The organism is Frateuria defendens (assembly GCF_001182895.1).
Classification (GTDB): domain Bacteria; phylum Pseudomonadota; class Gammaproteobacteria; order Xanthomonadales; family Rhodanobacteraceae; genus Frateuria_B; species Frateuria_B defendens.
Map to the genome: position 1 here is coordinate 1 of NZ_LFQR01000027.1, position 56,017 is coordinate 56,017.

The 56,017-nt window shown below is 70.9% G+C and carries 48 protein-coding genes and 1 other RNA gene (1 of these 49 cut by a window edge); 30 read left to right on the forward strand and 19 right to left on the reverse strand.

Translation table 11 applies throughout. The features are described 5' to 3' along the window. Positions 1 to 513: 513 nt before the first annotated feature. The gene (locus ACH65_RS03660) at positions 514 to 1,821 is read right to left on the reverse strand and encodes a NupC/NupG family nucleoside CNT transporter (protein ID WP_049621227.1); all 1,308 of its coding nucleotides are present in this window, start codon (positions 1,819 to 1,821) and stop codon (positions 514 to 516) included. Positions 1,822 to 1,985: 164 nt separating this feature from the next. Between ACH65_RS03660 and rhtC the strand changes: the two genes are divergently transcribed. After that, positions 1,986 to 2,618 (forward strand): threonine export protein RhtC, encoded by a 633-nt coding sequence (gene rhtC, locus ACH65_RS03665; protein WP_049621228.1) that lies wholly within the window; start codon positions 1,986 to 1,988, stop codon positions 2,616 to 2,618. Positions 2,619 to 2,732: 114 nt separating this feature from the next. Then, the gene (locus ACH65_RS03670) at positions 2,733 to 3,104 is read left to right on the forward strand and encodes a NirD/YgiW/YdeI family stress tolerance protein (protein ID WP_064504810.1); all 372 of its coding nucleotides are present in this window, start codon (positions 2,733 to 2,735) and stop codon (positions 3,102 to 3,104) included. Between the two features lie 163 nt (positions 3,105 to 3,267). Here ACH65_RS03670 and aroG read toward each other — a convergent pair whose 3' ends face one another. The 3 genes from aroG to ACH65_RS03685 form a co-directional block, all read right to left on the reverse strand. Beyond that, positions 3,268 to 4,359: a 3-deoxy-7-phosphoheptulonate synthase AroG gene (gene aroG, locus ACH65_RS03675; protein ID WP_049621230.1), complete on the reverse strand. Its 1,092-nt coding sequence runs from the start codon at positions 4,357 to 4,359 to the stop codon at positions 3,268 to 3,270. 245 nt (positions 4,360 to 4,604) lie between these two features. Beyond that, entirely contained in the window at positions 4,605 to 4,961 is a 357-nt protein-coding gene (locus ACH65_RS03680; RefSeq protein WP_049621231.1) for a YraN family protein, read from the reverse strand. Next, on the reverse strand, positions 4,961 to 6,808 hold the full coding sequence (locus tag ACH65_RS03685) for a penicillin-binding protein activator (protein WP_049621232.1): 1,848 nt from the start codon (positions 6,806 to 6,808) through the stop codon (positions 4,961 to 4,963). The genes ACH65_RS03680 and ACH65_RS03685 overlap by 1 nt, the downstream gene beginning before the upstream one ends. An 87-nt stretch (positions 6,809 to 6,895) precedes the next feature. On the opposite strand from ACH65_RS03685, the gene rsmI reads away from it, so the two are divergent. From rsmI to lpxC, 17 genes are all read left to right on the forward strand, one after another. Beyond that, positions 6,896 to 7,735 (forward strand): 16S rRNA (cytidine(1402)-2'-O)-methyltransferase, encoded by an 840-nt coding sequence (rsmI, locus tag ACH65_RS03690; RefSeq protein WP_049621233.1) that lies wholly within the window; start codon positions 6,896 to 6,898, stop codon positions 7,733 to 7,735. An 86-nt stretch (positions 7,736 to 7,821) separates the two neighbouring features. After that, positions 7,822 to 8,189: RNase P RNA component class A (rnpB, locus tag ACH65_RS18440), an RNA gene on the forward strand. A 299-nt stretch (positions 8,190 to 8,488) separates the two neighbouring features. Then, positions 8,489 to 8,935, forward strand: coding sequence for a division/cell wall cluster transcriptional repressor MraZ (gene mraZ / locus ACH65_RS03695; protein WP_049621234.1), 447 nt, complete (start codon positions 8,489 to 8,491; stop codon positions 8,933 to 8,935). A 305-nt stretch (positions 8,936 to 9,240) separates the two neighbouring features. Continuing rightward, positions 9,241 to 10,167 carry a 16S rRNA (cytosine(1402)-N(4))-methyltransferase RsmH gene (gene rsmH, locus ACH65_RS03700; RefSeq protein WP_049621235.1) on the forward strand — a complete coding sequence of 309 codons (927 nt, stop codon included), beginning with the start codon at positions 9,241 to 9,243 and terminating at the stop codon, positions 10,165 to 10,167. 5 nt (positions 10,168 to 10,172) lie between these two features. Continuing rightward, on the forward strand, positions 10,173 to 10,436 hold the full coding sequence (gene ftsL, locus ACH65_RS03705; RefSeq protein WP_202594136.1) for a cell division protein FtsL: 264 nt from the start codon (positions 10,173 to 10,175) through the stop codon (positions 10,434 to 10,436). After that, positions 10,433 to 12,247, forward strand: coding sequence for a peptidoglycan D,D-transpeptidase FtsI family protein (locus tag ACH65_RS03710; RefSeq protein ID WP_049621237.1), 1,815 nt, complete (start codon positions 10,433 to 10,435; stop codon positions 12,245 to 12,247). The genes ftsL and ACH65_RS03710 overlap by 4 nt, the downstream gene beginning before the upstream one ends. Further along, the gene (locus tag ACH65_RS03715; RefSeq protein ID WP_049621238.1) at positions 12,244 to 13,713 is read left to right on the forward strand and encodes a UDP-N-acetylmuramoyl-L-alanyl-D-glutamate--2,6-diaminopimelate ligase; all 1,470 of its coding nucleotides are present in this window, start codon (positions 12,244 to 12,246) and stop codon (positions 13,711 to 13,713) included. The genes ACH65_RS03710 and ACH65_RS03715 overlap by 4 nt, the downstream gene beginning before the upstream one ends. After that, positions 13,710 to 15,074, forward strand: a complete 1,365-nt coding sequence (locus ACH65_RS03720; RefSeq protein WP_049621239.1) for a UDP-N-acetylmuramoyl-tripeptide--D-alanyl-D-alanine ligase — start codon at positions 13,710 to 13,712, stop codon at positions 15,072 to 15,074. The genes ACH65_RS03715 and ACH65_RS03720 overlap by 4 nt, the downstream gene beginning before the upstream one ends. Beyond that, positions 15,064 to 16,164, forward strand: a complete 1,101-nt coding sequence (gene mraY, locus ACH65_RS03725; RefSeq protein WP_049621240.1) for a phospho-N-acetylmuramoyl-pentapeptide-transferase — start codon at positions 15,064 to 15,066, stop codon at positions 16,162 to 16,164. Before ACH65_RS03720 ends, mraY begins: the two co-directional genes overlap by 11 nt. Before the next feature lie 132 nt (positions 16,165 to 16,296). Continuing rightward, positions 16,297 to 17,541 carry a putative lipid II flippase FtsW gene (gene ftsW / locus ACH65_RS03730; protein ID WP_049621241.1) on the forward strand — a complete coding sequence of 415 codons (1,245 nt, stop codon included), beginning with the start codon at positions 16,297 to 16,299 and terminating at the stop codon, positions 17,539 to 17,541. A gap of 80 nt (positions 17,542 to 17,621) precedes the next feature. After that, positions 17,622 to 18,695, forward strand: coding sequence for an undecaprenyldiphospho-muramoylpentapeptide beta-N-acetylglucosaminyltransferase (murG, locus tag ACH65_RS03735; RefSeq protein ID WP_049621242.1), 1,074 nt, complete (start codon positions 17,622 to 17,624; stop codon positions 18,693 to 18,695). Continuing rightward, positions 18,692 to 20,137: a UDP-N-acetylmuramate--L-alanine ligase gene (murC, locus tag ACH65_RS03740; protein ID WP_049621243.1), complete on the forward strand. Its 1,446-nt coding sequence runs from the start codon at positions 18,692 to 18,694 to the stop codon at positions 20,135 to 20,137. Before murG ends, murC begins: the two co-directional genes overlap by 4 nt. After that, positions 20,134 to 21,186 (forward strand): D-alanine--D-alanine ligase, encoded by a 1,053-nt coding sequence (locus tag ACH65_RS03745; RefSeq protein WP_049621244.1) that lies wholly within the window; start codon positions 20,134 to 20,136, stop codon positions 21,184 to 21,186. Before murC ends, ACH65_RS03745 begins: the two co-directional genes overlap by 4 nt. Beyond that, positions 21,183 to 21,926: a cell division protein FtsQ/DivIB gene (locus ACH65_RS03750; RefSeq protein WP_049621245.1), complete on the forward strand. Its 744-nt coding sequence runs from the start codon at positions 21,183 to 21,185 to the stop codon at positions 21,924 to 21,926. The genes ACH65_RS03745 and ACH65_RS03750 overlap by 4 nt, the downstream gene beginning before the upstream one ends. Next, positions 21,923 to 23,155, forward strand: a complete 1,233-nt coding sequence (gene ftsA / locus ACH65_RS03755) for a cell division protein FtsA (protein ID WP_049621246.1) — start codon at positions 21,923 to 21,925, stop codon at positions 23,153 to 23,155. The genes ACH65_RS03750 and ftsA overlap by 4 nt, the downstream gene beginning before the upstream one ends. Positions 23,156 to 23,279: 124 nt before the next feature. After that, on the forward strand, positions 23,280 to 24,461 hold the full coding sequence (gene ftsZ, locus ACH65_RS03760) for a cell division protein FtsZ (protein WP_049621247.1): 1,182 nt from the start codon (positions 23,280 to 23,282) through the stop codon (positions 24,459 to 24,461). A 397-nt stretch (positions 24,462 to 24,858) separates the two neighbouring features. Then, positions 24,859 to 25,773 (forward strand): UDP-3-O-acyl-N-acetylglucosamine deacetylase, encoded by a 915-nt coding sequence (gene lpxC / locus ACH65_RS03765; RefSeq protein ID WP_049621248.1) that lies wholly within the window; start codon positions 24,859 to 24,861, stop codon positions 25,771 to 25,773. Positions 25,774 to 25,975: 202 nt separating this feature from the next. Here the strand turns inward: lpxC and ACH65_RS03770 are convergent, their stop codons facing one another. Then, entirely contained in the window at positions 25,976 to 26,458 is a 483-nt protein-coding gene (locus tag ACH65_RS03770) for a DciA family protein (RefSeq protein ID WP_049621249.1), read from the reverse strand. A gap of 31 nt (positions 26,459 to 26,489) precedes the next feature. Between ACH65_RS03770 and ACH65_RS03775 the strand changes: the two genes are divergently transcribed. Beyond that, positions 26,490 to 27,419 carry a peptidoglycan DD-metalloendopeptidase family protein gene (locus ACH65_RS03775; RefSeq protein ID WP_049621275.1) on the forward strand — a complete coding sequence of 310 codons (930 nt, stop codon included), beginning with the start codon at positions 26,490 to 26,492 and terminating at the stop codon, positions 27,417 to 27,419. Between the two features lie 152 nt (positions 27,420 to 27,571). Beyond that, positions 27,572 to 30,298 (forward strand): preprotein translocase subunit SecA, encoded by a 2,727-nt coding sequence (gene secA / locus ACH65_RS03780; protein WP_049621250.1) that lies wholly within the window; start codon positions 27,572 to 27,574, stop codon positions 30,296 to 30,298. A 111-nt stretch (positions 30,299 to 30,409) separates the two neighbouring features. Here the strand turns inward: secA and ACH65_RS03785 are convergent, their stop codons facing one another. The 6 genes from ACH65_RS03785 to ACH65_RS03810 form a co-directional block, all read right to left on the reverse strand. Beyond that, a complete protein-coding gene (locus tag ACH65_RS03785) occupies positions 30,410 to 31,261 on the reverse strand; it encodes a symmetrical bis(5'-nucleosyl)-tetraphosphatase (protein ID WP_049621251.1) in 852 nt (283 codons plus the stop codon). Next, a complete protein-coding gene (apaG, locus tag ACH65_RS03790; protein ID WP_049621252.1) occupies positions 31,261 to 31,644 on the reverse strand; it encodes a Co2+/Mg2+ efflux protein ApaG in 384 nt (127 codons plus the stop codon). The genes ACH65_RS03785 and apaG overlap by 1 nt, the downstream gene beginning before the upstream one ends. Positions 31,645 to 31,712: 68 nt before the next feature. Then, positions 31,713 to 32,501, reverse strand: a complete 789-nt coding sequence (gene rsmA / locus ACH65_RS03795; RefSeq protein WP_049621253.1) for a 16S rRNA (adenine(1518)-N(6)/adenine(1519)-N(6))-dimethyltransferase RsmA — start codon at positions 32,499 to 32,501, stop codon at positions 31,713 to 31,715. Positions 32,502 to 32,645: 144 nt separating this feature from the next. Then, the gene (gene pdxA / locus ACH65_RS03800; protein WP_049621254.1) at positions 32,646 to 33,632 is read right to left on the reverse strand and encodes a 4-hydroxythreonine-4-phosphate dehydrogenase PdxA; all 987 of its coding nucleotides are present in this window, start codon (positions 33,630 to 33,632) and stop codon (positions 32,646 to 32,648) included. Positions 33,633 to 33,639: 7 nt separating this feature from the next. Then, a complete protein-coding gene (locus ACH65_RS03805) occupies positions 33,640 to 34,995 on the reverse strand; it encodes a peptidylprolyl isomerase (RefSeq protein WP_049621255.1) in 1,356 nt (451 codons plus the stop codon). A gap of 40 nt (positions 34,996 to 35,035) precedes the next feature. Further along, on the reverse strand, positions 35,036 to 37,504 hold the full coding sequence (locus tag ACH65_RS03810; protein WP_049621256.1) for an LPS-assembly protein LptD: 2,469 nt from the start codon (positions 37,502 to 37,504) through the stop codon (positions 35,036 to 35,038). Positions 37,505 to 37,604: 100 nt separating this feature from the next. Here ACH65_RS03810 and msrB point away from each other — a divergent pair, with 100 nt between their 5' ends. Continuing rightward, positions 37,605 to 38,015 carry a peptide-methionine (R)-S-oxide reductase MsrB gene (gene msrB, locus ACH65_RS03815; RefSeq protein ID WP_049621257.1) on the forward strand — a complete coding sequence of 137 codons (411 nt, stop codon included), beginning with the start codon at positions 37,605 to 37,607 and terminating at the stop codon, positions 38,013 to 38,015. 23 nt (positions 38,016 to 38,038) lie between these two features. Here msrB and ACH65_RS03820 read toward each other — a convergent pair whose 3' ends face one another. The 3 genes from ACH65_RS03820 to ACH65_RS03830 are packed head-to-tail and all read right to left on the reverse strand — an operon-like array spanning position 38,039 to position 40,197. Next, positions 38,039 to 38,956 (reverse strand): histone deacetylase family protein, encoded by a 918-nt coding sequence (locus tag ACH65_RS03820; RefSeq protein ID WP_202594137.1) that lies wholly within the window; start codon positions 38,954 to 38,956, stop codon positions 38,039 to 38,041. A gap of 7 nt (positions 38,957 to 38,963) precedes the next feature. After that, positions 38,964 to 39,533 carry a cob(I)yrinic acid a,c-diamide adenosyltransferase gene (locus tag ACH65_RS03825; protein WP_049621276.1) on the reverse strand — a complete coding sequence of 190 codons (570 nt, stop codon included), beginning with the start codon at positions 39,531 to 39,533 and terminating at the stop codon, positions 38,964 to 38,966. A 52-nt stretch (positions 39,534 to 39,585) separates the two neighbouring features. Beyond that, a complete protein-coding gene (locus ACH65_RS03830; protein WP_049621259.1) occupies positions 39,586 to 40,197 on the reverse strand; it encodes a hypothetical protein in 612 nt (203 codons plus the stop codon). A gap of 103 nt (positions 40,198 to 40,300) precedes the next feature. Here ACH65_RS03830 and ubiH point away from each other — a divergent pair, with 103 nt between their 5' ends. From ubiH to ACH65_RS03845, 3 genes are all read left to right on the forward strand, one after another. Then, entirely contained in the window at positions 40,301 to 41,533 is a 1,233-nt protein-coding gene (gene ubiH / locus ACH65_RS03835) for a 2-octaprenyl-6-methoxyphenyl hydroxylase (RefSeq protein WP_049621260.1), read from the forward strand. After that, positions 41,530 to 42,741, forward strand: a complete 1,212-nt coding sequence (locus ACH65_RS03840; protein ID WP_049621261.1) for an FAD-dependent oxidoreductase — start codon at positions 41,530 to 41,532, stop codon at positions 42,739 to 42,741. Before ubiH ends, ACH65_RS03840 begins: the two co-directional genes overlap by 4 nt. 91 nt (positions 42,742 to 42,832) lie before the next feature. Beyond that, positions 42,833 to 43,621: a dienelactone hydrolase family protein gene (locus ACH65_RS03845; RefSeq protein ID WP_049621262.1), complete on the forward strand. Its 789-nt coding sequence runs from the start codon at positions 42,833 to 42,835 to the stop codon at positions 43,619 to 43,621. Between the two features lie 31 nt (positions 43,622 to 43,652). Here the strand turns inward: ACH65_RS03845 and ACH65_RS03850 are convergent, their stop codons facing one another. Then, positions 43,653 to 46,727 (reverse strand): ligand-binding sensor domain-containing diguanylate cyclase, encoded by a 3,075-nt coding sequence (locus ACH65_RS03850; protein WP_153242468.1) that lies wholly within the window; start codon positions 46,725 to 46,727, stop codon positions 43,653 to 43,655. A gap of 213 nt (positions 46,728 to 46,940) precedes the next feature. Further along, positions 46,941 to 47,936 carry a polyprenyl synthetase family protein gene (locus ACH65_RS03855; protein ID WP_049621264.1) on the reverse strand — a complete coding sequence of 332 codons (996 nt, stop codon included), beginning with the start codon at positions 47,934 to 47,936 and terminating at the stop codon, positions 46,941 to 46,943. A gap of 186 nt (positions 47,937 to 48,122) precedes the next feature. On the opposite strand from ACH65_RS03855, the gene ACH65_RS03860 reads away from it, so the two are divergent. Then, entirely contained in the window at positions 48,123 to 49,085 is a 963-nt protein-coding gene (locus tag ACH65_RS03860; protein WP_425478264.1) for a VTT domain-containing protein, read from the forward strand. A 170-nt stretch (positions 49,086 to 49,255) separates the two neighbouring features. After that, positions 49,256 to 49,801: a single-stranded DNA-binding protein gene (gene ssb, locus ACH65_RS03865; RefSeq protein WP_049621266.1), complete on the forward strand. Its 546-nt coding sequence runs from the start codon at positions 49,256 to 49,258 to the stop codon at positions 49,799 to 49,801. A 333-nt stretch (positions 49,802 to 50,134) separates the two neighbouring features. Here the strand turns inward: ssb and ACH65_RS03870 are convergent, their stop codons facing one another. Next, the gene (locus tag ACH65_RS03870; RefSeq protein ID WP_049621267.1) at positions 50,135 to 50,422 is read right to left on the reverse strand and encodes a hypothetical protein; all 288 of its coding nucleotides are present in this window, start codon (positions 50,420 to 50,422) and stop codon (positions 50,135 to 50,137) included. 42 nt (positions 50,423 to 50,464) lie between these two features. After that, positions 50,465 to 52,276, reverse strand: a complete 1,812-nt coding sequence (locus tag ACH65_RS03875) for a hypothetical protein (protein ID WP_049621268.1) — start codon at positions 52,274 to 52,276, stop codon at positions 50,465 to 50,467. 1,025 nt (positions 52,277 to 53,301) lie between these two features. Here ACH65_RS03875 and ACH65_RS03880 point away from each other — a divergent pair. Then, a complete protein-coding gene (locus tag ACH65_RS03880; protein WP_153242469.1) occupies positions 53,302 to 53,661 on the forward strand; it encodes a hypothetical protein in 360 nt (119 codons plus the stop codon). 192 nt (positions 53,662 to 53,853) lie between these two features. Here ACH65_RS03880 and dmeF read toward each other — a convergent pair whose 3' ends face one another. Next, complete coding sequence (gene dmeF, locus ACH65_RS03885) at positions 53,854 to 54,804, reverse strand: CDF family Co(II)/Ni(II) efflux transporter DmeF (RefSeq protein ID WP_049621270.1); 951 nt, start codon at positions 54,802 to 54,804, stop codon at positions 53,854 to 53,856. Between the two features lie 58 nt (positions 54,805 to 54,862). On the opposite strand from dmeF, the gene ACH65_RS03890 reads away from it, so the two are divergent. Together ACH65_RS03890 and ACH65_RS03895 are read left to right on the forward strand one after the other, a co-directional pair. After that, a complete protein-coding gene (locus ACH65_RS03890) occupies positions 54,863 to 55,132 on the forward strand; it encodes a metal/formaldehyde-sensitive transcriptional repressor (RefSeq protein ID WP_049621271.1) in 270 nt (89 codons plus the stop codon). A gap of 123 nt (positions 55,133 to 55,255) precedes the next feature. After that, positions 55,256 to 56,017: the 5' end (the start) of an ATP-binding protein gene (locus ACH65_RS03895; protein ID WP_049621272.1), read on the forward strand. Its footprint extends 1,071 nt past the window's final position; the window shows 762 of its 1,833 coding nt (coding positions 1-762); its start codon is at positions 55,256 to 55,258; the stop codon falls past the right edge of the window.

The following is a 56,017-nucleotide window of genomic DNA, read 5'->3' on the forward strand; positions in this document are numbered from 1 at the left end:
CGAGGTTGACTACAATCGAATCCGGCTCCACTCGACCTTGGGCTATCTCAGCCCGGAACAGTTCGAGCTATCCCATGTCGCTTAGGCGGGTGTCCGTGAAGCAGGGGCAAGATCAGTGCTATGTCTTATGCCCGCGAAAACGCAGGAATAAACCGTATGGTCGGTGGCCCGTCTGCGCCGTGGTTGCTGAATGAAATGCGGCGTGTGTTGCGCTTGAAGCATTACAGCCTTCGCACCGAGGCGGTTTATGCGGCTTGGGCCCTCCGCTTCATCCTGGTCATGGCAAGCGGCACCCGCGCGACATGGGCGAAGCCGAGGTCGAGGGGCTTCTGTCCGGGCTGGCGGTTCAGGGCTCAATCGTGAAGGTCGTGGGGTTCGCTGGATCGGTAGCGGGGGCTTCCTGTCGGGGCCTTGAGGTAGCGCGTTCCCGCTCCCGGTCTCCTCCTGAGACCGAGGGAAGTCCCTTTTTGTGGTGGAGTGGGGGCACGGCAGGCGCTCAGCCACGCCAGGCTCTTACAGCGATTCCAGCACGCCCGCGATGGTGGCGGTCATGAAGGTTGCCAGCGAGCCGCCCAGCACCGCACGCAGGCCCAGCCGCGCCAGGTCCGCGCGGCGGCTGGGGGCGAGGCCGCCGATGCCGCCGAGCTGAATGGCGATGGAGGAGAAGTTGGCGAAGCCGCACAGCGCGTAGGTGGCCAGCAGGCGGCTCTGCGGCAGCAGCTGGTCGAGGTGCTTGGAGAGATCCGCGTAGGCCACGAACTCGTTGATCACCACCTTCTCGCCGATGAAGCTGCCCACCGCGGTGGCGTCCTGCCAGGGCACGCCGATCAGCCAGGCGATCGGCGAGAGCACCCAGCCGAACAGGGTCTGCAGGCTGAGCTGCACCGGGTGGCCGGCCAGCCCGCCCAGCCACTGGTTGAGGCTGCCGCCGCCCCAGCTGGAGGTGCCCAGCCACTGGATCGGCGCGTTGACCAGCGCGATCAGCGCCACGAAGGCGAGCAGCATCGCACCCACGTTGAGCGCCAGCCGAAGGCCGTCGCCGGCGCCGCCGGCGGCCGCGTCGATCACGTTGGCGGTGGTCTTCTCCACCTCGATCTTCACCGTGCCGCGGGTCAGCGGCTCCTCGGTCTCCGGCACCAGGATCTTCGCCAGCATCATGGTGGCCGGCGCCGCCATCACGCTCGCGGTGAGCAGGTGCTTGGCGTAGAAGAGGCGCTGCGCCGGGTCGTCGCCGCCGAGCATGCTGACGTAGGCGGCCATCACGGAACCGGCGATGTGCGCCATGCCGCCGATCATCACCGTCATCAGCTCGGACTGGGTCATGCGCTCAAGGTAGGGTTTGATGGTGAGCGGTGCCTCGGTCTGGCCGATGAACACGCTGGCGCACACGCTGGTGGTCTCGGCGCCAGAGACGCGCATCACCTTGGTGATCACCCAGGCCATGCCCTTGACGATCTTCTGCATCACGCCCAGGTGGTAGAGCACGCCGGTGAGCGAGGCGAAGAACACGATGGTGGGCAGCACCTGCACGGCGAACACGTAGCCGAACTTGCCGGCGTCCATGAAGCTGCCGAAGATGAAGGTGGAGCCCTCGCGCACGTAGTCGAGCAGCTTCACGAAGCCGGTAGCGATGGTGTTGAACACCTCGCGCCCGCCCGGCACCTTCAGCACCACGGAGGCGAACACCACCTGCAGCAGCACGCCCGTGCCGACCAGCTTCCAGTCGACCGCGCGCTTGTTGTTGGAGAACAGGAAGGCGATGCCGATCAGCACCGCAAGGCCGAACAGGCCGAACAGAATGTGGCCCAGCAGGTCGAGCATCAGGTCATCCCCTTGAGGCCGCGGGGTGACACCCGGAGCCGAGCAATATCCGCGGCAGCGTAGTCGATACGCCGACGCACGGGCAAGGCGTGGTGCCACATGGTCCGCTGCGGCAACATGCGGTGTTCCCCCGCGCTGTTTCCGCCTCGCAAGGAGCGCATGCGATGAGCCTTTTCCTGAGTATCGCCTTGGTGCACCTGGTCGCGCTGGTCAGCCCGGGGCCGGATTTCTTCTTCGTCTCGCAGACCGCGGTGAGCCGCTCGCGCGGCACCGCCTTCTGCGGCGTGCTCGGTATCGCGGCGGGCGTGGCGGTGTGGGCGGCGCTGGCGCTGCTGGGCCTGCAACTGCTGCTGCACCGGCTGGCCTGGCTGGAGCGGTTGATCGCGGTGGCCGGTGGCCTTTATCTGTGCTGGATGGGTATCGGCATGCTGCGCGCGGCGTTCGGCAAGCAGGCGGTGCCGAACGCGCCGTCGGCACCCGTGGCCGTCGCGCTCAGCGCGTGGAAGGCCTGGCGCGCGGGGCTGCTCACCAACCTCGCCAACCCCAAGGCGGTGGTGTATTTCGGCAGCGTGTTCTCCACCTTCCTCGGCGACGGCGTGGGTGCGGGCGCGCGGCTGGGCTTGTGGACGCTGGTGGTGGCGGAGACGGTGCTGTGGTTCTCGCTGGTGGCGGCGTTCTTCGCGCTGCCGGCGATGCGCCGCGGCTACCTGCGCCTGGCGCGCTGGATCGACGGCTTCGCCGGCGCGGTGTTCGTGCTGTTCGGGCTGCACCTGGTGTTCCAGCGCCGCGCCGTCTGAACGCCGGCCGCGCGGCCACGCCGCGCCCACGCGGCTTTCACGGCGCCTTGCCTCGCCTGGTTCCTAGCATCGTGCATCGTGCGACGGCATCCGGCCGTCCGAGCGGAGGCGATGATGACCTATACGGGCAAACTCACGTTGGGCCTGGCGTTGCTCTTGGCGACGCTGGGCGCCGTGTCGGCGCAGGAGGCCAAGGGCTATGTCGGTCCGGGCAGTGAAAAATCGGGCACCATCACGGTGAGCGAAGTGCTGTCGGCGAAGGACGGCAAGGACGTGGTGCTGCGCGGGCACCTGGTGCAGCAGGTCGACCGCGACCATTACGTATTCGAGGACGCCACCGGCCGGGTGCCGGTGAAGCTCAAGCACCGCATGTGGAAGAACGGTCGCGCCGATGCGAAGACGCCGGTGGAGATCAGCGGCGAGGTGGAGGTGCACCACAAGCTGGTCAGCGTGGAGGTGGACGAGCTGCGCATCCTCGGGCAGTGAGGTGGCGGCAGCGTGTGAGGCGGAGCGTCGCGATGGCCGGCAGGCCGTAGGCGGGGTACGGGGTAACGCCGGTTGGCGATGAGGCGAAGGGCGCACGAGGGCGCCCGGCGTTCCCTCTGGCGAGGGCGGGATCCGCGGGCGGCGCCCCGGATCCCGCGCCGTGTCAGGCCGCCAGTTCGGCCTCGCCCCTGGCCGTCTCGCCCAGCGCGCGGCGCCGGCGCACCGCGGCGGCGAGGCGCTCGAGCACGTCCACGGTGCTGTCCCAGCCGATGCAGCCGTCGGTGATGCTCTGGCCGTAGACCAGCGGCTGGCCCGATTCCAGCGACTGCTGGCCGGCCACCAGGTGGCTCTCCACCATCACGCCGAGGATGCGCCGCTCGCCGTCCTCCAGCTGCTCGGCGATCGTTTCCACCACCGCCGGCTGGTTCTCCGGCCGCCTGCGGCTGTTGGCGTGGCTGGCATCCACCATCACCTTGTCGGCGAGGCCGGCCCTGGCGATCGCGGTGCAGGCCTGGTCCACGCTCTCGGCGTCGTAGTTGGGCTGCTTGCCGCCACGCAGGATCACATGGCAGTCCGGGTTGCCGGCGGTGGCGGCCACCGCGGTGCGGCCGTCCTTGGTCACGGCCATGAAATGGTGCGGCTCGGAGGCGGCCAGCACCGCGTCCACCGCGATCTTCACGTTGCCGTCGGTGCCGTTCTTGAAGCCGACCGGGCAGGACAGCCCCGAGGCCAGCTCGCGGTGCACCTGGCTCTCGGTGGTGCGCGCGCCGATGGCGCCCCAGGCCACCAGGTCGGCGATGTACTGCGGGGTGATCATGTCGAGGAACTCGGTGCCGGCGGGCAGGCCGAGGTCGTTGATGTCCAGCAGCAGGCGGCGGGCGATGTGCAGGCCCTTGTCGATGTCGTAGCTGCCGTCCAGGTTGGGGTCGTTGATCAGGCCCTTCCAGCCGACCGTGGTGCGCGGCTTCTCGAAGTACACGCGCATCACGATCTCCAGCTCGCCGGCGTGGCGCTCGCGCTCGGTGAGCAGGCGGCGGGCGTATTCCATCGCGGCTTCGGGGTCGTGGATCGAGCAGGGGCCGATCACCACCACCAGGCGGTCGTCCTCGCCCTGCAGAACGCGGTGCACGGCCTCGCGCGATGCCTTCACGGTATGGCTGGCGCGCGCCGTGGCGGGGAACTTGGCGATCAGGGCCGAGGGCGGCGGCAGTTCCTGGATGGCGCGGATGCGAAGATCGTCGATGTGGTCGGACACGTGGGGCTCCTTGGATGGCCCGGACGGCCATGAAAAAAGCCGCCAGGGTGGCTGGCGGCTTTTCGAGGGAAGGTTGGTTGACCTGGGGTCTTAAGGTCGCAACTCCGTCTCCGCCGCCGGCATCGGATAGCCGTAAAACCAAAACCAGTAGCGGCGGGGGGCGAAGTTCATCGCAGCCATAGTTACCAGTAAACGCCGGGCGTTGCAAACCGGCGGATTGCCGCAGTGGGTGCGTCGCGAGCGGCTTAGCCGGTCTCGAAGGCGCCTTGCAGCCACTGCATGCGGGCGGCGTTGGCGGGGCCGTCGAAGCTCACCACGTCGAAGCGGCAGGCCCGCCGCGCGTGCTGCGGATGGGCGGCCAGCCACAGTTCCGCGGTGCGGATCAGCTTGTCCTGCTTGGCGCGCGTGACCGAGGCCGCGGCATCGCCATGACTGGCGCTGAGGCGATGGCGCACTTCGACGAACACCAGCGTGTCGCCGTGCTGCATCACCAGGTCGAGCTCGCCGTGGCGGGTGGTGTAGTTGCGCGCCAGCAGGCGCAGGCCGGCGCGTTCGAGCGCCTCGCCGGCGCGTTGCTCGAACACCGCGCCGGCCGCGCGCATCAGGGCGTGCCGTGGCCCGGTGCGGCGGCGGGCTGGGCGTTCTGGGGCGCAGGCGGCGGCGCGTCGACGGGCGGCGTCTCCGCCGGCACGTTGTCGATCTGCAGGCTGCCGCCGAGCGGCCGCGCCAGGCCGTCGGCGAACTTCGCCCACACCAGCACGCGGCGGATGCGGCCGAACTGGTCGGCGGCGAGCTGGCCGCTGGCGCCGGGCAGGTAGCTGCCGGGGTGGCCGCGCAGCCAGTCGAGGTAAGGCACCAGGTTCCAGGCGTCCATGCCGAAGCCGAACAGCCGCGCGGCGGCGCCGCGGGCGGCGGGCAACTGGTCGGCGAGGTGGGCGTGGTCGGGCAGGCCGGGCTGGGCGTCGAACAGCCAGGGGGCGTCGCAGAATTCCACGCCCTCGAGGTCGCGGTCCGCGCCGGCGTCGTCCTGGCCGGCATAGACGTGCGAGGTGCCGAAGACCGGCAGCGCCACGCGCGCCAGGCGCAGCTGCGGCACCAGCAGGCGGGCCTGCTGCGGGCGCATGCTGATGAACACGCCGGCCTCGGTAGCGTCGGCGGCGTGCAGGCCCTCGATCGCGCCGGCGTAGTTCACCGAGCCGGCCGGCAGGCTGGCCATGCCGGCCACCTGGCCGCCGCGCGCCGCCAGCTCCGCCTTGAAGGCGCCGGCGGCGCGCTGGGCGAAGTCGTCGGTGGTGACCACCACGTAGGCGCTGCGCAGCCCGCGTTCGATCATGTGGTCGGCCACCTGCGCGCCCTCGGCCTCCGGCAGCAGGCCGAATTCGTTCACGCCGCTGGCGGGCAGGGCGCGGTCGTCCGGGTGGTTGAGCGCGAGCAGCGGCACCGGCAGCTGCGCCTGGCCGAACACCGCGGCCACCTCGCTGCGGGTGAGCGGGCCGATCACCAGCTTGGCGCCGTCGTCGACGGCCTGCTGGTAGGCCTTGAGCGCGCCGGCGGCGTCGCCGCCGCTGTCGTACACCTTCACCGCCGCGCGCGGCGCGTGGTTGCGCGCCGCGTCCGCGTAGGCGGCGAAGAAGCCTTCGCGGATGGCCGCGCTGGCGGGGGCGAAGCTGCCGCCGAGCGGCAGCAGCAGCGCCACCTTGGCCGGCATCGTGTAGCCCTCGCGCACGTTCGCGCCGGTGCCGGGCAGCAGCGTGCCCACCGGCTGCTCCAGCGTGGGCTGCGGATGCGCCACGGCCACGCCGAGGCGGCTGAGCGCCTCGTTGATCCAGGTCAGCATGGGCTCGTTCGGCGGCATCGCGGCGGCGCGCCTCTGCAGCGGCTCCGCGTCGAGCTTGGCGAGCAGGTCCACGATCTGCTTGCGGTTCTGCGTCTGGTCGAGGCCGCTCAGCCGGGCATCCATTTCCACCCGCGTGTGCGCGGCGCCCCAGTCGTCGCCGCTGGCCTCCTGTGCGCGGGCGCGCAGTTCCATCAGGCGCAGCTGCAAGGCCGGCGGCACGGCGATGGAGGGCTGTGTGGTCAGTTGCAGGGCGCGGGCGTCGTCGTGCCGGGAGAGCGCGAGTTCGGCCTCGAGCAGGTCGTAGCGCACCGGCTCGTCGTCCTGCAGGCGCGCACGGCGGACCTCGGCCAGCAGCGGCGTCGCGCGGTCGAGGCTGCCCGACTGGCGATAGCTCTCGGCGGCCAGCAGCAGGTAATGGTCGGCGGCGCGCGATTGCCGGGCGAGGTTCTGGTAGGCCAGGGCGGCCTCGTCGAAGCGGCCCTGGCGGGCGAGGGCGGCGGCGTCCTGTTCGGCGGCGATCTCCGCCGGCGTGCGGGTGACGGCGGAGGGGACGCAGCCGCTAAGGCACAGGGCGATCAGCAGGCCGGCTCCAGCGGCGCGATGCAGGCGCATGTGAGTCCTTCAACGTGTATCGACATGGTCGGCAAGTGCGCGATCATAGCGGATGCACTGTCGCCACGCGGTCCAGGAACGTCGCCGATGTCACAAGTTCAGCCCGGTTGCCTGTGGGTGGTCGCCACCCCCATCGGCCATCGCGACGATTTCTCGCAGCGCGCCGTGGACACCTTGCGCGCGGTGGCGGTGATCGCCGCCGAGGACACCCGCCACAGCCGTCCGCTGCTGCTCCACTACAACATCGCCACGCCGGCCATCGCCCTGCACGAGCACAACGAGCGCGAGGTGGTGGAAGCGATCGTGCGCCGGCTCGAGGGCGGCGAATCGGTGGCGCTGATTTCCGACGCCGGCACGCCATTGATCAGCGACCCCGGCTTCCGGCTGGTGCGCGCGGCGCGCGCGGCGGGCATCCGCTGCATCCCGGTGCCCGGCGCCTGCGCGGCGGTCGCCGCGCTGTCGGTGGCGGGCCTGCCCAGCGACCGCTTCGTGTTCGAGGGCTTCCTGCCGCCGAAATCCGCCGCGCGCCGCGCGCGGTTGCAGGCGCTGGCCGGCGAGCCGCGCACGCTGATCTTCTACGAATCCTCGCACCGCGTCGCCGAAAGCCTCGCCGACCTGCGCGACGTGTTCGGCGGCGAGCGCGAGGCGGTGCTGGCGCGCGAACTGACCAAGCTGTTCGAGACGGTGATCGGCGAGCCGCTGGCCGAACTGGCCGCCCGCGTGGCCGCCGACCCGGACCAGCAGCGCGGCGAATGCGTGCTGCTGGTTGCCGGCCAGGCGGAAGGCGGCGACGCCAAGCTGGCCGAAGGCCGGCGCGTGTTCGCCATCCTGCGCGAGGAACTGCCGCCGGCCAAGGCCGCCAAGCTGGCGGCGGCGATCAGCGGCGCGCCGCGCAAGGCGCTTTATGAGGCCGGGAGTGGGGAATAGGGAGTAGGGAATAAAAGGAAGACGCGCTTGCGCCGGCGTCACTCTTTTTTACGCGCTCCATGTTCCCTTGCCCTACAATCTCCCTTGGAGTCGGCCGGACAGTCGCGTCGCGCGATGAGCGCATCGAGGAAAGTCCGGGCTCCACAGGGCAGGGTGCCAGGTAATGCCTGGGCGGCGTGAGCCGACGGAAAGTGCAACAGAGAGCAGACCGCCGAACGGTGCCTCCGGGCATGCGTGGTAAGGGTGAAAGGGTGCGGTAAGAGCGCACCGCGCACGGGGCCAACGCCGTGCGGCACGGCAAACCCCACCCGGAGCAAGACCAAATAGGGGAACCATGACGTGGCCCGCGTCGTTCCCGGGTAGGTTGCTGGAGCCAGGCGGCGACGCCTGGCCGAGAGGAATGACTGTCGCGCCGCAAGGCGTACAGAACCCGGCTTATAGGCCGACTCCACCTTTTCCCCCTTCACGCCGCGCTGCCGTCCGCCGTTTTCGGACGGCGGCGCGGCGCTGAACGCGCATTCAGCGCAGGGAGCCCGGAGATGGCGGCACGGGGGCGGGATTTGCCTCTGCGTTTTCGCAGAAAATTCCTAGCTTTCAAGCACCTTGGGGTGTTTCCTCGAAATAGCTGCAGTTTTCGTCACGGCTTTGCCTTTACTCCTTGATTCACAAAAGAAATTCCCTTGACAGTCTCAGGGGCTGAGATTATCGTGGGCGCCAGTGTGAAATCGTGGGAATAAGTGGGAATAACTGGCCGTGTTCCAAGGCGAAACCGCCATCACCGTCGACGACAAGGGCCGCCTGGCCATCCCGACCGCGTATCGGGAGCTGGTGGCGGGCGCCTGCGCCAATCGGCTGGTGATCACCTACAACCCGTTCGAGTCGGGCTGCCTGTGGCTGTTCCCGCATGCCGAGTGGGAAAAGGTGCGCGACCAGGTGAACGCCCTGCCGAGCGTGAAGGCGGTGCACCGCGCGCTGCAGATGAAGCTGGTCGGCGCGGCGGCGATGGTGGAGCCGGACGGCGCCGGGCGGATCCTGCTGCCGGGCAGCCAGCGCACGGCGGCCGGCATCGAGAAGAAGGCGGTGCTGCTGGGCATGGGCAGCAAGTTCGAGCTGTGGAGCGAACAGGCCCACCTGGCCAAGATCCGCCAGACCATCGGCGAAGACGAAATCAGCGACGACATGGCCGACCTGCGCCTGTGACGGGCGGCGGCCATGGCGGACAAGAGACGGGAGCGGGAATGCGGCATGGCTGAGAGCCTGAATTCATGCCTCGGGCGGCCCGCGCCGAGATCTGTTTGCCCGCAAGGCAAGGACAGAGAGAGGAAGTGTATGTCGATACACGACCGAGCGATGACGCAGCCTTGCGGGCAAACAGATCCGGCCCTTCGGGTTGCCGTGCTGTGGCCGTCATGCGGCAGCGCGCGGCTTGGCCAGGGCGCCACCCTGGCCGGCGCCACGCACTACCACCTGACAGCCACAGCACGGCAACGCGGGCTACCCGAGACATGAATTCAGGCTCTGAATTGCGGCACATCCCCGTAATGCTTGACGAAGCAGTGGAGGGCCTCGCCGTGCAGGCAGGCGGGCGGTATCTCGATGGCACCTTCGGACGCGGCGGTCACGCCCGCGCGGTGCTGTCGCGCCTCGGGCCGGAGGGCCGCCTGCTGCTGATGGACCGCGACCCGCAGGCGATCGCCGCCGCGCAGGACCTCGCCGCCGACCCGCGGGTGTCGATCCGCCACGCCAACTTCTCTACCCTCGCCGACTGGGACGCCACCGCCGCCGGCCTCGACGGCGTGCTGCTCGACCTGGGCGTGTCTTCGCCGCAGCTGGACGAGGCCGCGCGCGGCTTCAGCTTCATGGCCGACGCGCCGCTGGACATGCGCATGGACACCACCCAGGGCGAGAGCGCGGCCGACTTCCTGGCGCATGCCCCGGAGCAGGCCATCGCCGACGTGCTGTGGACCTACGGCGAGGAGCGTTTCAGCCGCCGCATCGCCCGCGCCATCGTGGAGCAGCGCGCCGAGGTGCCGATCGCCCGCACCGGCGAGCTGGCCGCGCTGATCGAGCGCGTGGTAGGCCGGCGCGAGCCGGGCAAGCATCCGGCCACGCGCAGCTTCCAGGCGCTGCGCATCCGAGTTAACGGCGAACTGGACGCCCTGCAGCAGGGCCTGGACGCGGCGCTGGAGCGGCTCAAGGTCGGCGGGCGGCTCGCGATCATCAGCTTCCATTCGCTGGAAGACCGCGCGGTGAAGCTGTTCATCCGCGACCACTCCGGGCGCGTGCAGGGCAACCGGCGCGGCCCGCCGGTTGCCGCCGCACCGGCGCGCCTGAAGGCCGTCGGCAAGGCGCAGTTCCCCTCGGCGGCCGAGCTGGCCGCCAATCCCCGCGCACGCTCGGCGGTGCTGCGCGTGGCGGAGAAACTCGCATGAGGGTGGTGGGCGCCATCGCCGTGCTGCTGCTCCTGATCGCCACCCTGGTGAGCGCGATCGCGGTGGTGTGGACGCGCCACGAGAGCCGCGTGCAGTTCGTGGAACTGACCCGGCTGCAGAACGCGCGCGACGAGCTCAACATCGAATACGGCCGGCTCGAGCTGGAGCAGGCGACCTGGGCCGAGCCGCGCCGCATCGACGAGGAAGCGCGCCAGAAGCTCGGCATGGTCACGCCGCGGCCGCAGGACATCCAGCTGGTGCGCCGATGAATCCGCGCCGGCCTGCCGCTCCCTCGCAGACCCGCCGCCGCCAGGGCGGCCCCAGCACCCGCCGCCGCATGACCGTGGTGGTGAGCGTGCTGGCGCTGGCCTCGCTCGGGCTGGTGGCGCGCGCCTTCGACCTGCAGGTGGTGCGCAAGCAGTTCTACCAGGACCAGGGCGATGCGCGCTTCCTGCGCGAGATGCCGATCGCGGTGTCGCGCGGCACCGTCTTCGACCGCAACGGCGAGCCGCTGGCGGTGTCCACGCCGGTGATGTCGATCTGGGCCAACCCGGCCGAGGTACTGGACAACGCCGACCGCATCCCCGCGCTGGCCAAGGGACTGGGCGTGGACGCGGGCGAGCTCAAGCAGCGGCTGACCGAACGCGCCGACCGCGAGTTCGTCTATCTGCGCCGGCAGATGAACCCGGACGTCGCCCAGGCCATCCTCGACCTCGGCGTCCCCGGCATCAACGGCCAGCGCGAGTACAAGCGCTACTACCCCTCCGGCCCGCTGACCGCGCACGTGCTGGGTTTCACCAACATCGACGACCACGGCCAGGAAGGTCTGGAGCTGGCCTACGACGACTGGCTGGCCGGCAAGCCCGGCGCCAAGCGCGTGATCCGCGACCGCATGGGCCACGTGGTGGAGGACGTGGAGCAGATCCGCGCCCCGCAGCCGGGCCGCAACCTCACGCTCAGCATCGACCGGCGCATCCAGTTCCTGGCCTACAACGAGCTGAAGGCGACGATGGAGAAGTCCGGCGCCGATTCGGCCTCGATGGTGATCATGGACGTCCATACCGGCGAGGTGCTGGCGATGGTCAACCTGCCCACCTACAACCCGAACGCGGTGGGCGACAGCTCGGCGTCCTCGCGCCGCAACCGCGCGATGACCGACGTGCTGGAGCCCGGCTCCACGGTGAAGCCCGTGCTGATGGCGGCGGCGCTGTCCAGCGGCCGGTACACGCCCACCGGCCCGCTGATCGACACCACCGGCGGCCACTGGATGTACCTGGGCAAGGACATCCACGACACCCACAACTGGGGCGTGCTCACGCCCACCGGCGTGATCACCAAGTCCAGCAACGTGGGCGCGGCGCGCATCGCCTCCAACCTCGACACCGACCTGATGTACGGCACCTACCGCGCGTTCGGCTTCGGCGCCAGCACCAACAGCGGCTTCCCGGGCGAGGCCTCCGGCTACGTCAAGCCGGGCAGCCGCTGGGGCCTGCGCGAGAAGGCCATCTTTGCCTACGGCTACGGCCTCAACGTGACCATGCTGCAGCTGGCCAATGCCTACGCGACCATCGCCGACAGCGGCGTGATGCACACGCCCACCTTCATCAAGGGCGGCGGCAACGACAGTAAGGCGGTCATCGAGCCGCGCATCGCGCAGCAACTGCTCGGCATGCTGGAAACCACCACTCAGCCGGGCGGCACCGCCGCGCCGTACGCCTGGATCGCCAACTACACGGTCGCCGCCAAGACCGGCACGGCGCACAAGGCCACCGCAGGCGGCTACTCCAAGAACAACTACGGCGCCGCCTTCGCCGGCATGGTGCCGGCGACCAACCCGCGGCTGGCCGCGGCGGTGGTGGTCGACAACCCGACCAAGGGCAGCTACTACGGCGGCCTGGTGTCCGGCCCGGTGTTCGCCCGGGTCATGGACGGCGCGCTGCGCCTGCTCGACATTCCGCCCGACAACATCGGGCGCTGGTATGCGGGCGGGCCGCTGCAGGGCCAGAACGGGCTGACCGGCAACAAGCCGCCGGAGGCGCCGAACATCGAAGAGGCGCCGCCGGAGGACGAGTCGCCATGAGCGCCCTCCGTCTCGACCGCCTGCTGCAAGGCATCGCCGACGCCGCCGACCTGGGCGGTCTCGCCGTCTCCGGGCTCAGCCTCGACTCGCGCCGGGTACGCCCGGGCGAGGCCTTCCTCGCGCTGCGCGGCACGCGCGAGCACGGCATTGCCTACGCCGCGCAGGCCGCGGCGAACGGCGCCGCCGTGGTGCTGGCCGAAGCGCCGGCCGAGGCCGACGCTGCTCTCGACGTGCCGGTACTGTGGATCGACGGCCTGCACGCGCAGGTCGGCGAGCTCGCCGCGCGCTTCTACGGCCGGCCCTCGCAGGCGTTGCGGATCACCGGCGTGACCGGCACCAACGGCAAGACCTCCACCGTGCAGTTGCTGGCGCAGGCGTTCGAGTTCCTCGGCCAGCGCGCGGCCACCATCGGCACGCTGGGCGCGGGCCTGCACGGCCGGCTCGACGAGGGCGAGCGCACCACGCCGGATGCGATCAGCGTGCAGCGCCTGCTGGCCGATTTCCGCGACCGGGGAGCAAGCCAGGTGGCGATGGAAGTGTCCTCGCACGCGCTGGAGCAGGGCCGCGTGGGCGCGGTGGCGTTCGAGGTGGCGGCCTTCACCAACCTCACCCGCGACCACCTCGACTACCACGGCAGCATGGCGGCCTACGGTGCGGCCAAGGCCAAGCTGTTCGCCTGGCCGGGGCTGAAGGCCGCGGTGGTGAATATCGACGACGGCTTCGGCCGCGAACTGGCGGCTTCGCTGTCGGCCTCGCTGCGCGTGCTGCGCACCAGCGCGAACGGCGACGCGCAGGCCGAGGTCGCCGCCACCCACATCGTCACCGCCGCGCAGGGGCTGTCTTTCGAGCTGCGTCTGCCGGGCGGCACGGCGGCGGTGCACAGCGCACTGCTGGGCCGCTTCAACGTCGCCAACCTGCTGACGGTGGCGGGCTGCCTCGCCGCGATGGCGGTGCCGCTCGCACGCATCGTCGCGGCGCTGGAATCACTGCGGCCGATCGACGGCCGCATGAACCGCCTGGGCGGCCACGATGGCCAGCCGCTGGTGGTGGTGGATTACGCCCACACGCCCGATGCGCTGGAACAGGCGCTGGCCGCCGTGCGCGCGCATTGCGCCGGGCGGCTGGTCTGCGTGCTCGGCTGCGGCGGCGAGCGCGACGCGGGCAAGCGCCCGCAGATGGGCGCGATCGCCGAGCGGCTGGCCGACGTGGCGATCGTCACCGACGACAACCCGCGCGGGGAAGACGGCGATGCCATCGTGGCGCAGATCCTCGCCGGCATGCGCCACCCCGCCGCCGTGCAGCGCGACCGCGCCGCCGCGATCCGCCAGGCGCTGGACCAGGCGCAGGCGGGCGATGCGGTGCTGATCGCCGGCAAGGGCCACGAGACTTACCAGGAAGGCCCGCACGGCAAGCGTCCGTTCGACGACCTCGCGGTGGCGCGCGGCATTCTGGAGGCCCACGCATGATGCGCCTGGGCGCCATCGCGATGTGGACCGGCGGCCGCCTGCTCGGCGCCGACGCCGAGGTGCGCGGCGTGGCGATCGACACGCGCAAGCTCCGGCCCGGCGACCTCTTCGTGGCGATCCGCGGCGAGCACGTGGACGGCCACGACTACCTCGCCGCGGCGGCCGAGCGCGGCGCGGCCGGCGCGCTGGTCACGCGCAAGGTGGACAGCCCGCTGCCGCAGGTGGCGGTGGCCGACAGCGTGCAGGCGCTTGGCGACCTCGCCAGCGCGGTGCGCGCGCAGCGGCGCGTGCGCGTGGTGGGCATCACCGGCTCCAACGGCAAGACCACGGTGCGCACGCTCGCCGCTTCGATCCTGTCGCGGCACGGCCGCACGCACTCCAACGCCGGCAACTTCAACAACGAGATCGGCCTGCCGCTGACCCTGCTGGCGATGCCCGAGGACGCCGAATACGCGGTACTGGAGATGGGCGCCGGCAAGCCGGGCGACATCGCCTACCTCGCCGCCATCGCGCGGCCGGACATCGGCCTGGTCAACCTGATCGCGCCGGCGCACCTGGAGCGCATGGGCAGCGTGGAGGGCGTGGCCGAGACCAAGGGCGCGCTGTACCAGGCGCTGCCGGCGGACGGCGTGGCGATCATCAACGCGGACGACGCCTTCGCCGGCTTCTTCGCCGGGCTGGCCGGCGGGCGGCGGGTGCTGCGCTTCGGCCTGGAGCGCGAGGCCGACGTCGGCGCCGAGATCCTCGAGCAGCGCGTGGACGGCTCGCGCTTCCTGCTGCGCACGCCGGTTGGCGAGGCCGAGGTGGCGCTGCCGCTGCCGGGCCGGCACAACGTGGCCAACGCGCTGGCGGCCACGGCGATCGCGCTGGCGCTGGAGGTGCCGCTCGCCACCATCGTGGCCGGGCTGATGCACGCGCCGGCGGTGTCCGGCCGGCTCCGGCGCGAGACGCTGCCGGGTGGCTGGACGCTGATCGACGACAGCTACAACGCCAACCCCAGCTCGATGGCGGCCGCCATCGACACGCTGGCGCTGGCGCCGGGCGAGCGTTGGCTGGTGCTCGGCGACATGGGCGAACTCGGCCCCGACGAGCGCGCGCTGCACGGCGGCGTGGGCGCGTGGGCCAAGGCGGCGGGCATCGAGCGGCTGTTCGCGGTGGGGCCGCTGAGCGCGGCGGCGGTGGAGGCCTTCGGCCCCGGCGCCACCCACTACGCGGACAAGGCTGCGCTGATCGCGGCGCTCCGGGAACAACTACACGGCGGCGTCACCTGCCTGGTCAAGGGCTCGCATTCGGCGGCCATGGACCAGGTGGCGGCGGCGCTCGGGCACGACCGGGAGGAGGGCGCATCCGATGCTGCTTGAACTGGCGGAATGGATGGCTCGGCACTTCACGGCCCTGCACCTGTTCCAGTACATCACCTTCAGGGCGATCATGGCCGCGCTCACCGCGCTGGCGCTGTCGCTGCTGTCCGGCCCCGCGTTGATCCGCAAGCTGGCCGCGCTCAAGGCCGGCCAGGTGGTGCGCAAGGACGGCCCGCAGACGCACCTGGCCAAGGCCGGCACGCCGACCATGGGCGGGGTGATGATCCTGCTCGCGGTGGCCGTCTCCACATTGCTGTGGACCGACCTGCACAACCGCTACGTGTGGCTGGTGCTGGCGGTGCTGGTGGGCTTCGGCGCGATCGGCTTCTACGACGACTACAAGAAGCTGGTGCTGCGCGACAGCCGCGGCCTGGCCTCGCGCTGGAAGTATTTCTGGCAGTCGGTGTTCGGCCTTGCCGCCGCGCTGTTCCTCTACTACACCGCGCCGCACGCGACCGGCCCGGCGCCGGTGGCGGAGACGGCGCTGTACGTGCCGCTGTTCAAGCAGGTGGTGGTGCCGCTGGGCCTGTTCTTCGTGGTGATCGCCTACTTCATGATCGTGGGCTTCTCCAACGCGGTGAACCTCACCGACGGCCTGGACGGCCTGGCGATCCTGCCCAGCGTGCTGGTGTCGGTGGCGCTGGGCGCGTTCGCCTACCTCGCCGGCAACCGCGTGTTCTCCGAGTACCTCGGCATTCCGGCCATCCCCGGCGCGGGCGAGCTGGCCATCGTGTGCGGCGCGCTGGCCGGCGCGGGGCTGGGCTTCCTGTGGTTCAACACCTACCCGGCGCAGGTGTTCATGGGCGACGTGGGCGCGCTGGCGATCGGCGCCGTGCTGGCCACCATCGCGGTGATCGTGCGCCAGGAGATCGTGCTGATCGTGATGGGCGGCGTGTTCGTGCTGGAGACGGTGTCGGTGATGCTGCAGGTGGCGAGCTTCAAGCTCCGCGGCAAGCGCATCTTCCGCATGGCGCCGATCCACCACCACTTCGAGCTCAAGGGCTGGCCCGAGCCGCGGGTGATCGTGCGCTTCTGGATCATCAGCGTCGTGCTGGTGCTGATCGGCCTTGCCACGTTGAAGGTGAGGTGATGAGAGCCGTGAATCGGAAATCGGGAATCGGGAATCGGAACAGCGCCGGCGCGCTGGTGCCGCGCACCGCCGCGCGCGCGCTCTTCGATGCCCCATTCCCCATTCCCGATTCCCCGCTTGCGGAGCAAGCCCATGTTTGATGCCAGCCAAGCCAAGCGCCGCCAGGGCCCGCGCGGCCACTTTGACCTGCCGCTGCTGATCGCGCTGGTCGGCCTCGCCAGCATCGGCGTGGTGATGGTGGCGTCCAGCTCGATCTCGGTGGCCGACAGCCAGCACATCGGCGCGTTCTATTACCTCAAGCGCCACCTGGTGTTCCTCGGCCTGGGCACGGTGCTGGCCGGCATGGCGATGCGCACCGAGCTGAAGTTCTTCGAGAAGCGCGCGTTCCTGCTGCTGCTGATCGCCTTCATCATGCTGCTGGCGGTGTTCGTGCCGCACTTGGGCATGCGCATCAACGGCGCGCGGCGCTGGCTCAACCTCGTCGTGACCAGCTTCCAGCCGGTGGAGGCGGTGAAGCTGATCCTGGTGGCCTACATCGCCAGCTACCTGGTGCGCCACCGCGAGAGCGTGGAGACGCGCTTCCTCGGCCTGATCAAGCCGATCATGGTGGCCGGCCTGATCGTGCTGTTCCTGCTGGCGCAGCCGGACTTCGGCTCGGCCACGCTGATGATCGCGGTGACCATCGCCATGGTGTGGCTGGGTGGCGCGCGGCCGCTGTTCCTGTTCCTGATGGGCTTGCCGCTGATGCCGCTGCTGGCGATCGCGGCCACCAGCGAGAGCTACCGCATGAAGCGGCTCACCTCGTTCATGGACCCGTGGAAGGACCCGTTCAACGACGGCTTCCAGCTCACCCAGTCGCTGATGGCCATCGGCCGCGGCGAGTGGAGCGGGGTGGGGCTGGGCTCGAGCGTGCTCAAGCTTTCCTACCTGCCCGAGGCGCACACCGATTTCATCCTCGCCGTGATTGGCGAGGAGCTGGGGCTGGCCGGCATCGTCGCGGTGATGGGGCTGTTCGCGCTGGCGGTGGGGCGCGGCCTCTACCTCGGCCTCAAGGGCGTGGAGATCGGCCAGCGCTTCGCCGGCTACGTGGCCTTCGGCCTGTCGCTGATGCTGGGCCTGCAGGCGATGGTGTCGATCGGCGTGAACCTGGGCGCGCTGCCCACCAAGGGCCTGACCCTGCCGCTGATCAGCTCGGGCGGCTCTTCGGTGCTGCTCACCTGCGCCATGGCCGGCGTGCTGCTGCGCGCCACCTTCGAGATCAACCGCGCGCTCGATGCGCGCCAGCAGAACCAGCGCATGCCGGCGGCCGCCGTGGCCGACGCCCATGCGGCGGTGGCGGCGACGCGCGAGCGTGAGCGCGAGGCGGTGACGGCATGAGCGGGAATCGGGCATCGGGAATGGAGAATCGGCAGGGCGCGCCGCAGCGGCCTGCTGCGCCTTCCCATTCCCGATTCCCGATGCCCGATTCCCGGCCCGTCCTCATCATGGCCGGCGGCACCGGCGGCCACATCTTCCCCGGCCTCGCCGTGGCCGAGACGCTGCGTGCGCAGGGCGTACCGGTGGCATGGCTGGGTGCGACCGGCGGCATGGAGACGCGGGTGGTGCCGCCCACCGGCATCGCGCTGCACGTGGTGCCGGTGGGCGGCCTGCGCGGCAAGCGCTGGACCACGCGCCTGGCCGCGCCGCTGATGCTGGCGCGCGCGCTGCTCGCCTCGCTGCGCATCCTGCTCAAGCTGCGGCCGCGCAGCGTGCTGTCGATGGGCGGCTACGTGGCCGGCCCCGGCGGCGTGGCCGCGCGCCTGCTCGGCACGCCGCTGCTGGTGCACGAGCAGAACCGCGTGGCCGGCTACACCAACCAGAAGCTGGCCGGCTTCGCCCGGCGCGTGCTGGCCGGCTTCGCCGACGCGCTGCCCGGCGCCGAATGGGTGGGCAACCCGGTGCGCGCCGCCATCGCCGCGCTGCCGCCGCCGGCGCAGCGCTTCGCGGCCCATGCCGGCCGTCCGCACCTGCTGGTGCTGGGCGGCAGCCTGGGTGCGCGCGCCTTGAACCTCGCCCTGCCGAAGGCGCTGGCCCTGCTGCCGGCGGAGCGTCGCCCCGAGGTGCTGCACCAGTGCGGCGGCCGCGGCGTGGAGGAGACGCAGGCGGCCTACGCCGCGGCCGGCGTGGAGGCGCAGATCGTGCCCTTCGTCGAGGACATGGCCGGCACCTACGCCTGGGCCGACCTCGCCGTGTGCCGCGCCGGCGCGCTGACCCTGGCCGAACTCACCGCCGCCGGCCTCGGCGCCGTGCTGGTGCCGTTTCCGCACGCGGTGGACGACCACCAGACCCGCAACGCCGAGGCGCTGGTCGCCGCCGGCGCGGCCGAACTGATACAGGAACGTGATTTGGACGTACATGCACTCGCGCAGCGCCTGGCGGCGCTGCTGGACGACCGCGCCGGCCTGCTCGCCATGGCCGTGGCTGCGCGCACGCTGGCCAAGCCGGATGCGGCGGCGGTGATCGCGCAGGCCTGCCTGGAGGTGGCCGCATGACCCCGCGCCGCCTGCTCTCGCACGAAGACCTGATGAGCACCTTCCGCCGCGTGCACTTCATCGGCATCGGCGGCGTCGGCATGAGCGGCATCGCCGAGGTGCTGCACAACCTGGGCTATGCGGTGTCCGGCTCCGACCGCGCCGGCTCGCCCACCACCGAGCGGCTGGCCAAGCTCGGCATCGAGGTGCGCATCGGCCACCTCGCCGAGCACGTGGCCGACGCCGACGTGGTGGTGACCTCCAGCGCCATCCGCGCCGACAACGCCGAGCTGGTGGCCGCCCGCGCGGCGCGCATCCCGGTGATCCCGCGCGCGGAGATGCTGGGCGAGCTGATGCGCTTCCGCCGCGGCATCGCCATCGCCGGCACCCACGGCAAGACCACCACCACCAGCCTCGCCGCCAGCGTGCTGGCCGAGGCCGGCTACGACCCCACCTTCGTGATCGGCGGCCAGCTCAACGCGGCCGGCGCCAATGCGCGGCTGGGCACCGGGCAGTACCTGGTGGCCGAGGCGGACGAGTCGGACGGCTCCTTCCTGCTGCTCTCGCCGGTGATCGCCGCGGTCACCAACATCGACGCGGATCACTTGGAGAACTACCACGGCGATTTCGCCGAGGTGAAGAAGGCCTTCGACGATTTCCTGCACCGCCTGCCGTTCTACGGCCTGGCCGTACTGTGTGTGGACGACCCCGAAGTGGCCGCACTGGCCAAGACCACCACGCGCCGCGTGATGACCTACGGCATCGACACGCCCGACGCCGACGTGCGCGCCGCCAACATCGCCCAGCACGGCTTCCGTATGCACTTCGACCTGCACCTGCCCGGCCGCGAGCGCGGCCTGCCGGTGGAGCTCAACCTGCCGGGCCGGCACAACGTGCTCAACGCGCTGGCCGCTGCCAGCATCGGCTGGCAGCTCGGCGTGGAGCCGGTGGCGATCGCCCGCGCGCTGGCCAACTTCCAGGGCGTGGGCCGGCGCTTCCACCGCCGCGGCGAGATCGCGCTGGACCACGGCAGCGCGCTGCTGGTGGACGACTACGGCCACCATCCGCGCGAGCTTGCCGCGGTGTTCGCCGCCGCCCGCGGCGGCTGGCCGGAGCGCCGCCTGGTGGTGGCCTTCCAGCCACACCGCTACAGCCGCACGCGCGACCTGCTGGACGACTTCGCCAACGTGCTGGCCGAGGCCGACGTGCTGGTGCTGACCGAGGTCTATCCGGCCGGCGAGGCGCCCATCGCCGGCGCCGATGGCCGCGCGCTGGCCCGCGCCGTGCGTGCGCGCGGCAAGGTCGATCCGGTGCTGGTCGAGCATCCGCGCGAACTGAAGGACAGCCTGCCGGCGCTGCTGCGCGACGGTGACCTGCTGCTGCTGCTCGGCGCCGGCGACATCGGCGCGGCGGCGGTGGAACTGGCCAAGGCCGGCCAGCTCAAGACGAAGGGGGGTGCATGATGGCCACGCCGATTTCCGCCGCCAACCGCATCACCGATCCCGCCCGGTTCGGCCGCGTCGCCGTGGTCATGGGCGGCACCTCCTCCGAGCGCGAGGTCTCGCTCGACTCCGGCCGCAACGTGCTGGCCGCGCTGCGCGCACGCGGGGTGGACGCGCACGCGGTGGACGGCATCCCGGCCCTGCTGGAATCGCTGCGGGCGTGGCGCTTCGACCGCGTGTTCAACATCCTGCACGGCGGGGAGGGCGAGAACGGCGTGCTGCAGGGCGCGCTGGAGGCACTTGGCGTGCCCTACACCGGCTCGGGCGTGCTCGGCTCGGCGCTGGCGATGGACAAGACCCGCGCCAAGCGCGTGTGGCAGTCGCTCGGCCTCGCCACGCCGGCGTTCAAGGCGCTGCCGCGCGGCGCCGACGTGCACGCCGCCGCGTGCGGGATCGGCTTCCCGCTGATCGTCAAGCCCGCCTGCGAAGGCTCCAGCGTGGGCGTCACCCGCGTGTTCGAGGAGAAGGATCTCGACGCCGCCGTGGTGCTGGCCGCCCGCTACCACGGCGAGCTGCTGATGGAGGCGCTGATCGAGGGCCAGGAGATGACCGTGGGCATCCTCGGCCGCCAGGTGCTGCCCACCATCCACATCGTGCCCAAGGGCGCCTTCTACGACTACAACGCCAAGTACGTCGCCGAGGACACCCAGTACCTCTGCCCCGGCCTCGCCGGCGAGGCCGAGGAGGCGCTGCGCGCGCTGTCGCTGGCGGCCTTCGACGCGCTCGACTGCGCCGGCTGGGGCCGCGTGGACGTGATGCGCGACCGCGAAGGCCGCAACTGGCTGCTGGAGGCGAACACCGCCCCGGGCATGACCTCGCACTCGCTGGTACCCAAGGCCGCCAGGGCCGCCGGCATCGACTACGAGACACTGTGCTGGCGGGTGTTGGAGACCAGCTTTGCGGGTCCGGGAGTCGGGAATAGTGAATCGGGAATAGCCGAGCGTGCTCCATCCGATTCCCGATTCCCTACTCCCGATTCCCAGGGCGCCTCCAAGGGAGGCACCCCATGAGAGGAGCCATCCGCCTCGTCGCCTGGTGTCTGGCCATCGCCCTGGTGGCGCTGCCCATCGTCGGCGTGCTGCGCGGCTGGTTCGCGGCCAACCGCTGGCCGGTGACGCAGCTCACCGTGCAGGCCGAGTTCCAGCACGTCGGCGCCGAGCAGATCCGCGCCGCCGTGCTGCCGGCGCTGGGCCGCGGCTTCTTCGCGCTGGACGTGGCCGCGGTGCAGAAGGCGGTGGCGGCGCTGCCCTGGGTGGAGTCGGTGGAAGCGCGCAAGCGCTGGCCGGACACCCTGCTGCTGCGCATCTACGAGCGCCAGCCCTTTGCCCGCTGGAACGACAAGCACCTGATCAGCCGCCAGGGCCTGGTGTTCGACGCCCCGGGCGACGAGGCCGTGGCCGGCCTGCCCGTGCTGAGCGGGCCCGATTCGCGCCTGGCCGAGGTGGTGAGCTTCTACGCCGAGACGCAGAAGGCCTTCGCCAATACGCGCCTGAAGATCGTCGGCGTGACGCTCACCGATCGCGGCAGCTGGAGCCTCGCCACCGCCAGCGGTGCGCGGATCGTGGTCGGCGACCGCGACGAGGCCGGCCGCCGCCTGCGCCGCTTCCTCGACGTCTACCCGCAACTGATGGCAGGCCACGGCGACGGCTTCGTCTACGCCGACCTGCGCTACACCAATGGTTTTGCCGTGCGATGGCCGCAGACGCCTGCGCCGGCCCCCAACGTATCCGGAGGCTCGCCCCGCACATGAAGACCCGCAACGACAAGCAACTGGTGGTCGGCCTCGACATCGGCACCTCCAAGGTGGTGGCGATCGTGGGCGAGTACGAGCCGGGCGAGCCGATCGAGGTGATCGGCATCGGCTCGCACGTCTCGCGCGGCATGAAGCGCGGCTCGGTGGTGGACATCGAATCCACCGTGCACTCGATCCAGCGCGCGGTGGAGGAGGCCGAGCTGATGGCCGGCTGCGATATCCGCTCGGTCTACGCCTCCATCTCCGGCAGCCACCTGGAGACCAAGAACTCGCACGGCACCGCGGCCATCCGCGACCGCGAGGTCACCCCGAACGATCTCGACCAGGTGCTCGAAGCCGCCAGCGCGGTGGCGATACCGGCCGACCGCAAGGTGCTCTACAAGGAGTCGCAGGAATACCGCATCGACGGCCAGGACGGCATCCGCTCGCCGGTGGGCATGAGCGGCGTGCGGCTGGAGGCCTCGGTGCACCTGGTCACCGGCGCGGCGGCGGCGGTGCAGAACATCTCCAAGTGCATCCAGCGCTGCGGCCTGTCGGTGGACGAGCTGGTGCCTTCGGCGGTGGCCAGCGCCAAGTCGGTGCTTACCGACGACGAGCGCGAGCTGGGCGTGTGCCTGGTCGACATCGGCGCCGGCACCACCGACATCGCCATCTACACCCAGGGTGCGATCCGCTACAGCAAGTCGCTGCCGGTGGGCGGCGACCAGGTCACCAACGACATCGCCTACGGCGTGCAGACGCCGACCGCGAGCGCGGAGGAGATCAAGATCAAGTACGCCTGCGCGCTGGCCCAGCTCACCCACGCGGAGGAGACCATCCAGGTGCCCAGCGTGGGCGACCGCCCGCCGCGCCGGCTCACCCGCCAGTCGCTGGCGCAGAGCGTGCAGGCCCGCTACGAGGAAATCTTCGAGATGGTGCACGACGAACTGCGCCGCTCCGGCTTCGAGAGCCTGGTGGCGGCCGGCGTGGTGCTCACCGGCGGCGCCGCGCGGATGGAAGGGGCGCTGGAGCTGGCCGAGGAGATCTTCCACAAGATGGTGCGCATCGGCGTGCCGCAGCACGTCTCGGGCCTGGGTGAAGTGGTCGCCAACCCCCTGCATTCCACCGGCGTGGGCCTGCTGCTGCACGGCGCGCGCACCGGCGGCATGCGCGCCAGCGGCCCGGCCGGCGGCAGCGTGGGCGGGCTGGTGGGCAAGGTGCGCGGCTGGATCACCAGGAATTTCTGAGTTTCGCATTCGGCGGCGCAGGAGGCGCAGCCAGGGTGGATGGAGGTCCGCCCGCCACTTCCGGAGCGACAGGAGTCGCGCCCGGCAGTCACAACGACAACGAAGGCTCTACGGAGGACGGGAAATGTTCGAACTAATCGAAAAACTGGCACCGAACGCAGTCATCAAGGTCATCGGCGTGGGCGGCGGCGGCGGCAACGCCGTGGCGCACATGCTCAACGCCAATGTCGAAGGCGTCGATTTCATCGTCGCCAACACCGATGCGCAGGCCATGAAGAATTGCGGCTCGCGCACCCACCTGCAACTGGGCGCCAACGTGACCAAGGGCCTGGGCGCGGGCGCCAACCCGGAAGTGGGCCGCCAGGCCGCACTGGAAGACCGCGAGCGCATCGAGGAAATGCTCGAGGGCGCGGACATGGTGTTCATCACCGCCGGCATGGGCGGCGGCACCGGTACCGGCGCGGCGCCGGTGGTGGCGCAGCTGGCCAAGGAGAAGGGCATCCTCACCGTGGCGGTGGTCACCAAGCCGTTCCCGTTCGAGGGCCGCCGGCGCATGCAGGTGGCGCTCAAGGGCATCGAGGACCTGTCCCAGCACGTGGATTCGCTGATCACCGTGCCTAACGAGAAGCTGCTCAGCGTGCTCGGCCGCGAGGTCACCCTGCTCAACGCCTTCAAGTCCGCCAACGACGTGCTGCTGGGTGCCGTGCAGGGCATCGCCGACCTGATCACCGCCCCGGGCCTGATCAACGTGGACTTTGCCGACGTGCGCACGGTAATGAGCGAGATGGGCCTGGCCATGATGGGCTCGGGCACCGCCCGCGGCGACGACCGCGCCCAGGCCGCGGCCGAGGCGGCGATCAAGAACCCGCTGCTGGAGGACGTCGACCTCAACGGCGCCTGCGGCATCCTGGTCAACGTCACCGCCGGTCCCAACCTGACCATGCGCGAATTTGACGAGATTGGCCGCATCATCCACGACTACGCCAGCGAAGACGCCACCGTGGTGATCGGTACCTCGCTGGATGCGGAAATGCAGGACGACGTGCGCGTCACCGTGGTCGCCACCGGTCTCAACCGTGCCGCGGCCCGCCAGCCGATCCGCCCGGCCGCCACCCAGCAGGTGGAAATGCGCCAGCGGCCGCGCCCAGTGATGCTGCGTACCGGCACCGGCAACGAGGTGGTCGATTACGCCCAGCCCGAGACGGTGGTCAGCACCAGCCCCCGCGGCGAGGCGCCGGCCAAGGGCGGCGACACGAGCCTGGACTATCTGGACATTCCGGCGTTTCTGCGCCGTCAGGCCGACTAACGAGGAAATGTAAAAAAAGATTGAACGTTTTGCCCGCAGGCAGGGTCTGAGGAAAAACGCGCCGGCATGGCCGGGGTGGGTGCCAAGGACCTGCCGAGGGCAGCGAACGCTGCCAGCTGCGCGTTCTAAGGATGGATGCGTCAGCAGGGCGCCGGCCGCATGGCCGGGGTCCATCGACGCCTTGCGCCGGCCTGTCCCGTCCCGGCGCGAGGCGGTTTTTCGCCGGACGGCCGTGGGCCGTGGCGAAGGCGCTGCCGCAGGTGGAGACGCCTGTGGCATGAAAAAAGTATGAAGCGGTGAACAGTCTGTACCGGGTGGTTTGCTTTTTTTGGAGGTTAAGACTGTGTTAGCATCCCTCCCCTGGTTGGCTGCTCTCTCTTTAACGAGTGCCTAAATAATGATCAAGCAGCGTACGCTCAAGAACATCATCCGTGCGACCGGCGTCGGCCTGCACACTGGCGACAAGGTCTACATGACGCTGCGCCCGGCGGCCCCGAATACCGGCATCGTCTTCCGCCGCACGGATCTCAATCCGCCCGTGGAAATCCATGCGCGCCCCGACAAGGTCGGCGATACGCGCCTGTCCACCACCCTGGTGAACGGCGACGTGCGCGTTTCCACGGTCGAACACCTGCTCTCGGCGATGGCCGGTCTGGGCATCGACAACGCCTACGTGGACCTGTCCGCGCCGGAAGTGCCGATCATGGACGGCAGCGCCGGTCCCTTCGTGTTCCTGCTGCAGTCGGCGGGCATCGAGGAGCAGACCGTCGCCAAGCGCTTCATCCGCATCAAGAAGCCGGTGAAGGTGCAGGAAGGCGACAAGTGGGCCCGCTTCGAACCTTTCGAGGGCTTCAAGGTCGGCTTCTCGATCGAGTTCAACCACCCGATCATCTCCAAGCGCACCTCGCGCGCCGAGATCGACTTCTCCACCACCTCCTTCGTGAAGGAAGTGAGCCGTGCGCGCACCTTCGGCTTCATGCGCGACATCGAGATGCTGCGCGAGCACAACCTGGCGCTGGGCGGCTCGATGGACAACGCCGTGGTGCTGGACGACTACCGCGTGCTGAACGAGGACGGCCTGCGCTACGAGGACGAGTTCGTCAAGCACAAGATCCTCGACGCCATCGGCGATCTCTACCTGCTCGGCCACAGCCTGGTCGGTGCGTACTACGCCCACAAGTCGGGCCACGAGCTCAACAACAAGCTGCTGCGCACCCTGATGGCCGACGCCACGGCCTGGGAAGAGGTGAGCTACGAGGACGATCCGGCCACCGCGCCGATCTCCTACGCCCATCCCGCGCAGGCGGTCTGAAGCCCGACGCTTCGGCCCGGCCGCTACGGAAAAGCCGCATCCTCGGATGCGGTTTTTTTGTGCCCGGTCACAGGCCGGCCGTAGACGGATCCGCGCATCTTGCCCATCCCGGGCTGTCCCCGGCGCCGTGCCGTGCTATAACCGGGGCTTGCCCTGGAGCCCGGTCGAGGCTCCGCGCGTCCGGGCAAGGCTGGAGGTGCCGCTAGCGGCGGCCTCCGGGAGGGGAATCCGACGTTTCGGCGATGGACGCCAGTGCCAGGAACTGGGCCCGCAGCTCTGGGTCCGCGAGGGAGGCCGCGGCGGTCCGCAGGTGGACGGCCACGGCTGGCGAAAGGGGTTTTGACCGATCCGGTTCCACAGTGACCGGCGGCAAGGGGGCCACTTTCACGGTAACCGAACTGGCGTGCGTGCCGAGGGCGCGCGCGGTGGCAAGGAGCTGCGTTTGCATGAGCCGCAGGCGCGAGGCCCAGGCCGGGGAGGATGCCAGGAAGACGAGGCGGTCGTGGCGCAACTGGGCGAATCGCACCTGGTCGCGCAACGGCGTCGGCAGCGTCTGGCGCAGCGCGCGGTCCAGCGCGTCCAATTCGCCGGCCTTGCGGGCCAGCGTCGCGAAGGCGGCGCATTCGGTGACGGACTTCGGTCCGGCAGCCGGGCGAGAGGGGACGGGAGGGGGGGCGTGCCGCATGACCGACATCTTCGACGTGAACGCTGAACGTATGCAAATCATATTCGTATCCCGCAGCAACAAAGTGCCCCGCAGCTTCGATCTGACCAGCCGGCGCCTGCGCTGGCGCCTCGCCGCGGCGGCGCTGTGCGTGTTGTTCGGCTGCGGCGGGCTGGGGGCGGCGGTGGCCCTGACCGTGGCCAGTCCCCACGACCGCGCGCTGGATGAGGTGCAAGGCCTGCAGCAGCAGGTCGAGCGGCAGAAGGCGCAGCTCGCCGACGTGCGCGCCGACTCCCAGCGCCAGCTCGACGCCCTGGCGCTCAAGCTCGGCCAGCTGCAGGCCGAGTCCACCCGCCTGGACGCGCTGGGCGAGCGCTTGACCCAGGTCGGCAAGCTCGACGACGGCGAATTCGATTTCGACCAGCCGCCCGCGCTCGGCGGCGTGGAGGACGGCGGCGACGGCGCCTATGCGCTGCCGCCTAGCCTGCAAACCGGCATCGACCAGTTGGCCGAGCAGTTCGAGCGCCAGCAGGCGCAGCTGTCCGTGTTGCAGAGCTATCTTTTGGACGCGCGCATCGAATCGAGCCTCAAGCCCGCCGGCATGCCGGTGGAGGGCTACATTTCCTCCTACTTCGGCGGCCGGCCGGACCCGTTCAGCGGCCACAGCGCCCGCCACACCGGCATCGACATCTCCACCCCCAGCGGCACGCCGGTGCATGCGGTGGCCGAAGGCATGGTCAGCTACGCCGGGGTGCGCAGCGGCTACGGCAACGTGGTGGAGATCGACCACGGCAACGGCTACATGACCCGCTATGCGCACAACAGCGCGCTGCTGGTCCACCCGGGCCAGCGCGTGCACGTGGGCGACGCGCTGGCCCGCGCCGGCTCCACCGGCCGCTCGACCGGCCCGCACGTGCATTTCGAGGTCTGGTACAAGGGCCGCGTGGTCAATCCGCTGGCCTATGCGCGCTCCCACCACTAGCCACTAGGCGTGGCCCGGCGCGGGCGGACCGCCCGCGCTCTTGAATCCGGCCGCCGCCGCCGCCATCCCGGGCAATCGGGCAGGGTGTAGTACCATGCCCCTTTCGCCCGCGCCCATGGCGGCGATCCCGTCTCTTCTTATCCGGAACATCGATGTTCAACCGTGCACTGACGAGCCTTTTCGGCAGCCGCAACGAGCGCGTGCTGCGCCAGCTTTCCAGGAACGTGGCGCGGATCAACGCGCTGGAATCCGAGTTCGGCAAGCTGGACGATGCGGCCCTGCGCGCCAAGACCGACGAATTCAAGCAGCGCCTGGGTGCCGGCGAGACGCTGGACAAGCTGCTGCCGGAGGCTTTCGCCACCGTGCGCGAGGCGTCCAAGCGCGTGCTCGGCATGCGCCACTACGACGTGCAGCTGATCGGCGGCATGGTGCTGCACATGGGCAAGATCGCCGAGATGCGCACCGGCGAGGGCAAGACCCTGGTGGCGACGCTGCCGGTGTACCTGAACGCACTGGAAGGCAAGGGCGTGCACGTGGTCACGGTGAACGACTACCTGGCCCGCCGCGACTCCGCCCAGATGGGCAAGCTGTACAACTTCCTGGGCCTTTCGGTGGGCGTGGTGTACCCGGGCATGGACCATGCCGACAAGCACCAGGCCTACGGCGCCGACATCACCTACGGCACCAACAACGAATTCGGCTTCGACTACCTGCGCGACAACATGGCGCTCAGCAAGGAGCAGCGCTACCAGCGCGGCCTGCACTACGCCATCGTCGACGAGGTGGATTCGATCCTGATCGACGAGGCGCGCACCCCGCTGATCATCTCCGGCCCGGCCGAGGATTCCCCGCAGCTGTACATCGCGGTGAACCGCGTGGTGCCGCGCATGGTCCGCCAGGAGAAGGAGGACGGCGGCGGCGACTACTGGGTCGACGAGAAGCAGAAGCAGGTGTACCTGTCCGAGGAGGGCATGTCGCACGCCGACGAGCTGCTGCGCGAGGCCGGCGTGATCGACGCCGACAGCGGCCTGTACGACTCCAAGAACCTGGCCATCGTGCACCACCTGAACGCCGCGCTGCGCGCCAATGCGCTCTACCAGCGCGACGTGGACTACATCGTGCGCGACGGCGAGGTGATCATCGTCGACGAGTTTACCGGCCGCACCCTGCCGGGCCGGCGCTGGTCCGACGGCCTGCACCAGGCGGTGGAGGCGAAGGAGGGCGTGCCGATCCAGCGCGAGAACCAGACGCTGGCCACGGTGACCTTCCAGAACCTGTTCCGCATGTACAAGAAGCTGTCCGGCATGACCGGCACGGCCGACACGGAAGCCTACGAGTTCCAGCAGATCTACGGCCTGGAAGTGGTGGTGATCCCCACCCACAAGCCGATGATCCGCAAGGACAACGCGGACATGGTGTTCCTGGCCCAGCAGGCCAAGTACGGCGCGGTGATCGAGGACATCAAGGACTGCCACAAGCGCGGCCAGCCGGTGCTGGTGGGCACCACCTCGATCGAGGTGTCCGAGCTGCTCTCGGGGCTGCTGCACAAGGAGAAGATCCCGCACGAGGTGCTCAACGCCAAGCAGCACGAGCGCGAGGCGCACATCGTGGCCCAGGCCGGCGCGCCCGGTTCGGTGACCATCGCCACCAACATGGCCGGCCGCGGCACCGACATCGTGCTCGGCGGCAGCCTGGAGGCGGCGCTGGCCGCGCTGCCGGAGGACGCCAGCGAGACCGACCGCGCCCGCGTCAAGGCCGACTGGAAGAAGCGCCACGAGCAGGTGCTGGCGTCCGGCGGCCTGCACATCATCGGCACCGAGCGGCACGAGAGCCGCCGCATCGACAACCAGCTGCGCGGCCGCTCCGGCCGCCAGGGCGACCCGGGTTCCTCGCGCTTCTACCTGTCGCTGGAGGACAACCTGCTGCGCATCTTCGCCGGCGACTGGGTCGGCCGCTGGATGCGCATGTTCGGCATGAAGGAGCACGACGCGCTGGAGGATCGCATGATCAGCCGGCAGATCGAGAAGGCGCAGCGCAAGGTCGAGCAGCACAACTTCGACATCCGCAAGCACCTGCTCGAGTTCGACGACGTCGCCAACGACCAGCGCAAGGTGATCTACGCCCAGCGCGACGAGCTGCTGGAAGGCGAGGACATCGCCGACGCCATCGCCGACATCCGCGCCGACACGGTCGAGAACCTGGTGCGCCGCTACGTGCCGGCCGACAGCATCGACGAGCAGTGGGACATCGCCGGCCTCGATCGCGAGCTGGAGAGCGAGCTCGGCCTGCAGGCGGACCTCAAGCACTGGGTCGAGCAGCAGCACGAGCTGGACGCCGAGGCGATCCTCGAGCACGTGCGCACGCGGGTGGACGACATGTTCCGCGCCAAGGAGGAGCAGGTCGGCGCCGAGACCATGCGCCAGCTGGAGAAGCACGTGATGCTGAGCGTGCTCGACAACGCCTGGAAGGAGCACCTGGCCAGCATGGACTACCTGCGCCAGGGCATCTACCTGCGTGGCTATGCGCAGCAGCAGCCCAAGCAGGAGTTCAAGCGCGAGTCCTTCAACCTGTTCTCGCAGATGCTCGAGCGCATCAAGGCCGAGGTGGTGCAGATGCTCGCGCGCATCCGCATCCGCAGCGAGGAGGAAGTGTCCGCGATGGAGGCCGAGCAGCAGCGCCTCGCCAGCCGCCTGCAGCAGCAGATGCTGGCCAGCGGCGGCGGTGCGCCGGTCGAGGCGCTCGGCGCCGACCCGGAGGCGGCCGCCTCCGCCGGCATGCGCGCGCCGGCTGCTCAGGCGCTGCCGCGCGTGGGTCGCAACGATCCCTGCCCGTGCGGTTCGGGCAAGAAGTACAAGCACTGCCACGGGCAGCTGACCTGAAGAGGAGCGGGGCGGCGGCGCGATGCCCCGCTTCGCCTTGCAAACCGGATCTTGCCGACGCGGCGCAGCGACCCTGCGCCGCGTCGTGCTTTGCGGCTACGCCGCCGCGGGTCAGTCGCCGCCGCCGGAGGGGCGCTTGCGGTGCGGGTCGGCCTGCACGGCGATGTATTGCGGCTCCTCGCCGTCGATGCGCATGGCGGTGAGCTGGCCGCCCCAGACGCAGCCGGTGTCGATGGCGTAGATCCCAAGCCCGGCGAAGCGGCCCAGCGCGGACCAGTGGCCGCAGATGATGCGCGTCTCGCGCCGGCGCGTGCCGGGCACCTCGTACCACGGATAGAGCCCGGCCCGCTGCGTGCCGGGCATGCCCTTGGCCTCGAAGTCGATGCGTCCGTTGGCGTCGCAGTAGCGCATGCGGGTCAGCATGTTGATCGAGGCGCGCAGCCGCTCGATGCCCTGCAGCCGGCTCGACCAGCTGGCCGGCCGGTTGCCGAACAGGTTCTTGAGCAGGCGGGCGTGGCGCGGGCCGGCGAGCTCCTGCTCCACTTCCTGCGCCGCGCGCTGCGCCTGGCGCAGCGTCCAGGAGGGCGCCAGGCCCGCATGCACCATGGTCCAGCCGAGTGCCTCGTCGTGGTGCAGCAGCTTCTGGCCGCGCAGCCAGTCGAGCAGCGCGGGCGCGTCCTCGGCGAACAGCACCGAGCGCAGCTCGGGATTCACCCGGGCCTGGGCGTCGGGCTTGCGTTCGGCGATGGCGAGCAGGCTGAGGTCGTGGTTGCCCAGGGTGACCACGGACTGCTCGTGCAGGCCGTGGATCAGCCGCAGCGTCTCCAGCGACTGCCCGCCGCGGTTGACCAGGTCGCCGCAGAACCACAGCTTGTCCTGCGCGGGATCGAAGCGGAGCTTCTCCAGCAGCCGCTGCAACTCGGGATAACACCCCTGCACGTCGCCGATCGCATAGGTGGCCATCAGTGCAGGGTGCGCGGAATGGAGAGGGTGAAGGACGGGATCTGCGCCTCGAAGCGCGTGCCGTCGTCGGCCAGCATGTGGTAGCTGCCCTGCATGGTGCCCACGGCGGTCTCCAGCACTGCGCCGGAGGTGTATTCGAACTGGTCGCCGGGGCGCATCCACGGCTGCTCGCCGACCACGCCGTCGCCGCGCACCTCTTCCACCTTGCCGTTGGCGTCGGTGATCACCCAGTGGCGGCCGAGCAGGCGCGCGGGCACCTCGCCGGCGTTGTGCATGGTGATGGTGTAGGCGAAGACGTAGCGGTTGTCCTCGGGCTTGGACTGGTCGGGGACGAAGCGCGTCTGGACCTGCACGTCGATGGTGTAGGGGGATTTCTCGGTCATGGGCGAATTGTACGGCTTGCGTCCTGCACGGGGCAGAGCGTGCACGCGCGTGGCTGAACGCAGGCGCGTCACGCCCCGGCGGCCACCTGGGCCAGGCGCACGAAATCGGCCGGCGCCAGGGTCTCCGCCCGCGCCTTGGGATCGACGCCGGCGCGGCGGATGGCCTCCTCGTCGAGCAACTGCTTGAGGCCGTTGGCGAGCGTCTTGCGCCGCTGCGCGAAGGCGGCCTTTACGATCGCGTGCAGCCGCGCCGGGTCGGCCTCGTGGCGTTCGTGCGCGGGGAGCGGCACCAGCCGCACCACCGCCGAGTCCACCTTGGGCGGCGGACGGAAGGCGCCCGGCGGCACGGTGAACAGCGGCACCACGCGGCAGGCCAATTGCAGCATCACCGAGAGGCGCCCGTAGACCTTGCTGCCGGGTTCGGCGGCCATGCGGTCCACCACTTCTTTCTGCAGCATGAAGTGCATGTCCTCGATGGCCTGGGCGTGCTCCACGCAGTGGAACAGGATCGGGCTGGAGATGTAGTAGGGCAGGTTGCCCGCAATGCGCAGCCGCGAGGCGCCGAGCTGGCGGGCGAGCGCGGTGAAATCCACCTTGAGCACGTCGGCGTGGATGATCGCCAGTTCGCCGACGGGCCCGGCGCGCTCTTCCAGCAGCGGGATCAGGTCGGTGTCCAGCTCGATCGCGGTGAGCCGCTTGGCCGCCGCCAGCAGCGGCAGGGTGAGCGCGCCTTCGCCGGGGCCGATCTCGACCACGCAGTCGCCGTCGCGGGGCGCGATGGAGGACACGATGCGCTCGATGTAGCGCTTCTCGTGCAGGAAGTGCTGGCCGAAGTGTTTCTTGGGGCGGGCGGTCATGGCAGTCGTTCTTGGAGGGTCAGGCCGGGGCCATCGGGCCGGCCTTCGGATCGGGCCGGGGTCATTTGTGGGAGCGCGCTTGCGCGCGACCGCCTTATGGCCGGTCGCCAGGCAAGCCCGAAGCGGTCGCGCGCAGGCGCGCCCCTACCGGGCGGGTTCGAGCAGGGCCAGCGCCATCTTCGCCGCGGCGATCAGGCTGGACGGGTCGGCGCGGCCGCTGCCGGCGAGGTCCAGCGCGGTGCCGTGGTCGACCGAGGTGCGCACGAAGGGCAGTCCCAGGGTGAGGTTGACGGTACGGTCGAAGGCTTCGCTCTTGAGCACCGGCAGTGCCTGGTCGTGGTACATCGACAGCACGGCGTCGTAGCGCTCGCGCACGGCCGGCACGAAGGCGGTATCGGCCGGCAGCGGGCCGATGAGCTGCATGCCCTCGGCGCGCAGGCGCTCGAGCAGCGGGATGATGGTGTCCAACTCCTCGCGCCCCAGGTGGCCCGCCTCGCCGGCATGCGGGTTGAGGCCGAGCACGGCGATGCGCGGGGCGGCGAAGCCGAAGCGTTCGCGCAGCGCCGCATGCACGATGCGCAGCGTGCGCTCCAGCGATGCCGGCGTGATCGCCGCCGGCACCGCGGCCAGCGGGATGTGGATGGTGGCCAGCGCCACGCGCAGCTCGGGGCTGGCCAGCATCATCACCACCTCGCTGCCGGCGCGTTCGGCGAAGAACTCGGTGTGGCCGACGAAGCGGTAGCCGGCGTCGATGATCGAGGACTTCTGCAGCGGTGCGGTGACCACGGCGCCGTAGCGGCCAGCCAGGCAGCCATCCGCCGCCTCCGCCAGGGTGGCGAGCACGTAGGCGGCGTTGCGGGGATCGGGCTGGCCGGGGTGCTCGGTCGCGCCCAGCGGCAGGTGGCGCACGCGCAGGCTGCCGGGGCGGCGCTCGGCGAGCGGGCGGCCGTCGTCGTCGATCAGTTCGAGTGGCGCGCCGCAGCGTGCGGCGGCGCGCTCCAGCAGGCCGCGGTCGGCGACGGCCACCAGGTCGGCCGCCAGCGGCGTGGCGGCCAGGCGGACCAGCAGCTCGGGGCCGACGCCCGCCGGCTCACCCGCGGTGACGGCGAGCCGGGGCAGGGCGCCGCTCAAGCCGGCCTCAGGAGGACTTGGTCTGGGCGTCCGGGTTGCGCAGCTCCGGCACCAGGATGTTCACGTAGGCGTCGGCGCGCAGCTGGCGCAGGAAGTCGTCGTAGGCCTGCTCGGCCTTGCGGTTGCCGATGGCCTGGCGCGCCTCGTTGCGGGCAATCTCGTCGGTGCGGTCGCTCTGGCGCGAGCCCAGGCGCTGCAGGATGTGCCAGCCGGCCTCGCTCTGGAACGGCTTGGACACCTCGCCATCCTTGAGCTGGACGATCTCGTTGGCGATGGTGGAGCCCCACTCGTTCTGCGCGAACCAGTTCATGTCGCCGCCGGCGTTGGCGGTGGTGGGGTCCTTGGAGTTGTCCTTCGCCAGCTGGGCGAAATCGCCGTGCTTGCCGGTGATCTGGTTGTACAGGTCCTGCGCCTTCTGCTCGGCCTGGGCCGGGGTCAGCAGCTCGCTGGGCTTGATCAGGATCTGGCGGGCGTGGAACTCGGTGATCACCTGGCGGCTGGGCGCGCGCTGGGCGATCAGCTTGATGATGTGGAAGCCGGTGGGGCCGCGCAGTGCGGCGCTGACGTCGCCGGCTTTCATGCCGGACACGGTGTCGGCGAAGGCCTGCGGTACCTCGTCCATGCGGCGCCAGCCGAGGTCGCCGCCGTCGAGGGCGTCCTGCGCGTCGGAGAAGCGGATCGCGGCGGCGTTGAAATCCAGCCCGCCCTTGATCGCGGCGATGGCCTGCGCGGCCTTGTTCTGCGCGGCCTGGATGGCGGCGGCGTCGGCGCCGGAGGGGATGCTGACCTGGATGTGCGCCAGGTGCACCTCGCCCGCCTTGTAGGTCGGGCTGGCGAGCAGGTTGTTGATCTCGCTGTCGGTGATGTTGACCGAGTCGCGCACCACGCTGTCGTGCAGGCGCTGCATGGTCAGCTGGTTGGCCAGTTGCTCGCGGAAGGCGGCGAAGGAGGAACCCTCCTGCTCCACCGCGGCGCGCAGCTGGTCGGCCGACATGTTGTTCTGCTGCGCCACGGCGCCCACGGCCTGGTCGACGTCGGCGTCGGCCACGCGGATGCCCTGGTCCTTGGCGCGCGCCACCTGCAGCTTCATCAGCACCAGGCGGTCGAGTACCTGGCGCTGCAGCACATCCAGCGGCGGCAGCTGGCCGGGATTGCTGGCGTACTGCTGCTGCACCGTGCGCACGGCTTCGTTGAGTTCGCTCTGCAGGATCACGTCCTCGTCCACCACCGCCACGATGCGGTCGAGCGGCTGCTTGCCCGCGGCAGGCGCCGGCGTGGCGGCCTGGGGCAGCAGCTGGGCGTGGGCGGGCAGGGCGGTGCCCGCGGCGGCCGCGAGCATGAACAGCGCGAGGGCTTGCTTCATCTGTCAGGAACCTTCGGTCGCCGCGCGGCGGCGGGGACGTTTATTGATAGCCGAGGATAGCACGGTGCAGGAAATCCTCGGTCTGGCTATTGAACGCGCCCAGGCCCTTGAATTCCAGCTCGAACATGATCGCGTTGTTGGTATGGGTGTCGGTGGTGGCGTAGTTGTAGCCGTTCACGTAATGGCGCTCCAGCACGCGGAAGGCGACGCAGCAGCTGTCGTACTCGAAGCCGGCCATGGCCTCCACCGTGCGGCGCTGCTTCACCGAATACGTCCAGCGGGCCAGGGCGCGCCAGCGATCGGAGATCGGGTAGACCGCCGAGGCGTCGTATTGTTCCAGTAGCGACTGGCGGGTGCCCGGCGTGCGGCGGTAGCGGTAGGAGAAATTGATGATGCCGTCGCCGCCCAGGCGCCGCTGCAGCTCGAGCACGCCGAGGTCGGTCAGGCGCGTCTCGGGGTTCCACTGGTAGGAGGTGTTGAGCCGCCACTGGTCGCTGAGCTGCATGTTGAGCTGGACCACGTAGTCCGACTTGGTCCAGTTCACCGGCGGCGTGACCGTGGTGTTGGAGTTCGGCAGCTGCACCTTCTGGGTCGAGAAGTAGTGGATCTGGCCGATGCTGGCGGCCAGCCGCTCCACGCCGTTGTCGTCGAGCAGGCGGGTGGTGAGCGCGGCGGTGAGGTTGTTCGCGTCCATCTGCCGGTCGGCGCCGGAATAGCGGTTCGGCGAGAACAGCTGCCAGTAGTCGAACGACATCAGGTTGGTGTCGAACAGCGGCAGGTTGCTCTGGTTGCGGTAGGGCACGTACAGGTAGTACAGCCGCGGCTCCAGCGTCTGCGTGTAGCTCTTGCCGAACAGCGAGGTGCTGCGGTCGAAGACCAGGCCGCTGTCGAGGCTGGCGATGGGCAGCGAGCGGCTGGGCGTGCGGCTGTTGAACGGCGTGGTGTCGCTGCCGCCCAGGCGGCCGTAGTAGCCGTACTGGTCGTAGCCGCCGTCCAGCTGGTAGGCGGTGTAGCGGTAGGCCAGCTTGGGCCGCACGAACCAGGACGCGCCGCGGAAGTCGGCGGCCAGGTAGGGCTCGAGGTCGAGGCGCTTGCCCTCGACCACGTTGTCCTTCTTGAACGCCACCGCTTCGTCGTCCATGCCGAACTCGAGCCAGCGGGTGATCGGCAGGTCCAGGCCCAGGGTGGCGCGCGGCCAGCGCTTGTACTGCACGATGCTGTCGGGCAGGTACGGGTCGGCGTTCTGGTAGCTGTCCACGCCGAAGGAGGCGTTCCACCAGTTGCCGCCGCCGTTGATGTACGTGCTCGAGGTGAGCATGGCGACCTGGCCGTTGTAGAACATGTCGTTGCCGAAGTCGCGCAGGTAATTGCGGTCGGAGACGCGGTTGATGTTGGCGCTCAGCGACCATGGGCCGACCAGGTGGGTGCTGTCCAGGATGTGCAGCATCCAGCGCTTGTCGCCCTGGGTGTTCTGCGCGGTCGGATCGTTGGCGTCGTAGGTGCCGCGGTCGTTCGGCAGGTACTCGAAGTTCAGGATGCCGTTGGAGGTCGGCAGCAGGTAGCGGAACTCCCCGCCCAGCATCGGGCCGCGCTGGGTATACAGGCGCGGGTCGAGGGTGGCGTCGTAGTTCGGCGCCAGGTTCAGGTAGTAGGGCGTGCTGACCATGAAGCCGGCGCGGCTGGTGTTGCCGATCATCGGCGTGAGGAAGCCGCTCTTGCGCCGGTCGTCGATGGGGAAGGTGAAATAGGGCAGGTACAGGATCGGCACGTGCGCGAAGCGCATGGTGGCGCTGCGGGCCACGCCCACGCCGGTGTTCTTGTCGGTCTTGATGCTCTTGCCGCGGATCTCCCACAGGTGGTGGCCGATGTCGCAGGTGGAGAAGGTGGCCTGGGTGTAGTCGGTGCGCTGCGCGTCGAGCATGTTGGCGCGCGTGGCGGTGCCGTTGCCGCGCGACTGCAGCAGCTGGTAGCTCACGTTGTCGGCGATGCCGCGGTTCTGCTCGTTGTTGCCGCGCACGTGGTCGGCCGCCATCAGCTGGCCGGAATCCTGGTAGCGCACGCTGCCCTGGGCGTCGTAGTCGGTGGTGTCGTCGTTGTAGTGGGCGACGTCGGCATGCAGCAGCTGGTCGGCGCGCTCGATGCGCACCTGGCCGGTGAGCTTGTAGACGGTCTGGTCGGAGCTGTCCACGTGCTGGGCCTGCACGTTGGTGTTGCTGGTCTCGCGCAGCGTGCTGTCGCGCGTCAGCGCCGGGTCGTAGAACTCCAGCAGCGCGTTGGGCCGGCACATGGCGTAGCTGACCGGCCGCGGCGCACAGCGGAAGGAGCCGAGCGGACAGCTCGCCTCGACCCCCACCGGGCGGCCCGGGGTCGAGTCCGGGCCGGCCGCCTGCTGCTTCTGCGCGGGGTCGGCATAGGCCTGGCCGCCGAACAGGGCGAAGGCGGCGGCGGCCGCGAGCAGGCGGCGCGGCGGCAGCTGGCGCGGGCGCGGGGAGACGGGCGAGGCTGTCACGATGGCGGGTCTGTCGTGGAGGCAAGGCTCGTAAAACTAGCAGAAAGCCCCCATTTGAGGCAGGAGCTAAGGCCCCTTACCCCCTTGAGGAGATTCAGCCATGAGCGACGAGTCCAAGCCGGCCCGCAGCGATGCCGAATGGCGCAGCGCGCTGAGCCCCGAGCAGTACGCGGTCTGCCGCTGCTCCGCCACCGAGCCGCCGTTCAGCGGCAAGTGGTACGACCATCACGAGGCGGGCACCTACACCTGCGTGGCCTGCGGGGCGCCGCTGTTCACCTCCGCCGCCAAGTACGACTCCGGCTCCGGCTGGCCGAGCTACTTCCAGCCGGTGACGCGCGAGGCGGTGAGTCTGCACGAGGACGACAGCCACGGCATGCGCCGGGTCGAGGTGCGCTGCGCGCAGTGCGAGTCGCACCTGGGGCACGTGTTCCCGGACGGCCCGAAGCCGACGGGCCTGCGCTACTGCATCAATTCGGTGGCGCTGGATTTCGAGCCGGCGGCCGGGCCCTGAACGGGGCCGCCGCCGGCCGGCGTTCAGTCCATCAACGCCGCCACGTGCGCACTCGCCGAAGCCGCCAAGGCACCCAAGTCATAACCGCCCTCGAGCGTCGACACCAGCCGCCCCCCGGCATGCGTGCGCGCCACCTCCACCAGCCGCTCGGTGATCCAGGCGTAGTCCTCGCTGCCCAGGCGCAGGTCGCCCAGCGGGTCGGCGTGGTGGGCGTCGAAGCCGGCCGAGACCAGCAGCAGCTGCGGGCGGAAGGCGTGCAGGCGGGGCAGCAGCACGGCCTGCCACAGTTCGCGGAAGGCGTAGGTGCCGTCGCCCGGCGACAGCGTGGCGTTGACGATGTTGCCTACGCCGCGCTCCTCCTCGCTGCCGGTGTCCGGGTACAGCGGCGACTGGTGGCTGGAGGCAAACAGCACGCGCGGCTCGCGCTCGAAGATCGCCTGGGTGCCGTTGCCGTGGTGCACGTCGAAGTCGGCGATGGCCACGCGCTTCAAGCCATGCGCGGCCAGGGCATGGGCGGCGCCGATGGCCACGTTGTTGAACAGGCAGAAGCCCATTGCCTGCGCCGGCGTGGCGTGGTGGCCGGGCGGGCGCACGGCGCAGAAGGCGCGGTGCGCGTGGCTGGTGAGCGCCGCGTCCACCGCCGCGCAGACGGCGCCGGCGGCGCGCAGCGCGGCCTCGGCGGAGCCGGACGACATCGGCGTGTCCTCGCCGAGCTGGCTGGTGCCGGTGAGCGGCGCGCCGGCGAGCACGCGCTCCACGTAGGCGGCCTCGTGCACGCGCAACAGCTGCTCGCGGGTGGCGCGGGGGGCTTCCACGCGGTCCAGCGCGGCGAAGCGGTCGTGGTCGAGCGCGTGCAGCACCGCGCGCAGGCGTGCCGGCAGCTCGACGTGGCCGGGGCCCGGGTCGTGTTCCAGGCAGGCGGGGTGGGTGTACAGCCGCAGCATGCGCTCAGCGGGCATCCGGCTTGCGGCGGCGCTGGTGCTGCCACAGCACTTCGCCGTGGCCGCCGGCGCGGGCCAGTACGCGCGCGATCACGAACAGCAGATCGGACAGCCGGTTGAGGTAGTGCTGCACCGGCGGCCGCACGGCCTCGGCGCGCGCCAGCGCGACCACGTCGCGCTCGGCGCGGCGGCACACGGTGCGGGCGAGGTGGCAGCAGGAGGCGGCCATGCCGCCGCCGGGCAGGATGAAGTCCTTGAGCGGCGGCAGCGGCGCGTTGAACGCGTCCAGCACGCGCTCCAGCCGTGCCACGTCGGCGTCCTCGACCAGCGCCATGCCGGGCACGCACAGCTCGCCGCCGAGGTCGAACAGGTCGTGCTGCACCTGCACCAGCGTCTCGCGCACGGCCTCGTTCGCGCCTTCGCAGGCCAGCACCATGCCGAGCGCGCTGTTGAGCTCGTCGACGGTGCCGTAGGCGGCCACGCGCAGCGAATCCTTGGGCACGCGCGAACCGTCGCCGAGCCCGGTGCTGCCGTCGTCGCCGGTGCGGGTGTAGATCTTGGAGAGGCGATGGCCCATCGGCTGGCCCGCGAGGTTCATCCGGGCGGACGCAGGCGCGTCCGCGCGGACGTCAGTGGCGCTGGCCCTGGCGGCTCGCGTGCCCCAGCGTGCGCGCCAGCATGTGCATCAGCACGTACAGCACGGCGCCGATGGCGACGTACAGCGCGGTGCTGGTGAGGAAGGGCAGGTACCAGTCGCCGAGGTTGGCGGCCCAGGCACCGAAGCTGCGCGGCCGCGGCACGCTGTCGCTCAGCCAGTAGAAGCTGCCGTTGGAGACGAGGTAGCAGGCGCCCTCGCTCACCAGCAGGGCCGCCGCGGCCAGGCCCAGGGTGGCGAAGCTCGGCTTGCCGCCGCTGTGCTTGGCCAGCCAGCTGCCGCCGAGCCACAGCGTGCCGTAGGCGGCGACGAGGAACCAGTACGCGGGCGAGACGCAGTAGTGGCTCCAGAACGGGATGCCCTGGCCGCTGATCACCAGGTAGTCGATGAACACCGCCAGCGCCATCAGCAGCGGGAAGGCCCAGCGCGCGGCGCCGCGCAGCCAGAAGCCGGCCAGGAAGAACACGCTCCACGAGGCATCCGGCAGGGCATCGAAGTGATGCCACACGTGGTGCTGGCGGGTGGCGGCCATCACCAGGGCGAGCGCGAGGAAAATGCCGAGGCGCTGGATCTGCGTCGTGGTCATCGGGGGAACTCCGTCGTTACAGGCGGTTGCAGGCGCAAAGTGTAGCCCAAGCCGGCCGGCCCGATGCGGCCGCGGCGAGGCGCAGCGCGTATCATCGGCGCCCATGACTGCCCTGGATACTTCCCCCCGCCGCGACGCGGCCGGCGTGCTGATCGTCGGCGGCGGCCTGGTCGGCGCCAGCCTGGCGATCGCGCTGGACGCGGCCGGCGTCGCCGCCACCCTGGTCGAGAGCGCCGCGCCGCGCCCGGACGCCCAGCCCAGCTACGACGAGCGCAACCTCGCGCTGGCACGCGCCACCGTCAACGGCCTGGCGGCGATCGGCGTGTGGCCGCATGCCGCCGCGGCCGCCACGCCGATCCGCCACATCCACGTCAGCCGCGCCGGCGAGTTCGGCAGCGTGCGGCTGGAGGCGGCGGAGATGGGCGTGGACGCGCTGGGCTGGACGCTGCCCGCGCGCGAGCTGGGCGGCGCCCTGCTGCGCCGGCTCGACGCCTGCACCCGGCTGGCCCGGCTCGCCCCCGCCACGCTGGAGGCGCTCGAACCGCATCCCGGCGGCTGGCGCGCGCAGGTGCGCGGCGCCGGGGGCGTGCGCACGCTGGATACGCCGCTGCTGGTCGGCGCCGACGGCACCGAGTCCTTCGTGCGCGAGCGGCTGGGGATCGCCGCCGAGCGCCACGACTACGCGCAGACCCTGTTCGTGTGCACCGTGCAGCCCGAGCGCGGCCACGCGCACCGCGCCTACGAGCGTTTCGCCGATGGCGGCCCGGTAGCCCTGCTGCCGCTGGCGGAGGGCCGCTGCGGGCTGGTGCTCACCGTGCCGGCCGACGCGGCCGATGCGGTGGCGGCGCTGGACGACGAAGGCTTCCTCGCGCTGGCCCAGCAGCGCTTCGGCTGGCGGCTGGGGCGGCTGCGCCGGCCCGGCCGGCGCCATGCCTACCCGATCCGCCGCGTGGCGGCCGCCCGCCTCGCCTCGCCGCGCGCGGTGCTGGTCGGCAACGCCGCGCAGACCGTGCACCCCATCGGCGCACAGGGCTTCAACCTCGGCCTGCGCGATGCGCTGACGCTGGCCGAGCTGGTCGCCGGTGCCGCCGACCCGGGCGCGGAAGCGCTGCTCGCCGGCTACGCGGCGCGGCGCGCGCCCGACCGCGAAGGTACCATGGCGATGAGCCACGGCCTGGTACAGCTGGCCTGCCTGGAACTGCCGGCGCTGGCCCCGTTGCGCTCGCTGGCGCTGCTGGCGGTGGACCACCTGCCGCCGCTGCGCCGCGCGCTGGCCCGGCGCGGCATGGGCTTCCGCGGCGAGCCGCCGCGCGCCGTGCTGGAGCGCCTGCCGTGAGCGGGCCACGCAGCGAGGCGCGCCGGCGTGGGCCGGCGCTGGACGTGGCGGTGGTGGGCGGTGGCATGGTCGGCGCCGCCGCCGCGTTGGCGCTGGCGCGCGCGGGCTTCGCCGTGGCGCTGCTGGAAGCGCGCGAGCCGGCGCCGTGGCGGGCCGGGGAGGAGGTGGATCTGCGCGTGGTGGGCCTGGCACCCTCGTCGGTGGCGCTGCTCGACAGCCTGGACGTCTGGACGTCCATCCGTCAGGCGCGCGCCGGCGCCTACCGGCACATGCACGTGTGGGACGCGCAGAACGGCGCAGCCATCGACTTCGACGCCGCCGCCGAGGGGCGCGACCTGCTCGGCTACATCGTCGAGAACAACCTGGTGCAGTGGACGCTGTGGCGGGCGCTGGAAGCGGCCGGCGTGCAGCGCCTGTGCCCGGCCGAGGTGGCCGGCTTCGCCGCGCGCGAGGACCGCATCCAGCTCGACCTCGCCGACGGCGGCGCGCTCGCCGCGCGGCTGCTGGTGGCCGCCGACGGCGCCGGCTCGCCGCTGCGCGCGATGGCCGGCATCGCCACGCGCGGCCGCGACTATGCCCAGCGCGCGGTGGTGGCCCACGTCGCCACCGAACGCCCGCACGGGGAGACGGCCTGGCAGCGCTTCCTGCCCGGCGGCCCGCTGGCGCTGCTGCCGCTGGCCGACGGGCGCAGCTCCATCGTGTGGTCGCTGCCCGAGGCGGAGGCCGCGCGCGTGCTGGCGCTGGACGACCGCGCCTTCCGCGACGAACTCGGCGTGGCGAGCGACTTCCGCCTCGGCCGCATCCTCGGCACCACGCCGCGCGCCGCCTTCCCGCTGCGCCTGCAGCTGGCCGAGCGCTACCAGGCCGAACGGCTGGTGCTGCTGGGCGACGCCGCGCACGCCGTGCATCCGCTGGCCGGGCAGGGCGTGAACCTCGGCCTGCGCGACGTGGCGGAGCTGCGCGACGTGCTGGTCGAGGCGCGCGCGGCCGGGCGCGACATCGCCGCCGCCCACGTGCTGCGCCGCTACGCGCGCCGCAGGCATAGCGCCGATACGCTCGACGCGCGCGGCTTCGACCTGCTGGCCCGCGTCTACGCCTGGCAGTCGCCGCCGCTGGTCGCCGCGCGGGGGCTGGGCGTGCGGCTGGTCGACGGTCTGGCCCCGCTGAAGCGCCGCCTCATCGCGCACGCGGCGGGGGAGGGTTCGTAAGGAGCGCTGGCGCGCGAAACGCTCACGCAGCGGTCGCGCGCAGGCGTGCTCCCAAACAGTCGCACAGGCTTTCCAACCGAGGAGTATCGCCATGCGTCTCGTCCGACCGTTCTGCGTGCTAGCCCTCGTCCTCGCCGCCTTCGCCGCCCAGGCGAAGATGGTGCACAAGCCGGTGGAATGGAATGACGCCGGCACCCGCTTCCATGGTGTGCTGGTGTACGACGACGCGGTCGCCGCCAGGCGCCCCGGCCTGCTGATGGTGCCGAGCTGGTACGGCGTTACCGACGTGGCGGCGAAGAAGGCCGAGACCATCGCCGGCAAGGACTACGTGATCCTGCTGGCCGACCTGTACGGCGCCACCGTGCGCCCGGCCAGCGACGAGCAGGCGATGGCCACGGTGAAGCCCTTCTATGCCGACCGCACGCTGATGCGCCGGCGCGTCAACCTGGCCTTCGCGCAGCTGAAGGCACAGGCGGCGGACGCGCCCATCGACCTCGCCCGGCTGGCGGCGATCGGCTTCTGCTTCGGCGGCACGGCGGTGCTGGACCTCGCCCGCAGCGGCGCCGAGCTTGCGGCGGTGGTGTCCTTCCACGGCGGCCTGGCCACCGACGATCCCGCGCTGGCCAGGCACATCAAGGCGCGCGTGCTGGCGATGAACGGCGCGGACGACCGCGGCACCATGCCCGACGCCGACAAGTTCATGGACGAGATGCGCGCCAGCCGGGCCGACTGGGAATTCCTGGTGCTGGGCAACGCCGTGCACTGCTTCACCGAGACGGAGCAGCACTCGGCCGGCTGCCGCTACGACGCACGCGCGGCGGCGCGCAGCTACCGGTTGATGCAGGACTGGTTGCGGGCGGCTTTTGCCGGCCGGCCTTGAGGGGAGTCGGAAGCGAGCGGCACCGCGCCGCTCACTCCGCTTCCACCACCACCGCGTTGCGGCCCATGCGCTTGGCGCGGTACAGCGCGGCATCGGCGCGGGCGATCAGCGTCTGCAGGCGTTCGCCCGGCCGCAGCGCCGCCACGCCGATGCTGGCGGTGAGCTGCAGGCGCACCTCGCCGAAGGGGATCGCCGCGGCGGCGATGGCCGCGCGGATGCGCTCGGCGATCGGCCGGGCCGCGTCCAGGTCGGCACCTGGCAGCACCGCCATGATCTCCTCGCCGCCGTAGCGGCCGAGGTGGTCCTCGCTGCGGCAATAGCCGGCGACCACCGCGGCCACGGTGCGCAGCGCGGCGTCGCCAGCGAGGTGGCCGTGGGTGTCGTTGAGCGCCTTGAAGGCGTCGAGGTCCAGCATCAGGATCGACAGCGGCTTGTCCTGCCGGCCGGCGAGCGCGTATTCGAACTCCAGCCGGCGGATCAGCTCGCGCCGGTTGAGCAGGCCGGTCAGCTCGTCGAGGCTGGCCAGGCGGTTGAGTCGCTCGTTGGCGGCCTGCAGCTCGCTGGTGCGCTCGTGCACCAGGTGCGAGAGCTGGGTCGCGCGCCGGTGCAGGTAGCGCGTGCGCAGCAGCACCAGCAGGTAGACGGCGCCGAGCAGCAGCAGGATCAGCGCCACCCGCACCCAGGCGTATTCGTGCCAGTGCAGGGCGACCGACAGCGGCGCGCCGGTCTCCACGGTGCGCGCATGCAGGCCCGGCACGCGCGCGCGCAGCCGCAGGCGGTAGTCGCCGCCGGGCAGGCGGGTGTAGGTGGCGGTGGGCGGCAGGCCGGGTTCGATGTCGATCCACTGCTCGTCGAAGCCTTCCAGCTGGTAGCTGTAGCGCACGTCGTCGCCGGGGGCGTAGTCGAGCAGGGCGAAGCCGATGCGCAGCGAGCGGGCGTTCTCGCCGACCCGCAGCGGCGTCTCGGCGGCCGGCAGGCGCGCGAAGGGGATCGGCTTCTCGTCCACGTACACGGCGGTCACCGCGAGCGGCGCGTCGCTGGCGCGGGCGCCGGCCGCGGCGGCGGGCTCGATCACGGTCAGCCCGCTCAGGCCGCCGAACAACAGTTCGCCGACGGGGCCGAGCGCCGCCGTGCGGTGGTTGTAGAAGCGCGCGCTCAGGCCGTCGCGCTCGCTCAGCGCGAAGGCCGTGCGGCTGGCCGGGTCGTACACGGCCAGCCCGTTCGCGGTGGTGGTCCACAGGCGGCCGAAGCGGTCGGCCAGCACGGCGGCGATGTTGTCGCTGCCCAGGCCGCCGCTGCCGCGCACGGTGTCGAAGCGGTAGCCGGAGGGCCCCGGCTCCAGCGGGGTGGAGGCCAGCCCGCCGTAGGTACCGACCCAGATGCGCGAGCCGGCGGCGACGATCGAGCCGACGTAGTTCTGCGGCAGGCTGGCCGGGTCGTCGGGGAGGTGGAACAGGTTGTCGTAGCCGCGCCCGCCGGCGCGCAGGATGCTGATGCCGCCGGTGGTGGCGACCCAGATGTCGCCGTTGTCCATCGGCGCGATGTTGCGCACCTGGTTGTCCACCAGGCTGTGCGGGTCGCCGGGCGCGTGCCGGTCGTGCTGGACGCGGCCGTCGGGGGCGATCCGGTAGAGGCCGTTGTAGGTGCCGGCCAGCAGCCCGCCGCGGTAGGCCTGCAGGGCCAGCACCGGCCGCGTGTCGAGGTCCGGCACGGGGTAGGGGCGCACCGCCAGCGTGTCGGGGTCCACGGTCACCAGGCCGCGCGAGCCGACCACGATGCGGCCGTCGTCCAGGGCGTCGAGCGAGCGCACGTCCTGGTCCTGCTGGCCGCCGCCCAGGACGAGCGTGCGGATGCTGCCGCGCTGCGGCTCGACCGCGGCGACGCGGCCGCGGTTGAAGCCCAGCCACACGGTGCCGCGGCGGTCGGTGTAGACGCTGCGCACGTTCTCGTCGGGCACCTCGCCGTGGCCGCCGAAGATCGCCGCGCCGTCCAGCGTGTGCACGATGGACGGCTGTGTGTCGCAGCGCGAGGCGTCCGCCTCGGTGGCCGCCCACAGGCCGGCGGAGCGGTCCAGGTACAGCGCGCGCACGATGTTGCCGCCAAGCGAGCTGTCGCGCGCCATGTCGTGGCGCTCCGGCATGATGCCGCCCTTGCGCGGGTCGTAGACGAACACGCCCACGCCGTCGGTGGCGCCCCAGATGCGCCCGTCCGGCGCCTCGATCAGGTCGCGCACGGTGCGGTGCTGCACGGCCGGATCGTCGCCGCCGAGCCCCGGCGGCACGTGCGCCCGGCCGCGCGGGTCGATCACCGCCACGCCGTCGGTGCCGCTGCCTGCCCAGATGTTGCCCGCGCGGTCCTGGCGGACGGCCCAGATGTCCTCGGCCAGGACGATGCGTGCCTGCGCGTCCTCCGGCAGCACGTGCTCGAACGCGGCGGCGCCGTGGCGACGCCGGTACAGGCCCTGCCCGCTGCCGACCCAGAGGTCGCCCCGGCGGTCCTCCAGCACGCTGAAGAGCGTGGCGTCCCCGCGCCGCGGCAGGCCGGTGCCGGCGGGCAGGCGCACGAGCGTCTTCAGGTCCGCGCCGAGGTGGCTGAGCCCGCTCTCGCCGGCGATCCAGAAGCCGCCGTCGTGGTCCGGGGCCAGCGCGAAGATGTGCGGCCCGGTGCCGTGCTCGGGCGTGGCGTCGTAGTGCTCGAAGCGGTTGCTCCAGGGGTCGAAGCGCGCCACGCCGCCGCCGGCGGTGCCCACGATCAGGCTGCCGTCGGCGGCCGGCTGCAGGGCGCGGATGTAGTTGTCCGGCAGGCCGGCCGCCGGCTCGGCCGCCTGCCGGAACACCTGGGTGCGGTAGCCGTCATAGCGCACCAGGCCGCCGAAGGTGCCGATCCACATCAGGCCGCTGCGGTCCTGCGCGAAGGCGGTGGTGGTGGCGTGGGGCAGGCCCTCCTTCACCGTGAGGTGGGCGAAGTTGACGTTGTCCCAGCGGGACCAGGGCGAGGCCGCGGCCTCCTGCGCCACAGCGCACGGCAGGCCGGGCAGCAGGGCCGCGGCGAGGCACAGGCAGCCGGCGGCGTGGCGGATCATGCGCGGTGGCGGGATACGGAACATGCCCCTGCCCATGACGTCCTGGTCGCGAAGGCGGTGGGTCTGGAACGTAAGGCCATGGCAATTCCGTTTAGGCGAACGAGATGGCCGGGTCCGTGGGGACGTGACGTGTGCGCATTCTAGTGCGCATTGTTTTACAGCGGACCGCCCGGGCAAAGGAGGCGGGCGAGGGGGCGGGCATGGCGGCGCGGGCGGACGCGGGTATGGCGATGCGGCCTAGTGGGTGCGCTCCACCGCATAGGCCGCCAGCGCATGCAGGGCGTCGAGATGGGGCGAGGGCGCCAGCGCGTCGAGCGCGTCGATGGCCGCGCGCGCATGTGTCTGGGCGCGCTCGCGGGTGCGCTCCAGCGCGCCGCTGTCGCGGATCGCGGCCACGATCTGGTCCAGCGCCTCCAGCCCGCCGTGCTCGATCGCCTGGCGCATGGCCTTGGCCTGTTCCGACCCGGCCTGTTCCAGCGCGTAGATCAGCGGCAGGGTCGGCTTGCCTTCGGCCAGGTCGTCGCCCACGTTCTTGCCCAGGGTGTCGGCGTCGCCCAGGTAGTCGAGCAGGTCGTCGGCGATCTGGAAGGCGTAGCCCAGCTCCATGCCGTAGCGGCGCAGCGCCGCCTGCTGCGCGGCGGGCAGGCCGCCGAGCAGGCCGCCCAGCTCGGTGGCGGCGGCGAACAGCACCGCGGTCTTGCGCTCGATCACCGCCAGGTACGCCGCCTCGTCCACGTCGGCGTTGCCGATGTTGAGCAGCTGCAGCACCTCGCCCTCGGCGATGGTGTTGGTGGTGTCGGCCAGGATGCGCATGATGCGCATGTCGTCCAGTTCCACCATCAGCTGGAACGAGCGCGAGTAGAGGAAGTCGCCCACCAGCACGCTGGCCGCGTTGCCCCACAGCGCGTTGGCGGTCTTGCGGCCGCGGCGCAGGTCCGACTCGTCCACCACGTCGTCGTGCAGCAAGGTCGAGGTGTGGATGAACTCGATGATCGCCGCCAGCTTGGCGTGCTGCTCGCCCCGGTAGCCGGCGGCGCGGGCCGCCAGCACGTGCAGCATGGGCCGCAGCCGCTTGCCGCCGCCGCCGATGATGTGCTCGGCGATCTGGTTGATCAGCACCACGTCGGAGGCCAGCCGCGCGCGGATCAGCGTGTCCACCGCCCCCATGTCGGCGGCGGCGAGCGCGCGCACGGCATCGAAATCGGCGGGAAGGCTCAGGGCGTCGGCGGGCATCGGGGCGGCTCGGGCATGCGTGGAAAGGGGCAAGTATAGGGCTTCGCTGCGGCGCGGCATGCGCCGGTGCGCGGTTCCGCCCGGCCGGGGCCGCCAGGGCGCCGGCGGCGCATTGCAATCGGGCCGGCCCGACTCAATGATGGCGGCAGCCGGTTCGCTCTCGAGGCAGGTCCGATGGCCCAGGAAATCGTCGCGCTGATCGCGCAGTACGGACTGCTGCTGGTGTTCGCCAACGTGCTGGTGGAGCAGGCCGGGGTGCCGGTGCCGGCGCTGCCCACCCTGGTGGTGGCCGGCGCGCTCGCTGGCGACGGCCGCCTGCCGCTGGCCGGCGTTCTGCTGGCGGCGCTGGCCGGCTGCCTGCTCAGCGACTACGCCTGGTACGCCGCCGGGCGCCGCTACGGCTCGCGGGTGACACGCACGCTGTGCCGTATCTCGCTCTCGCCCGATTCCTGCGTGCGCCAGTCCGAGCTGCGCTTCCAGCGCTGGCGCGGGCAGGTGCTGCTGGTGGCGAAGTTCGTGCCGGGCCTGTCCACCGTGGCGCCGCCGCTGGTCGGCGCGCTCGGCCTGCCGCCGTTGCGCTTCCTGCTGCTGGACGGCGCGGGCTCGCTGCTGTGGGCCGGCGCGGCGGTGATGCTGGGCTACGCCTTCTCGGCCCAGGTCGACCGCGTGCTGGCGGCGCTGGAGAGCGCGGGCACGCTGGCGGTCGAGGCGCTGGCCGCCCTGCTGCTGGCCTACGTCCTGCTCAAGTGGTGGCAGCGCTGGCGCCTGCTGCGTTCGCTGCGGATGGCGCGGATCGGCGTGGACGAGTTGAGCCGCGCGCTGGCGTCGGCGCATCCGCCCCTGGTGGTGGACGTGCGCTCGCCGGCCGCGCGGCGGCTGGATACGCGGGTCATCCCCGGCGCCCTGCTGCTGGATACGAACGACTTCGGCAGCATGCTGGCCGTGGCCGCGCCCGAGCGGGAACTGGTGCTGTACTGCAACTGCCCCAACGAAGTCTCCGCGGCGCGCATTGCCAGCCTGCTGGCGCGGCGCGGCTACCGCCGCGTGCGGCCGCTGCTCGGCGGGCTGGATGCCTGGGACGCGGCCGGCTTCGCCCTGGAGCGCCTGGCGCCCGAGCCGGCGCCGGAGCCGTCGTCCCGGGTGGCCTGAGCCGCGGGGCCGGCACCGTCAGGCCGGCGCGGCGGGGCCCGACGCGGCCGTCGGCACCGGCCGCTGGCGGCGGCCGGTGCGCCGGGTATCATAGCCAGCCAATCTTTCCCAACTCCGGCCGCGACAGCCCCTCCATTCGCGGCCGGCGCTACCTCAAGGAAACCCAAGCCATGGCACGCGGTATCAACAAAGTCATCCTGGTCGGCAACCTGGGCGCGGACCCGGAGACGCGCTACACCGGCAACGGCACGGCCATCACCAGCCTGCGCATCGCCACCTCCGAGACCTGGATGGACAAGCAGAGCGGCGAGCGCCAGGAGCGCACCGAGTGGCACCGCGTGAAGCTGTTCGGCAAGCTCGCCGAGATCGCCGGCGAATACCTGAAGAAGGGCCGCCAGGTCTACATCGAGGGCTCGCTGCGCACCGACAAGTACACCGACAAGGACGGTATCGAGCGCTACTCCACCGACATCATCGCCAACGAGATGCAGATGCTCGGCGGCGGCGGTGAAGGCGGCGGCAACTTCGGCGGCGGCGGTGGCAGCCGCGAGCGCTCGCAGGGCGGTTCGCGCGGCGGCAATTACGGCGGTGGTGGCGGTGGCAGTGGTGGCGGCCAGCCCTCGCGTGGCGGTGGCGATTACGGCCAGCCGCGCCAGGCCCCCGCGCCGGCCCCGGCCGACAGCCCGAGCTTCGACGACGACGATATTCCGTTCTGAGACCTCCCGGTCGTCCGGGGTTGTCCATCCGCGTCGGCATGGCAGGGAGTGCGCTCCCTGCCATGTTGCGTTTTGGGCCCGGCGAGGGGTTTTCGCAGGTGGGCGATGGCACGTCGGCTCAGGCATGGCATGCAAGCCGTCCGTTCCCACTGCAACGGTTCCGGGTAACGCATGCGGCCCTGCCGGGGCAGGGCCGCATGCGTGGCGTTTCCCGGCTGGAGGCGATGGCCGGCTTCAGTGCGCGGGGGTCAGGGCGGCCGGTGGCCGTGCCTGCACGCTAGTCGCTTTTCGCCAGTCTTGGGCCGGTTGGGCCGCGGGTGGCCCCGGCGCGCCTTACTCCGGGCACCCCTGCTGGATCCAGCAGCCGAAGGTGTTGACCTGGGCCTGGCTCCACGGCCCCTCGCCGGAGCCGGCCGGCGGCATGGCGCCGGTGGACACTTCCGAATAGATCTTCGTCGCCCAGATCTTCACGCTGGCATAGCTGCTGAGGTCGAGCGCGCCGCCGGTGACCTGCTTCATGTGATCGACGTCGGTCGGAGTGAACAGCGGCTGGATGTCCTTGCTCCAGGTCACGGAGGTCGGGCAGGTGAGCGATGCGAAGAACTGATGGCTGTTGCTCATGGCGTTTCCCCTGTCGGGTTGGAGGGTTCCGGTCTCCCGGCCTTACTTGCTGAGCTTCCTGTTGCGGCGCACTTCGGTCAGGCCTTGCTGCGTCTCGATGGAGGGCGTTTCGGGCACCACCACCGCGCCGCGTGCCAGGATCACGCTGAAGTCGCCCGCCTGGCCCTGCGGGTTCTGACCCTGGCTGCCATGGCAGCCCATGCAGCCGCCCATGTTGAAGTGGCCGCCGGCGTAGTAGGAGTTCTTGTGCTGGGTGCCGTCCTGGTTCCAGTCCGTGCTGATGTTCGGCGAGAGGCCGCCGCTGAAGAGCTGCAGCGAGCGGTTGGTCTCGACCACGATGTTGGCCTGGTAGTAGCTCGCCGGCGACGGATGCCGGGCGGTGTACGGCGGCTGGCCGTTGTAGAGGGAACCGTTGGGCGTCTGCGTCGTGATGACCTTGTCGTAGGGGTAGTACTGGACGTTGACGAGCTTGTAGGCGAGCCACGGCGCCGAGGTGATGCTGCGGCTCCTCAGGTAGGCGGCGATCGCCGCGTGGGCCTGCGCGTTGGCGTCGATCACTTCCGCCGGGATGTTGTTGGCGCGCCGGTTCACGCAGATGTTGCCCGCGCTCGGCGCGTTGTTGGTCGGCGGGAAGGCGGCGTTGCGGTAGAACAGCTGGCTGCGCGGCGCGGCGCAATAGGCCTGCGATGACGCCGGTTGGCAGGTGGCGCGGTTGCCGGTGAGTATCACGGTGCCGAGCGCGCTGGGCGTTTCGTTGGCGCTGCCGCTGGAGGCGGGCTTGGGGTCCACCAGGCACACCTGGGGCGTCGTCGGCGCCGCGAGCGCGGAGCGGATGACGCGGCCGTCCGCATCCTCGATCGGAAGGCCGGTGGGCGTGAGGAGGTTGTCGGCCTGCTCGAAGGTGGCGTAGATGAAATACGGCGCCGACAGCGTCTTCTGGATGATGTGCAGCGCGACCAGGCCCCACTTCGCGTCGCGATAGCAAAAGCCGCCGCTCGAGGCCTTCTCGTAGAAGCGCACCGTCTGCACGTGGAAGCGCCCCGACGCCAGCTCGCTGGGGTTGAGCGGCCGCCATGCCGCCTTGACCTCGATGGTGCCGTTGTACTGGCTCACCATCGACGTGCTTCCCGGCGGCGGGCTCGCCTGCTTCGCGGACAGGTAATTCTTCGTCGCCGTCACCACCGAGGGCGGGATGGCGCTCCACCATTGGTTCAGCGGGTTCTTGGGGTCGCTGTTGGAGGCGACGTAGACGTATTGCGCGCGGTTCGACTTGGCGAGGAAGCGGATCAGCTGCGGCGAGCTGTTGCCCGGCGAGCTGCCGGCCGCCACGACGCCGGCGTACATGTTGTCCAGCGTGATCTGGTCGGTCTCGTCGAGGTTCACCCAGGGAACGGGGTCGTTCGCCTGGGCTGGATCGCAGGCGGCAACCGGCACGCCGTAGTTGTATTGGGGCAGCGCGTCGTAGCCGTAGGAGCGCGAGGCATTCTGCACGTAGCCGGGAGGCGGATTGCCGTTGCCCGGGAAGGTTTCCACCTTGCCCCGGAACGTTTCCCAGACCGTGGGCACGGTGCAGTTGGGGTTGCCGAAAGCGCAGGTCGACGATGGCGCTTCGCGCTGGCCCGGCTGGCCTCCCTGCGGGCCCGCGGGCCAGTTCAGCGCAATGAATTCCTGCCAGGCGAACGCGGCGGCCTGTTCGGGCGTGGCGTTCGGCGCGCCCCCTTTTGCGGGCGGCCCCGGGGTGTACGGAGGGTTCAGCTCGGCCGGGACGGCCGGGGTCACCGAAATCGGTATCGCCGCCGACACCTGCTTGCCGTCCGGCGCCGCCGCGCCCCCGGCCGCACTCGTGTCGGCCATGGAACGGTTGACCCATGCCGCACTCGCGACGAGCGCGCATGCCAATAGGCCGGATGATAGGACGATGGAGTTCCGCATGACCTTTCCCCCTGTTGGTGGTAATGCCCTTGCCGGTGGAAACACGGATAAAACCTACGCAGACATCGCTTGCCACGGTGCAGCCGGATCGGGCTCACCGGTTGGATCGCGTGACTTTCTTCCATGTGCCCGATGCTTTGCTTCTTGCTCCATCGCAGGCATGGCGCAGGTGTCGCCACTACGCTCCGCAACGCATCCCGGCGGAGCCTCACAAAGGTCCAGACGCGCCGTTGCGCATCCATCCGTGGAATCCGGCCCGCTTACGTTCACGGCATGCGCGCGATGCGCATCGCCGTACGCCTTGGCAACGGCCGGTGGCGGGTACGCTTTGGGGCCAGGACGGGCTTGGTGCGACGAGGGCTATCCCGGCCCTAGCCGTTCGCGGCTGGGCCGGGTGGCCCGAAGCTGCCGGGCGAGGCCGTGCGCCTCGAGCCCGCCAGCGGGGTCGCCTGCGCGAACGCAGGCAGTCCAAGGGAAGAATAGGCAAAGCGCTTCATCGGAAACTCCCTTTCGACGAACGAGCTGCAACGTCCACTTGCCATGCCGCTCCATGCTGCGGCCCCCTGTGCGTTCGGCGGAATGCGCTTGGGAGAACGCCGAACGGTGCTGCTTGCATCGATGCGATGCCGGGCCATGAGCCATGGCCGGTGCGGATTTTGAGCACGAAATGCAGCGGCAGTATGTGACGCGGAACACGGTTGAGCTGGCTTGCATCAGTCGGAAGACGCGCGGCGGGTGCGCCGGATCCGTCGGCCTCTTCCGCCGCCCGGCGCACCGGATGCCGTGCGCGGATGTGCGCTGCTGCCGGGGGCGGCATGCCCGCGGCCGATGGGGGCGTGCAGGGCATCGTGGCGAGGAATTCACGGGCTCCTCTCACGGTTTCGACACGGTGTACATCACCGCGGGCGCAGGCTGCCGCGGGTTGATCACCGTGGGAGGGGCTGCATATGAAACGCCTGTCGAAAACAACCGTGTGGTGTGCGCTCGCGCTCGGCATGATGGCGCCGGTGGCCTTCGCCCAGGATACCTATCCGTCCTCGACGCAGGACAAGGACACCATGGGCCACAAGGACGCCATGGAGCACAAGGACGCCATGGAGCACAAGGGCATGATGCACGACAAGATGCACGGGAACATGAAAGGCATGCATGAGATGGCGGCCGAAGTGACGGCGGTCGACACCAAGACCGGCGTGGTCGAGGTCACCTCCATGGGCATGCCGCTCAAGGTGCACTTCCCGCCGGCGGCGGTCGCCGATCTCAAGGCCGGCGACAAGATCACGCTGCACATGGGCTACAGCCGCTGAGGCGTGCCGCGGGCGCCTGTTGCCGGCGCGGGGGCAGGGCGCCGGCGGCATGGCGCGAGCAGGGTTTTCGATGACGGCGCTGCTGCTTCGGCGGTGCACGTCCGACTGCGCTCGCCGGGCCGATGCCTCGCCAGGTGTGGGCGAGCGTGCGAGGCGGCCGGCTGACGCGCGGCCCCGCCGCGCGCCGTCCGCTCAGCCGGCGGGCAGGGCGACCTCGACGGTGACGTGGGCCAGTTCGTCGTGGATGGCGAGCTGCTCGCGCACGGCCGCCGCCGTGAGCGGCGCGTGGCTCACCAGCGCCAGGATGCAGGCATAGCGGCCCTTGCCCACGCGCCATACGTGCAGGTCGCTCACCGCCGTCTGGGGGAACTGCTCGGCGACCACGTCGCGGATCTCCTGCACCACCGGGCTGTCCATCTCCGCGTCGAGCAGCACCTTGCCCGACTGCTTGAGCAGGCCGTAGGCCCAGTTGGCGACCAGCCCTGCGCCGACGATGCCCATCACCGGGTCGAGCCAGGCCGCACCGAACAGCTTGCCGCCGAGCAGGGCGAGGATCGCCAGCACCGAAGTCGCCGCGTCGGCCACGACGTGCAGGTAGGCCGAGCGCAGGTTGATGTCGTGGTGGTGGCCGTGATGGTGGTGGTGCCCGTGCGCGTGGCCATGATCATGGCCGTGATCGTGCCCGTGGTGGTGGCCGTCCTTCAGCAGCCAGGCGCAGAGCAGGTTGACCGCCAGGCCGATGACGGCGATGACGATGGCCTCGTCGTAGTGGATGGCGCTGGGCGAGAGCAGCCGCTCGACCGACTGGAACAGCATCAGCGCCGCCACCACGCCCAGCAGCAGCGCGCTGCTGTAGCCGCCGAGCACCTCGATCTTCCAGGTGCCAAAGGCGAAGCGCCGGTCGCCCGCCAGCTTGCGGGCCAGCGCATAGGCCGCCACCGACAGGCCCAGCGCCAGCGCGTGCGAGCTCATGTGCCAGCCGTCGGCGAGCAGCGCCATCGAGTTCAGCACGTAGCCGCCGGCGATCTCCACCACCATCATCACGGCCGTGATGACGACGGCGCGCAAGGTGTTCCGCTCCGCCAGCGGGTTGCCGTCGTTGAACTGGTGGGAGTGCGCGTAGGGCGTGGCGTCGGGTTGCATGCTCGGTCTCGGGCGTATGATATACCCCCCTATGGTATGACAGGCGCGAGGACGCTGCATGGCTCATCTGAACCGGGACAAGGACAAGCTGATCGCCCGCGTGCGCCGCATCGGCGGGCAGGTGGCCTCGATCGAGCGCGCGCTGCAGGGCGAGGCCGACTGCGGCGCGGTGCTGCACCAGCTGGCGGCCGTGCGCGGCGCGGTGCAGGGGCTGCTGCTGGAGGTGATCGACGGCCACCTGCGCGAGCACGTGGCGACGGCCTCCAGCAAGCGCCGGCAGGAGGAGCTGGCGCCGGTGCTGGCGGTGCTCAAGAGCTACCTCAAATAGCGCCTCCCGGGCTCCCCGTCACCGTGCCTTGACGAAAGTCCCGCTTGAATAGCGGGATTTGACGGCCGCAACATGGGCTGACCGTCCGTGCGGTACCGGGACGATTCCGAGGAAGGCTTGCGCATGCCAGATCGCCATGCACGGCTGCTGCCAGGCAGCCTCGATGCCAAGCGCCTGCTGCGCTGGCGCGTGCTCGGCCTGTCGCTGGCGGTGGTCACCATCGTGCTGCTGCCCTACCTGGTCAGCCGCGCCAGCGTCGACGACACGCTGAAGGCCAACACGCTGGTGAGCCGCTCGGCGCAGGTGATCGCGGTCACCTTCCGCCTCGCCTACGAGGTGCGCGACAGCGAGGCGGCGATCTACCGCCTGATCGGCGGCGACCAGACCGACGCCGTACGCCAGCGCGCCGACGCGGCGGCGGCCGACGCGCCCGCGCTGCTCGACTCCCTGCGCGGCATGACCCAGGACAACCCCGCCCAGCAGTCGGCCATCAACGCGCTGGCGGCGTCCGCCAACGGGCGCCTCGCGCTGATGCAGCAATCGCTGCTGCGCTATCGCCAGGGCGACCTGGGCGGCGCCTCCGCGGCGCTGCGCGACGCCGGCGTCATGTACGAGATGAAGTCGCTGATCGACGCCATCGTGGACCGCGAGCGCGTGCTGCTCGACCAGCGCCTGGCGCACGCCAAGCGCAGCACGCTCAACAACGACCTGGTGCTGGTGATCGCCGCGGTGGCGCAGGTGCTGCTGCTGGGCATCATGGTGCTGGTGTCGGAGCGGCAGATCGGCCAGCGCCTGCGCGCGGAGGCGCGCGAGGGCGAGGCCGTGCAGCGCGCGCTGCTGATCCTGCAGGCGGTGCGCGAGCCGATCGCGCTGCTCGACGACAAG

Excerpts from the sequence above, each read along its gene's own strand:
- ACH65_RS03660 (WP_049621227.1), bottom strand. The coding sequence starts at position 1,821 with ATGCTCGACCTGCTGGGCCACATTCTGTTCGGCCTGTTCGGCCTTGCG.
- rhtC (WP_049621228.1), top strand. The coding sequence starts at position 1,986 with ATGAGCCTTTTCCTGAGTATCGCCTTGGTGCACCTGGTCGCGCTGGTC.
- ACH65_RS03670 (WP_064504810.1), top strand. The coding sequence starts at position 2,733 with ATGACCTATACGGGCAAACTCACGTTGGGCCTGGCGTTGCTCTTGGCG.
- ACH65_RS03680 (WP_049621231.1), bottom strand. The coding sequence starts at position 4,961 with ATGCGCGCGGCCGGCGCGGTGTTCGAGCAACGCGCCGGCGAGGCGCTC.
- ACH65_RS03685 (WP_049621232.1), bottom strand. The coding sequence starts at position 6,808 with ATGCGCCTGCATCGCGCCGCTGGAGCCGGCCTGCTGATCGCCCTGTGC.
- rsmI (WP_049621233.1), top strand. The coding sequence starts at position 6,896 with ATGTCACAAGTTCAGCCCGGTTGCCTGTGGGTGGTCGCCACCCCCATC.
- rsmH (WP_049621235.1), top strand. The coding sequence starts at position 9,241 with ATGAATTCAGGCTCTGAATTGCGGCACATCCCCGTAATGCTTGACGAA.
- ACH65_RS03710 (WP_049621237.1), top strand. The coding sequence starts at position 10,433 with ATGAATCCGCGCCGGCCTGCCGCTCCCTCGCAGACCCGCCGCCGCCAG.
- ACH65_RS03715 (WP_049621238.1), top strand. The coding sequence starts at position 12,244 with ATGAGCGCCCTCCGTCTCGACCGCCTGCTGCAAGGCATCGCCGACGCC.
- ACH65_RS03720 (WP_049621239.1), top strand. The coding sequence starts at position 13,710 with ATGATGCGCCTGGGCGCCATCGCGATGTGGACCGGCGGCCGCCTGCTC.
- mraY (WP_049621240.1), top strand. The coding sequence starts at position 15,064 with ATGCTGCTTGAACTGGCGGAATGGATGGCTCGGCACTTCACGGCCCTG.
- ftsW (WP_049621241.1), top strand. The coding sequence starts at position 16,297 with ATGTTTGATGCCAGCCAAGCCAAGCGCCGCCAGGGCCCGCGCGGCCAC.
- murG (WP_049621242.1), top strand. The coding sequence starts at position 17,622 with ATGCCCGATTCCCGGCCCGTCCTCATCATGGCCGGCGGCACCGGCGGC.
- murC (WP_049621243.1), top strand. The coding sequence starts at position 18,692 with ATGACCCCGCGCCGCCTGCTCTCGCACGAAGACCTGATGAGCACCTTC.
- ACH65_RS03745 (WP_049621244.1), top strand. The coding sequence starts at position 20,134 with ATGATGGCCACGCCGATTTCCGCCGCCAACCGCATCACCGATCCCGCC.
- ACH65_RS03750 (WP_049621245.1), top strand. The coding sequence starts at position 21,183 with ATGAGAGGAGCCATCCGCCTCGTCGCCTGGTGTCTGGCCATCGCCCTG.
- ftsA (WP_049621246.1), top strand. The coding sequence starts at position 21,923 with ATGAAGACCCGCAACGACAAGCAACTGGTGGTCGGCCTCGACATCGGC.
- ftsZ (WP_049621247.1), top strand. The coding sequence starts at position 23,280 with ATGTTCGAACTAATCGAAAAACTGGCACCGAACGCAGTCATCAAGGTC.
- lpxC (WP_049621248.1), top strand. The coding sequence starts at position 24,859 with ATGATCAAGCAGCGTACGCTCAAGAACATCATCCGTGCGACCGGCGTC.
- ACH65_RS03770 (WP_049621249.1), bottom strand. The coding sequence starts at position 26,458 with ATGCGGCACGCCCCCCCTCCCGTCCCCTCTCGCCCGGCTGCCGGACCG.
- ACH65_RS03775 (WP_049621275.1), top strand. The coding sequence starts at position 26,490 with ATGCAAATCATATTCGTATCCCGCAGCAACAAAGTGCCCCGCAGCTTC.
- secA (WP_049621250.1), top strand. The coding sequence starts at position 27,572 with ATGTTCAACCGTGCACTGACGAGCCTTTTCGGCAGCCGCAACGAGCGC.
- ACH65_RS03785 (WP_049621251.1), bottom strand. The coding sequence starts at position 31,261 with ATGGCCACCTATGCGATCGGCGACGTGCAGGGGTGTTATCCCGAGTTG.
- apaG (WP_049621252.1), bottom strand. The coding sequence starts at position 31,644 with ATGACCGAGAAATCCCCCTACACCATCGACGTGCAGGTCCAGACGCGC.
- rsmA (WP_049621253.1), bottom strand. The coding sequence starts at position 32,501 with ATGACCGCCCGCCCCAAGAAACACTTCGGCCAGCACTTCCTGCACGAG.
- ACH65_RS03805 (WP_049621255.1), bottom strand. The coding sequence starts at position 34,995 with ATGAAGCAAGCCCTCGCGCTGTTCATGCTCGCGGCCGCCGCGGGCACC.
- msrB (WP_049621257.1), top strand. The coding sequence starts at position 37,605 with ATGAGCGACGAGTCCAAGCCGGCCCGCAGCGATGCCGAATGGCGCAGC.
- ACH65_RS03825 (WP_049621276.1), bottom strand. The coding sequence starts at position 39,533 with ATGGGCCATCGCCTCTCCAAGATCTACACCCGCACCGGCGACGACGGC.
- ACH65_RS03830 (WP_049621259.1), bottom strand. The coding sequence starts at position 40,197 with ATGACCACGACGCAGATCCAGCGCCTCGGCATTTTCCTCGCGCTCGCC.
- ubiH (WP_049621260.1), top strand. The coding sequence starts at position 40,301 with ATGACTGCCCTGGATACTTCCCCCCGCCGCGACGCGGCCGGCGTGCTG.
- ACH65_RS03845 (WP_049621262.1), top strand. The coding sequence starts at position 42,833 with ATGCGTCTCGTCCGACCGTTCTGCGTGCTAGCCCTCGTCCTCGCCGCC.
- ACH65_RS03850 (WP_153242468.1), bottom strand. The coding sequence starts at position 46,727 with ATGTTCCGTATCCCGCCACCGCGCATGATCCGCCACGCCGCCGGCTGC.
- ACH65_RS03855 (WP_049621264.1), bottom strand. The coding sequence starts at position 47,936 with ATGCCCGCCGACGCCCTGAGCCTTCCCGCCGATTTCGATGCCGTGCGC.
- ssb (WP_049621266.1), top strand. The coding sequence starts at position 49,256 with ATGGCACGCGGTATCAACAAAGTCATCCTGGTCGGCAACCTGGGCGCG.
- ACH65_RS03870 (WP_049621267.1), bottom strand. The coding sequence starts at position 50,422 with ATGAGCAACAGCCATCAGTTCTTCGCATCGCTCACCTGCCCGACCTCC.
- ACH65_RS03875 (WP_049621268.1), bottom strand. The coding sequence starts at position 52,276 with ATGGCCGACACGAGTGCGGCCGGGGGCGCGGCGGCGCCGGACGGCAAG.
- ACH65_RS03880 (WP_153242469.1), top strand. The coding sequence starts at position 53,302 with ATGAAACGCCTGTCGAAAACAACCGTGTGGTGTGCGCTCGCGCTCGGC.
- dmeF (WP_049621270.1), bottom strand. The coding sequence starts at position 54,804 with ATGCAACCCGACGCCACGCCCTACGCGCACTCCCACCAGTTCAACGAC.
- ACH65_RS03890 (WP_049621271.1), top strand. The coding sequence starts at position 54,863 with ATGGCTCATCTGAACCGGGACAAGGACAAGCTGATCGCCCGCGTGCGC.